At 57.6% G+C, this 57,671-nt stretch carries 44 protein-coding genes (1 of these 44 running past the window's edge); 13 read left to right on the top strand and 31 right to left on the bottom strand.

The features are described 5' to 3' along the window. The 13 genes from C8N31_RS18735 to C8N31_RS18675 form a co-directional block, all read right to left on the bottom strand. Positions 1–236 carry the 5' portion of a PAAR domain-containing protein gene (locus C8N31_RS18735; RefSeq protein ID WP_025049900.1) on the bottom strand. Its footprint begins 64 nt before the window's first position, so only the first 236 of its 300 coding nucleotides appear in the window; its start codon is at positions 234–236; its stop codon lies off the left edge, out of view. A 4-nt stretch (positions 237–240) separates the two neighbouring features. Continuing rightward, a complete protein-coding gene (locus C8N31_RS18730; RefSeq protein WP_025049901.1) occupies positions 241–846 on the bottom strand; it encodes a DUF6931 family protein in 606 nt (201 codons plus the stop codon). 11 nt (positions 847–857) lie between these two features. Beyond that, the gene (locus C8N31_RS18725) at positions 858–2,861 is read right to left on the bottom strand and encodes a type VI secretion system Vgr family protein (protein ID WP_025049902.1); all 2,004 of its coding nucleotides are present in this window, start codon (positions 2,859–2,861) and stop codon (positions 858–860) included. Between the two features lie 91 nt (positions 2,862–2,952). Then, a complete protein-coding gene (gene tssH, locus C8N31_RS18720; RefSeq protein ID WP_025049903.1) occupies positions 2,953–5,664 on the bottom strand; it encodes a type VI secretion system ATPase TssH in 2,712 nt (903 codons plus the stop codon). Positions 5,665–5,702: 38 nt separating this feature from the next. Beyond that, entirely contained in the window at positions 5,703–6,746 is a 1,044-nt protein-coding gene (gene tssG, locus C8N31_RS18715; RefSeq protein WP_025049904.1) for a type VI secretion system baseplate subunit TssG, read from the bottom strand. Beyond that, a complete protein-coding gene (tssF, locus tag C8N31_RS18710; RefSeq protein ID WP_025049905.1) occupies positions 6,710–8,590 on the bottom strand; it encodes a type VI secretion system baseplate subunit TssF in 1,881 nt (626 codons plus the stop codon). Before tssF ends, tssG begins: the two co-directional genes overlap by 37 nt. Positions 8,591–8,596: 6 nt before the next feature. Continuing rightward, positions 8,597–9,094 carry a type VI secretion system baseplate subunit TssE gene (gene tssE, locus C8N31_RS18705; protein ID WP_025049906.1) on the bottom strand — a complete coding sequence of 166 codons (498 nt, stop codon included), beginning with the start codon at positions 9,092–9,094 and terminating at the stop codon, positions 8,597–8,599. Further along, positions 9,087–9,926, bottom strand: a complete 840-nt coding sequence (locus C8N31_RS18700; RefSeq protein ID WP_037919039.1) for a type VI secretion system accessory protein TagJ — start codon at positions 9,924–9,926, stop codon at positions 9,087–9,089. Before C8N31_RS18700 ends, tssE begins: the two co-directional genes overlap by 8 nt. Before the next feature lie 61 nt (positions 9,927–9,987). Further along, positions 9,988–10,479, bottom strand: coding sequence for an Hcp family type VI secretion system effector (locus C8N31_RS18695; protein WP_025049908.1), 492 nt, complete (start codon positions 10,477–10,479; stop codon positions 9,988–9,990). Positions 10,480–10,566: 87 nt separating this feature from the next. Next, a complete protein-coding gene (tssC, locus tag C8N31_RS18690; RefSeq protein WP_025049909.1) occupies positions 10,567–12,060 on the bottom strand; it encodes a type VI secretion system contractile sheath large subunit in 1,494 nt (497 codons plus the stop codon). 3 nt (positions 12,061–12,063) lie between these two features. Next, positions 12,064–12,585 carry a type VI secretion system contractile sheath small subunit gene (tssB, locus tag C8N31_RS18685; protein WP_025049910.1) on the bottom strand — a complete coding sequence of 174 codons (522 nt, stop codon included), beginning with the start codon at positions 12,583–12,585 and terminating at the stop codon, positions 12,064–12,066. Between the two features lie 61 nt (positions 12,586–12,646). Then, entirely contained in the window at positions 12,647–13,690 is a 1,044-nt protein-coding gene (gene tssA, locus C8N31_RS18680) for a type VI secretion system protein TssA (protein WP_025049911.1), read from the bottom strand. A gap of 226 nt (positions 13,691–13,916) precedes the next feature. After that, positions 13,917–15,047 (bottom strand): class I SAM-dependent methyltransferase, encoded by a 1,131-nt coding sequence (locus C8N31_RS18675; RefSeq protein ID WP_025049912.1) that lies wholly within the window; start codon positions 15,045–15,047, stop codon positions 13,917–13,919. Between the two features lie 336 nt (positions 15,048–15,383). Here C8N31_RS18675 and C8N31_RS18670 point away from each other — a divergent pair, with 336 nt between their 5' ends. From C8N31_RS18670 to C8N31_RS18650, 5 genes are read left to right on the top strand one after another with little or no spacing between them, the layout of a single operon-like run. Further along, positions 15,384–15,761: a hypothetical protein gene (locus tag C8N31_RS18670; RefSeq protein WP_051544668.1), complete on the top strand. Its 378-nt coding sequence runs from the start codon at positions 15,384–15,386 to the stop codon at positions 15,759–15,761. 3 nt (positions 15,762–15,764) lie between these two features. Next, complete coding sequence (locus tag C8N31_RS18665; protein ID WP_025049914.1) at positions 15,765–16,388, top strand: MotA/TolQ/ExbB proton channel family protein; 624 nt, start codon at positions 15,765–15,767, stop codon at positions 16,386–16,388. A 10-nt stretch (positions 16,389–16,398) separates the two neighbouring features. Then, on the top strand, positions 16,399–16,839 hold the full coding sequence (locus C8N31_RS18660) for an ExbD/TolR family protein (protein ID WP_037919036.1): 441 nt from the start codon (positions 16,399–16,401) through the stop codon (positions 16,837–16,839). Continuing rightward, positions 16,836–17,252 (top strand): ExbD/TolR family protein, encoded by a 417-nt coding sequence (locus tag C8N31_RS18655; RefSeq protein WP_025049916.1) that lies wholly within the window; start codon positions 16,836–16,838, stop codon positions 17,250–17,252. The genes C8N31_RS18660 and C8N31_RS18655 overlap by 4 nt, the downstream gene beginning before the upstream one ends. Then, positions 17,249–18,835 carry a DUF4384 domain-containing protein gene (locus tag C8N31_RS18650; RefSeq protein WP_025049917.1) on the top strand — a complete coding sequence of 529 codons (1,587 nt, stop codon included), beginning with the start codon at positions 17,249–17,251 and terminating at the stop codon, positions 18,833–18,835. Before C8N31_RS18655 ends, C8N31_RS18650 begins: the two co-directional genes overlap by 4 nt. A gap of 21 nt (positions 18,836–18,856) precedes the next feature. Here C8N31_RS18650 and C8N31_RS18645 read toward each other — a convergent pair whose 3' ends face one another. Then, on the bottom strand, positions 18,857–19,366 hold the full coding sequence (locus C8N31_RS18645; RefSeq protein WP_146173151.1) for a hypothetical protein: 510 nt from the start codon (positions 19,364–19,366) through the stop codon (positions 18,857–18,859). A 228-nt stretch (positions 19,367–19,594) separates the two neighbouring features. On the opposite strand from C8N31_RS18645, the gene C8N31_RS18640 reads away from it, so the two are divergent. Continuing rightward, the gene (locus tag C8N31_RS18640; protein WP_146173150.1) at positions 19,595–20,299 is read left to right on the top strand and encodes a hypothetical protein; all 705 of its coding nucleotides are present in this window, start codon (positions 19,595–19,597) and stop codon (positions 20,297–20,299) included. Positions 20,300–20,361: 62 nt separating this feature from the next. Here the strand turns inward: C8N31_RS18640 and C8N31_RS18635 are convergent, their stop codons facing one another. Next, positions 20,362–21,873: a caspase family protein gene (locus C8N31_RS18635; protein WP_025049920.1), complete on the bottom strand. Its 1,512-nt coding sequence runs from the start codon at positions 21,871–21,873 to the stop codon at positions 20,362–20,364. A 327-nt stretch (positions 21,874–22,200) separates the two neighbouring features. On the opposite strand from C8N31_RS18635, the gene C8N31_RS18630 reads away from it, so the two are divergent. Continuing rightward, a complete protein-coding gene (locus C8N31_RS18630; protein ID WP_025049921.1) occupies positions 22,201–30,300 on the top strand; it encodes a DUF4214 domain-containing protein in 8,100 nt (2,699 codons plus the stop codon). A gap of 6 nt (positions 30,301–30,306) precedes the next feature. Here the strand turns inward: C8N31_RS18630 and C8N31_RS18625 are convergent, their stop codons facing one another. From C8N31_RS18625 to C8N31_RS18610, 4 genes are all read right to left on the bottom strand, one after another. Then, complete coding sequence (locus C8N31_RS18625) at positions 30,307–31,158, bottom strand: hypothetical protein (RefSeq protein ID WP_025049922.1); 852 nt, start codon at positions 31,156–31,158, stop codon at positions 30,307–30,309. Positions 31,159–31,375: 217 nt separating this feature from the next. After that, a complete protein-coding gene (locus tag C8N31_RS18620) occupies positions 31,376–32,410 on the bottom strand; it encodes a fatty acid desaturase (RefSeq protein ID WP_025049923.1) in 1,035 nt (344 codons plus the stop codon). A gap of 174 nt (positions 32,411–32,584) precedes the next feature. Beyond that, the gene (locus tag C8N31_RS18615) at positions 32,585–33,379 is read right to left on the bottom strand and encodes a beta-keto acid cleavage family enzyme (protein ID WP_025049924.1); all 795 of its coding nucleotides are present in this window, start codon (positions 33,377–33,379) and stop codon (positions 32,585–32,587) included. Further along, positions 33,376–34,695: an aspartate aminotransferase family protein gene (locus tag C8N31_RS18610; RefSeq protein ID WP_025049925.1), complete on the bottom strand. Its 1,320-nt coding sequence runs from the start codon at positions 34,693–34,695 to the stop codon at positions 33,376–33,378. Before C8N31_RS18610 ends, C8N31_RS18615 begins: the two co-directional genes overlap by 4 nt. 108 nt (positions 34,696–34,803) lie before the next feature. On the opposite strand from C8N31_RS18610, the gene C8N31_RS18605 reads away from it, so the two are divergent. The 4 genes from C8N31_RS18605 to C8N31_RS18590 all read left to right on the top strand — a co-directional run bounded on the left by C8N31_RS18605 (position 34,804) and on the right by C8N31_RS18590 (position 39,814). Continuing rightward, positions 34,804–35,670, top strand: coding sequence for a MurR/RpiR family transcriptional regulator (locus C8N31_RS18605; protein WP_025049926.1), 867 nt, complete (start codon positions 34,804–34,806; stop codon positions 35,668–35,670). Positions 35,671–35,707: 37 nt separating this feature from the next. After that, on the top strand, positions 35,708–36,676 hold the full coding sequence (locus C8N31_RS18600) for a TAXI family TRAP transporter solute-binding subunit (protein WP_025049927.1): 969 nt from the start codon (positions 35,708–35,710) through the stop codon (positions 36,674–36,676). Positions 36,677–36,773: 97 nt separating this feature from the next. Next, entirely contained in the window at positions 36,774–39,380 is a 2,607-nt protein-coding gene (locus C8N31_RS18595; RefSeq protein ID WP_025049928.1) for a TRAP transporter permease, read from the top strand. Next, complete coding sequence (locus C8N31_RS18590) at positions 39,377–39,814, top strand: universal stress protein (protein WP_025049929.1); 438 nt, start codon at positions 39,377–39,379, stop codon at positions 39,812–39,814. Before C8N31_RS18595 ends, C8N31_RS18590 begins: the two co-directional genes overlap by 4 nt. Before the next feature lie 42 nt (positions 39,815–39,856). On the opposite strand, the gene C8N31_RS18585 is transcribed toward C8N31_RS18590, so the two are convergent. The 7 genes from C8N31_RS18585 to C8N31_RS18555 all read right to left on the bottom strand — a co-directional run bounded on the left by C8N31_RS18585 (position 39,857) and on the right by C8N31_RS18555 (position 47,639). Continuing rightward, a complete protein-coding gene (locus C8N31_RS18585) occupies positions 39,857–40,792 on the bottom strand; it encodes a LysR family transcriptional regulator (protein ID WP_025049930.1) in 936 nt (311 codons plus the stop codon). 30 nt (positions 40,793–40,822) lie between these two features. Next, entirely contained in the window at positions 40,823–41,854 is a 1,032-nt protein-coding gene (locus tag C8N31_RS18580; RefSeq protein ID WP_025049931.1) for an ABC transporter ATP-binding protein, read from the bottom strand. Then, positions 41,851–42,843, bottom strand: a complete 993-nt coding sequence (locus C8N31_RS18575) for an ABC transporter ATP-binding protein (protein ID WP_025049932.1) — start codon at positions 42,841–42,843, stop codon at positions 41,851–41,853. Before C8N31_RS18575 ends, C8N31_RS18580 begins: the two co-directional genes overlap by 4 nt. Before the next feature lie 5 nt (positions 42,844–42,848). Further along, a complete protein-coding gene (locus C8N31_RS18570; protein WP_025049933.1) occupies positions 42,849–43,793 on the bottom strand; it encodes an ABC transporter permease in 945 nt (314 codons plus the stop codon). Further along, positions 43,790–44,770 carry an ABC transporter permease gene (locus C8N31_RS18565; RefSeq protein WP_025049934.1) on the bottom strand — a complete coding sequence of 327 codons (981 nt, stop codon included), beginning with the start codon at positions 44,768–44,770 and terminating at the stop codon, positions 43,790–43,792. Before C8N31_RS18565 ends, C8N31_RS18570 begins: the two co-directional genes overlap by 4 nt. 128 nt (positions 44,771–44,898) lie before the next feature. Then, positions 44,899–46,458, bottom strand: coding sequence for an ABC transporter substrate-binding protein (locus tag C8N31_RS18560; RefSeq protein WP_025049935.1), 1,560 nt, complete (start codon positions 46,456–46,458; stop codon positions 44,899–44,901). A 227-nt stretch (positions 46,459–46,685) separates the two neighbouring features. After that, positions 46,686–47,639 carry an ornithine cyclodeaminase family protein gene (locus tag C8N31_RS18555; RefSeq protein WP_025049936.1) on the bottom strand — a complete coding sequence of 318 codons (954 nt, stop codon included), beginning with the start codon at positions 47,637–47,639 and terminating at the stop codon, positions 46,686–46,688. 232 nt (positions 47,640–47,871) lie between these two features. Between C8N31_RS18555 and C8N31_RS18550 the strand changes: the two genes are divergently transcribed. Together C8N31_RS18550 and C8N31_RS18545 are read left to right on the top strand one after the other, a co-directional pair. Beyond that, a complete protein-coding gene (locus tag C8N31_RS18550; RefSeq protein ID WP_025049937.1) occupies positions 47,872–51,327 on the top strand; it encodes an indolepyruvate ferredoxin oxidoreductase family protein in 3,456 nt (1,151 codons plus the stop codon). A gap of 126 nt (positions 51,328–51,453) precedes the next feature. After that, positions 51,454–53,052, top strand: a complete 1,599-nt coding sequence (locus C8N31_RS18545; protein ID WP_146173148.1) for a tetratricopeptide repeat-containing sulfotransferase family protein — start codon at positions 51,454–51,456, stop codon at positions 53,050–53,052. Between the two features lie 42 nt (positions 53,053–53,094). Here the strand turns inward: C8N31_RS18545 and C8N31_RS18540 are convergent, their stop codons facing one another. Genes C8N31_RS18540 through C8N31_RS18520 form a run of 5 tightly spaced genes read right to left on the bottom strand, consistent with a single transcriptional unit; the run spans position 53,095 to position 57,405 of the window. Then, positions 53,095–54,378, bottom strand: coding sequence for a glycerate kinase type-2 family protein (locus C8N31_RS18540; RefSeq protein ID WP_025049939.1), 1,284 nt, complete (start codon positions 54,376–54,378; stop codon positions 53,095–53,097). Beyond that, positions 54,359–55,135: an oxidoreductase gene (locus C8N31_RS18535; RefSeq protein ID WP_025049940.1), complete on the bottom strand. Its 777-nt coding sequence runs from the start codon at positions 55,133–55,135 to the stop codon at positions 54,359–54,361. Before C8N31_RS18535 ends, C8N31_RS18540 begins: the two co-directional genes overlap by 20 nt. Positions 55,136–55,146: 11 nt before the next feature. Then, positions 55,147–56,022, bottom strand: coding sequence for an SMP-30/gluconolactonase/LRE family protein (locus C8N31_RS18530; RefSeq protein WP_025049941.1), 876 nt, complete (start codon positions 56,020–56,022; stop codon positions 55,147–55,149). Continuing rightward, positions 56,022–56,960, bottom strand: coding sequence for a 3,5-dioxohexanoate:acetyl-CoA acetone transferase (gene kce, locus C8N31_RS18525; protein ID WP_025049942.1), 939 nt, complete (start codon positions 56,958–56,960; stop codon positions 56,022–56,024). Before kce ends, C8N31_RS18530 begins: the two co-directional genes overlap by 1 nt. 4 nt (positions 56,961–56,964) lie before the next feature. Continuing rightward, a complete protein-coding gene (locus C8N31_RS18520) occupies positions 56,965–57,405 on the bottom strand; it encodes a 3-hydroxyacyl-CoA dehydrogenase family protein (RefSeq protein ID WP_231476913.1) in 441 nt (146 codons plus the stop codon). Between the last annotated feature and the right edge of the window lie 266 nt (positions 57,406–57,671).

The following is a 57,671-nucleotide window of genomic DNA, read 5'->3' as shown; positions in this document are numbered from 1 at the left end:
CCAATCCGCGCGGCCAACAGTTTGCCGATCAACACCGTGCCGGACCCTTTGACGATCGGATGCGGCGGCACGGCCATTGTCATGTCGGTAACCCGCGCCGCAGGCAGCTTGCCAATCATCACGGTTGGCAGACAGGGCGGCGCAATAGGGATCGGCACCGGCAACACGGGCGGCGGCGGCGTTGTCGGCAAGGCACAGGCGTGCAGATCGGTCATTCTGGCTTGTGGCATTCCCATGGTCTTATCCTTCTTGTTTCTTGGCCGATGCGTCGAATACGCCGTTCCCGCCCTTGGCAATGTCCAGCGCCCGGTCGGCCAATAGCCGGACATAGCTGTCGAACTGATCCATCTTTTTACCAAGCGCCTCAATATTCATAGCAAAGGCCGCCACAGATGATCCACCCGCCGGACCGGGATATTGCGCCATTTCGCCCGGCCCCAATGTTCCGTCCGCATACATCACGCTGAGGGCGCAATTGACAGTGTCATCCTGCACCGGCGCGTAGTCGAGACTCGCGATCGCCGCCTCGCGGTTTTCATCGGTGGGCTGAAACACCCATGCCTCGGCAGCCGCCAGCGATGGCGTGGCATTTTCCGCGCCCGCCCCGACAATATCGCGCGCCGCAAGACAGGCCCACCAGACCCGCTCACGGGCCGGCAACACAACCGACATCAACCGCAGAAAATCAATCGGCGCGTCCTTGGTCTCCAACTCTTCCAGCACCGTGCCAATTGATGCACTCGCCGGCGCGGACAATTGGGTTTCCAGCTTTGCATTTTGCTCTGCCAACATCTTTGCCGCAGGCTCCGATGGCAATTTTGTCAGGTTTTCGAAACGTTTATCCAATGCACTGCATCCTAGTTGATAAAGACCACACCGCCCTTAAGCGTGAGCATCGTATCGGCTTTTACAGTTGTTAGCGGGCTTGTCACATCGGCCTTGATATTGGCCTGAACGGTAACGGTCGGGCTTTTCACTGTGATCGATTTTGGGTCCATCTTGATCGAAGATCCGCCGACCTTGAATTCAATGGATTTCATCGCTGTGACGACGATCTTGCCCGCTTTCACATCGACCTTCATGTCGCCGGTTTTGAGCAAAGTCTCATGATCGCCCTTGTCCAGCGTCGTCTTGTGATCGCCCATTTTGACCAGTTCGGTGTAATTGCCCTCGTTGATGGTCTCGTTCACATCGTTGTGGACTTCAACATCCAGATTGCCGTCGTCCTTTTTCTCGAGCCCGACCTTGATCGACGCGTTGTTCTTGACGATCTGCTCATAGTTTTTTTCCGATTGGAACCGGACCAGCTCATCGTCTTTTTTATCTTCAAACATCAGCTCGTTGAACCCGCCCCCCTTGAGAGAGCTATTGGTCTTCACGCCTGATTGGGTCTTGTTGCCCGGCAGGCTGTAGGGCGGCATGGTTTTGTCATTGTACAACATGCCAATGCACAGCGGGCGATCCGGATCGCCCTCTTCAAACTGGATCACCACCTCTTGGCCGATCCGCGGGATCGCAATCGCGCCCCAGCGATTGCCGGACCATGGCATCATTGTGCGCACCCAGCAGGATGAATTGTCGTCGCTCTTGCCGTCCCGGTCCCAGTGAAACTGGATCTTGATCCGGCCAAATTTGTCGGTCCAGATTTCTTCGCCTGAGGGGCCTGTGACCACCGCCGTGTGAATGCCCCCAATGTTCGGCCAGGGCGTGGTTTGCGGGCTGCGGTATTGTGCATCACTGGCAATCGCTTTGAAGCGCACCAAATGCGCATCATTGTGACCCGCCTCAATGTCTTCAACGCCAAGCGCGGTAAACAGGCCGCCCAAAACCGCATCGCCCAGCGCCTGAACCTGCAAAAACTGATGCTCGCATTCCAGCACCATCACCGTGGTCGGATCATCCGGGCGAGGCGATTTGTCCAAGGTAAAGGTCCGCCCTACCCCCATCATCACGGCATCTGACAGCCCCTCGATGGTTTTGTGCTGCACGCTTTCGCTTTCCATGCGGACCTTGGCAAAATCCTCGCCCAAGGGCGCCTTGCGATAGTGGCCGGGGTAGTCATAGCGTTCGTGTTTCTGGTCGATGTAAGCAACGCCGGATTTGGAGCTTTCGGTCGTCAGATCTGCCGAGGTGGTCTCAAAATCGTAATCCTCCAGCGTCACCTTGCCGCTGCGGACCTCTTCGGCGTTGTTCCATTCAAACACCACCGGATCGGCCACTTCAATTGTGGATTTGATCGTCTGCGGCATGAACAACAGTTTGGACGGCTCGGCGATGGGTTCATGCGCACTGGGCGCGTCTGCAAGGACCATCTTTTCGGTGTCGCCCTCATGGCGGAAGAAATAATAGATCCCCTCTTCTTCCATCAATCGGCTGACGAAATCAAAATCGGTCTCGCGGTATTGCGTGCAATATTCGCGGGGCTGATAGCTTCCGTTCAGCTTTTTGTCGATGTGCCCGGAAAAGCCGTATTCCTCGATCACCTCGGTGATAATCTCAACGACGGTCTTTTTCTGATAAACCCGCACATCGGTGCGACGGGTCAGAAACCATAGCCACGGGCGAACCTCGGCGCGATAATGGGCGCCAACCTCAACCTTGCCCACATACTCAGCCGAGATGCAGGTGCCGCGAAACCAGCGATTTTGCGCATCTTTGTCATCGGCCGCGACCAGATGCATGGTTTTGCCAACAAGTTCCGTCAAAGCCAGCTTGGCGTTTTCGCAAAAGAATTCAACCGAGACCGTCGGAATGCGGCTGACGCCTTCGCGCACCTCTGCGGTCAGCGGCAGCAATTTCTTGCCTTTGACGTCACCTTCAAGCCGTAGCGGATAACCGGCAGGATCAAGATTCTTTAGCATGTTCTGCCCTCTCTGACTCTGATGAGCCTAGCCCAACCGGCCCCCACTGACCAATGCGCAAGCCGCGGTCAGATGACCCCGGCCCCATTGATCAATCAAAACTGTAGCTGAACGCCCCATCTGTTACATCAATCGCCACTTTGCTGACCGTGTCGCCAACCATCATCCGGCGCAGAAACTCTGACGAGATGTCCGGCAGCATCGAATTGGTCACAATGGCATCAATCATACGCCCGCCCGATTCCAGCTCCTGACAACGCGAGACAATCGTATCGACCACCGCGTCCGTATAGGTGAACGGCACGCCATGCGCCACCGAGACCCGCTTTTCGATCCGGCCCAATTGCAAGCGGGTGATTTTGCCGATCATATCTGGCGACAGCGGATAGTAAGGGATTGTCACAAGCCGGCCCAGCAACGCCGCCGGGAAAATCTTGAGCAATGGATCACGCAATGCTTTTGCGATGCCTTCAGGTTCGGGCATCAGGTCAGGATCGGCGCACATATCCATGATCAAATCCGACCCCGCATTCGACGTCAGCAAGATCAGCGTGTTCCTGAAATCAATTGACCGCCCCTCGCCGTCTTCCATCACGCCTTTGTCGAAGACCTGAAAGAAAAGTTCATGCACATCGGGGTGCGCCTTTTCGACCTCGTCCAGCAGGACAACCGAATAGGGTTTGCGCCGCACCGCTTCGGTCAAGACGCCGCCCTCGCCATACCCCACATAGCCCGGAGGCGCGCCTTTGAGGCTGCTGACGGTGTGGGATTCCTGATATTCGGACATGTTGATGGTGATGACGTTTTGTTCACCGCCATAAAGCACTTCTGCAAGGGCCAGCGCGGTTTCGGTTTTGCCAACGCCGCTGGTTCCGGCCAACATGAACACACCAATCGGCTTGTTCGGGTTATCAAGCTCTGCGCGGCTGGTCTTGATCCGCTTGGCGATCATTTCCATTGCGTGATCCTGTCCGATCACCCGTTTGGCCAGATGTTCTTCGAGGTTGAGCACAGTCGCCAACTCGTCGCTGACCATGCGGCCCACGGGGATGCCCGTCCAATCGCCAACAACGCTGGCCACGGCATGGGCATCGACAATGGGCAGGATCAGTGGCGTCTGGCCTTGCAGTTCCTCAAGCTCGGTGTTTTTCGCCTTGAGCTGCGCCAACAGATCGGCGCGTTCCTCTGCTGTCATTGGGCTTTGCTCAACAGCGTCTTCACCGTCCGCATTTGGCGCATCCACCGGCGCACCGCCTTCGCGCAATTTGGCGCGCAGCTCCAGAATGCCGCTGACCACGGCCTTCTCGGCCTCCCAACGTTCATCCAATGTGGCAAGACGCGCCTCTTCTTCGGCCTTGAGGGCTGTGATCGCCTCACGGCGGTCGGCCACATCCATGCCTGCGGTCTCATCCCGGCCAATGATTTCCAGCTCTGTGGTCAGGGCGTCAATGCGCTTGCGGCTGTCGTCCACCTCGGCCGGGACAGCATGTTGGCTGACCGCCACCCGTGCGCAGGCCGTGTCCAGAACGCTCACCGATTTGTCGGGCAACTGGCGGGCGGGAATGTACCGCGCGGACAGGGACACCGCCGCTTCGATGCCTTCGTCCAGCACCTGCACCTGATGGTGATTTTCCAACATGGTAGCGATGCCGCGCATCATCATGATGGCTTTTGGGATGTCAGGCTCTTCGACCTGAACCACCTGAAAACGCCGGGTCAGCGCCGGATCTTTTTCGATGTGTTTCTTGTACTCGGCCCAAGTGGTCGCGCCGATGGTGCGCAATGTGCCCCGCGCCAAGGCCGGTTTCAGCAGGTTGGCCGCATCGCCAGTCCCCGCCGCGCCACCAGCCCCCACAAGCGTATGGGTTTCGTCAACAAACATGATGATCGGCACGGTTGAGGCCTGCACCTCGTCAATGACCTGACGCAGCCGGTTCTCAAACTCACCCTTCATCGATGCACCGGCCTGCAACAGCCCAACGTCCAGCGTCAGCAAACGTGCCTCGCGCAGCGCTGGCGGCACATCACCGCGGGCAATGCGCAGCGCAAATCCTTCAACAACCGCTGTCTTGCCCACGCCCGCCTCACCGGTCAGGATTGGATTGTTCTGGCGTCTGCGCATCAACACATCGACGATCTGGCGGATTTCCTCATCACGGCCAACAATCGGATCAATCTCGCCATTGCGGGCCTGTTCGGTCAGATCGGTGCAAAACTGCTGCAACGCCTCTTCCTTGCCCATCGGGCCGGGGGCCATGGCACCAGACGCCTCGCCCGGAACCGCCCCGCCGCCGGTTTGCGATCCATCTTGAGGACGCAAAGAATCCTCGATCGAACCGTCCACGATGACGTCAAAATTGTCGGAAAGATCATCGGCTTTGATCTTGGCAAACTCACCCGAAATATTCATCAGGATCGGCCGCAAATCCGGTGTCTTGAGCAACCCCAAAACCAGATGCCCGGTGCGCACCTGATTGGAGTTGTAGAGCAGCGAACCGTAGACCCAGGCCCGTTCCATTGCGCTTTGCAGATGTGCGCTGAGATCAGAGATCGAACTGGCACCGCGCGGCAGCGCGTCCAAAGCGCGGGTCATATCCGAGGACAGCTTGGCCGGGTCCAGATCATAATGCTGCATCACCTTGGACAAATCGCAATTGTCGACCTGCACAAGCTGCGCCAACCAGTGAATGATCTCCACGTAGGGGTTCCCGCGCATCTTGCAAAAAACAGTGGCGCCTTCGATGGATTGGTATCCAATCTTGTTCAGCTTGCCAAAAAGGGCAACACGGCTGATTTCGGTCATCGCAATCTCCTCCGCTGTGGCGCGGTTGGTGTTTCAGTTCAGGCCGCCTGCGCCGCTTGTGCGGGCCGGGTGGCCAGGGGTTCTAGGTACAAATCGGCAACTTCGGCCGGGTGTGGATCAGAGCCGACCCAACTGGTCAGTCCCAACTGGGTCGATGCGCCCAACTGCGCCTGCGGCACCTCAGCGCCGCGAAGAACAAGGTTCACATCCCAATCGAGTTGATCGCCAATATAATTGCGCACAATCGCCCGCAGCCGTTCCAACGCCGGAGAACCGGGCAGCAGGTTCTTATAGTCTTCCATCGAAAGCGGCCCAATCCGCAGCCGGAACTTCGATGACTGTGACCAGACCCGCGCCCCGATGCAGGCGGTTTGACCCAAGGTTGCAGGCCCGCCCAAAATCCAGTGATCGGACGGCTCAAGCGTCAGCCATTCCCCGACAAATTCCTCCAAGGACACTGGCGCGTCAAAGAACCCGTTGAGGATTGCGACCAAGCCATCAGCATTGCGTGGCCCATTGGCCAACAGGCCAACAAAGTGACGTTTTGCCAGATCCGGCATCGCGTCACGGTCGCGCAGGGTCTTGGCGTGATATCCACCAAGCGCCGCAATCTTGCTTTCGGTTTCGCTGTTTTCGCCACGATCAAATGCGGCGGTCGGCTGGCCTTGCACCCATGCGCGGTAAAGCAATGTCATCAACCGATGCGTCAGCATATCCGCAAAGGCAACAAAGGTCGGATCGTTAAAGTTCAGCTTTCTGCTGCGGGCGTATTCGGTCAGATGCAGCGGCAACGGGCCATGCGGCCCAAAGAAGCCAAAAAAGAAATTCCGCAGCTTTGACGGCCTTGATTTGGTCGGTTTGTCAAAACCTTGGATCGTTGACGGAGGAAACCCCAGATAGGGCTCTTGGCCAAACCGTACATTGTCTTGCCGCGGGCGCCGCGATTGGCCAAAACGTGGTCCGTCCTGCCCCTCTGCATCCAAAAGGCGCATGGCGTGGAAAATATGATGGGCTTGGGGATCACGGATCAGACGCTCAAGATGGGTCAGATCGCGCGATGTGTCCCCTTTCTTGGTGACCATCGTGTGATCTCTCCTCTTTGTTGGGTTTTCAGAACCATCTCGGTGAAACTGTTGATGGTCGCATACTTTTGAAAGAACCGTTCCAACACAGTAGCGAGGGACAGCACCGAACTGCCCTCAAACAACGTCTCATCCAGTTCCAATGTGATTTCCAAACCACGCACCGCTGTGGAAAGCGTGCCTTCGTGGATGCGCCGGACAATCGGGCGAGTGTTGACCGCGACGATCCCTTCAAGTTGCTGCTCCATCGCACGATCACCGATGGGTGCGTATAGGCCAATGAGTTCCCGCAACGCAGCCGCGCCGCCGCCTTCGGCCCCGGTATCATCAGAGATCGACAGGTAATTGAGGCTCAGATGGCTGACCGCACGCCAAGCGGCGTCGCCTTGGGCGATGCAAGGTTTGGGTTTGGTTGGGCCAACAGGGGTTCGGATCGTCGCAACCGGCCCGCCTTCGGGCAGGTGAAAGACGTTATCGACCCCATTGGGCAACAGCATCGGCAGATCCCGGTTGGTCACCATCGCCTCCACCGCCAATTGCCCAAGATGGGCTGGATAAGGCGCTTCGTGGGCGTCCACGATCGACAGATAGCTTTCAGAGCCAAGGTAATTGGTGCGCATGCCCTTGAGGGTTTCCGCCGCGCTGCGCTGACGCAAATGACGCTTGTGCGTGTAATAGGCGCCACCGCCCCCCGCCGCTGCGGTCATCTCGTCCGCGGAATAGAACGCTTTGAGCGGCAGATCATCTTTGCCTTTATTGCTGATGCCAGTGACTTTGGAGATCGAGAAAACCTCAAAATCCTTGGGCGCGGTCCGGTCAGGCACCAGATGATATTCCGTAAACCGCTCCGACACCGGCACCCGGTCACAGCGTTTGGGAAACAAATTGATCGCCGGCACACAGTGCAGCTTGAACGCCTCGGGCGTGATGTTCGGCGCAATCTCCGGTTTGCTTTCCCGCATCAGAAAATACAGATCCAGACTGTCTTCGTCGCAGCGGGAAATCACCGATTGCAGGCCCGAAACCTCGATAAACAGATTGCGCTCCGGCATTGCAAAATGTTCCTGCAACAACCTGTAGCCGTCAAAGGATGGGCGCGGCGTGGGCAGCAAGGCCTCATCCCGGTCCAGCCCGCGCGGGCGAACGGGATTTTGCAACTTCTCGGTCCAGCTGTCGCGCCGGTTTGGCGATTTGGCAACCACCGTGGCCGGGCTGGCGCAAAGCATCTCGTATAAGGACCAACCGGTGCTCAACTGCCCGCCCAAAAAGAACGTCAGATCATCGACCGGCAGTTCCTTGATCGGCAGATCGCCATGGCGGGTCAGACGCAGCCGAACCGCCGAACGGGCCTCTGCGTCTTGGGCTACCCCGGCCGCGACCAGCGCACCGCGCCCATCGATATATTCGGCCTCCGTCACTATGATGGGCCACAAATGCAGATCATGTGCGGTGCGGAACTGGCAAGCCTTCTGCGCCCCGCTGACGGTCTTGGAGCGCAGCGTGGTCTCGCGGGGCAGCTCATAGCCCTGCGCCAGATCGGCATTGGTCAGATCGGGCAACAACTCGGCCACCATCATTGAGGGTGTAGGCGCCAGAAAATGCGGGAAAACCACATCCAGCAAATGGCTGGTGAACGCCGGATATTGCATCTCCAACTCAAGTTGGACCCGCGCCGTGAGAAACGCAGTCCCCTCAAGTAGGCGCTCAACATAGGGGTCAAGAATTTCGAGGCCATCCATCCCCAAACGCGAGGCGATCTTGGGGTAGGCATCGGCAAATTCCGCGCCCATTTCCCGCAGAAACGCCAGTTCGGTTTCATAATGTCTCAGCAGACGGCTATCCATAGTCGGTTATGCCCCCTGCTCTAGCGTGACCTGACCGGTTGTGGTGTCAAACTGGCTGCGCAGATAAAGTTCTGTCGGCAGGGGCTGTGCCCACATATCACCAACAATATCAAAGGTGATCACCGGCTCGCGCTTGGCGTCTTTGGTGCGGCTGATGACGTTAAGAGATCCATCTATCAAACGCGGTTCAAACAGTTCGACCGCCTTTTGGATAGCATCACGCACATTGGCCGCGCGGCGCAAATTGGCGTAATCCCCCGTGGCATCGGGCACCCCATAGTTCAGCACCGATTGAGACACATTGGGATAAAGGTCCGCGTCAATCTCGCTATCGATATTGCCGGTGTTCAGCAGCCAAGACAGATCACGCTGAATGATCTCGCGCAGCCGCCGGATGTCGATCATCCGCTCTGCTGTTGTCTCGGTCTTTTTTTGAGGCGCTTCGTCGGTGAGCCGATCCAGAATCGACGGTTGAAGACGCTCTGTAAGGGTACGATCAGCCATCCCCCTCGTCCCCATCGGAAGAAGGCGCCGCACTGGAAGGCGCGGCAAACTGGATGTTGCGCGCGTCCATCAACGGGATTTCCGCCGCATCCGTCACCAAAAGCCGCTGGCCCAGGCCCGCAAACAGACCCTCACCCAGATCATTCCATTGCGTCGTTCGCGACAGCAGCATGGCATCTTCGCCCGTCGCCACAGTCCCGGCATAGCGGGTCGGGACAAGCCCGACCAATTCACCGCCGTTGTTCAAAGTCAGATTGACAGCTGTCCAAACCGTATCGCGCAGATCTTCGGGCGCCTCGATCCTAAGGCTGGAAAGCACATTAAAGGGCATCCAGAAGTATTTGCCATTGATGACAATTTCCAAAACCGGACCCAGCCGCATATCCGCGTCGGCGATCCATTCGAAATCCTGCCCGTCAATCTCTCCCGACGCGGCGGGTGCCTTTTCGAACGCCTCTTCACGCAGCTGCGCCGCATGGGCGGTATCGCCTTTGGCCAACGCCCGAAGCGCTTGCGCCAATAGCGCCAGCCAGTCTTGCGGCTCTCCAAATATCAGCGCGTCTTTCTCGCCCTTGAACACCTTTTCGCGGAACACTTCACAGATGATCGCCTCGCGGTAGGTTTGGGCCATCGGCAATGCGGATGGATCCAATTGCGCACATAATTTTAGCTGCGCAATGGCCCGTTCCCAGTTCCCCTGAACACAAAGCAATTGAAACAGAAAGATGCGCAGTTTTGCATCTTCGGGGCGGGCACGCACATTGTCTTGCAATGCTGCCAATGCACCGGCTAAATCCCCAGCTTTCAATAGATCTTGTGCGGTGTTTTCCACAAGCAAACTCCGTCAATGCAATGCAGGGTGGCTCGCCGCGATCACGTCGCGGCGATCTGTCTTATGCGAACGTTGGCTCGTTCTCGGCCATGTTCCATTCAAAGGTCTTCGCAGCATCGCCGCTGCCGTCCTTCTTCTGTGGAACATATTCGACTTTGCAGGACCGGAAATTCAGCGTGATATTCTCGGTCAGCTTGTCTTCACCACCTGACCCGCCGGTTTGAACGGATGTCACCAAAACATCTTTCATGCTGATGATGATGTATTCGAGCGGCTTTTTGCCCGCTTTGCGCACTGTCAGCTTGGCGTCGGAAAAGTGATCCCCATTGGCGCAGTACACCATCAAAATGGCAGAGGCCTTGTCCACCCATTTGGTCACCGAGATGTCTTGGAAGTTGGCCTTGCCAGAGCCGCCGCCGCCACCAACGTGGAAGCTGCCGGACTGGCTCATGCCCCATGACCAAGCCAGAACATCAATTTCGTTCTTGTGTTTCGCATCCTGCGATTCACCTTCAATTTCACCCGTGATATCGAGAAACATGTCGACGGCCATTACGAACGTCCTTTCATGGATAGAGCGGATCTTCCGCGTTTCAAAAACTGTCGGGTCGCACCGACAACCGCTGCGACCTCAATTTTCTTATTGTTTTTCAGAAGGCAACTTCGACACAAGCCGCAGTGAAACGGACAGGCCTTCCAATTGGTAATGCGGGCGCAGATAGAATTGCGAGCGGTAGTAGCCCGGATTTTCTTCGTCCGCTTCGACAACAACCTCAGCCGCCGCAAGTGGCTTGCGCGCCTTGGTGTCTTCGCTCGATGTGCCTGGGTTGCCGTCGACGTATTGCATAATCCAGTCGTTCAGCCACCGCTCCATTTCAGCCCGTTCTTTGAATGAACCCACCTTATCACGAACCATGCATTTTAGATAATGCGCAAAACGGCAGGTTGCGAAAAGGTAGGGCAAACGGGCAGCCAGATTGGCATTTGCCGTTGCATCCGGGTCGTCATATTCGGCCGGTTTGTGCAGCGATTGCGCCCCAATGAACGATGCGACATCCGTGTTCTTACGGTGCAGAAGCGGCATCAGACCTGCTTTGGCCAATTCGGCCTCGCGGCGGTCCCCGATCGTGACTTCGGTTGGGCATTTCATGTCCACGCCGCCGTCATCTGTCGGGAACGTATGGGTTGGCAATCCTTCGATTGTCCCGCCCGATTCAACCCCGCGGATACGGCTGCACCAGCCATATTCCTTAAAGGACCGATTGATGTTCATCGCCATGCCGTAGGCCGCGTTGACCCATGCAAATTTGGATGAATCGCCATCACCGGTTTCTTCTTCAAAGGCAAACTCTTCCACCGGGTTCGACTTGGCGCCGTAAGGCTGGCGGCCCAGAAACTTTGGCATCGCCAGACCAAGGTATTTGCTGTCTTCGCTGTCGCGAAGGCTACGCCAACCGGCATATTCCGGCGTTTGGAAGATCTTGGTCAGATCGCGTGGGTTCGACAATTCGCCCCAGCTTTCGAACTGCATCAAGGATGGTGCAGCCGCGGCCAGAAACGGCGCATGCCCGGCGGCGCTGATCTTGGCCATTTCACCAAGCAGTTCCACATCCGGTGGCGTGTGATCGAAATAGTAGTCCCCGACCAGACAGCCATAAGGCTCGCCGCCGATCTGATCATATTCTTCGCCATAAAGCTTTTTGAAGATTGGCGATTGATCCCAAGCGGTGCCTTTGAACTTGCGCACGGTTTTGTGCAGTTCTTTCTTGGAGATGTTCAACACCCGGATCTTGAGCATCTCATCCGTTTCGGTGTTGTTCACAAGGAAATGCAAACCCCGCCACGCGCTTTCCAATTCCTGGTATTCGTCGTGGTGAATGATCTGATTGACCTGCTCGGACAGCTTGCGATCAATTTCCGCGACCATCGCCTCAAGCGAAAGCAGAACGTCCTCGGAAATAAGGGACGCGTTTTCAAGCGCTTGCTGTGCCAATGTGGTGACAGCGGTTTCAACGGCGGTTTTGGCCGTGTCCGTGCGGGGGCGAAATTCTTTCTGGAGCAGACTGGCAAAATCGGATTCTTCGGTCTGAACCGCGCCTGCGCCGCCTTCGGCTTCTGTTGCTTCTTCGGCCATGGTTTACTCCTCGTCTTTCGCGTCACCCTGATCATCCGCCGGGGCCGCTTGGGCCGCCAACGACTTGAGCAAGGCAGGGTCGTTCATCGCTTTTGAAATCAGCTCTTCGGCACCGGGTTTGCCGTCCATGTAGGTCATCAGGTTCGAAAGCTCGTTGCGGGCCTCCATCAGCTTGCGCAGCGGCTCGACCTTGCTGGCAATGGCACCGGGCGAAAAGTCATCCATGCTTTCAAAACTGATATCGACAGACAGATTGCCCTCGCCGGTCAATGTGTTGGGAACCGAAAACGCCGCCCGCGGTTTCATCGCCTTCATCCGGTCATCGAAGTTATCAACATCAATTTCCAGGAATTTGCGATCCGCAACGCCGGGCTGTTCCACCTCGGATTTGCCCGCGAGGTCCGACATGACCCCCATAACAAATGGCAGCTGAACTTTTTTCTCGGCACCGTAGAGTTCAACGTCATATTCGATTTGCACCCTCGGGGCGCGGTTTCTGGCGATGAATTTCTGTGAGCTGGACATTTTCGTCTCCCCCATTTCAAAGTTTTTCGTTGGCTATCCTGTCTCGAATTTCAAAGACGGATTATTCGCTGTAGTCTTCTTCTATGCCCCCCACGAGGTTGACATTCTCTAGGCCCAAAGGCGCAATATCATTCACAATTGTCAGGAAATCGGCCCCGATCAACCGCCGTGCCCGCGCGAGCAGAATGGGCAATGGGCTAGAGGGTTCGTTCCGTTTGTAATAGGCAATAATGCTGTCCAGAGCGCTGGCCACATCGGCCGCAGATGCAATCTGGCCCGGTGCGCTGACGGCGCTGCCGCCTGCCCCACCGCCGGACTGTGGCGCTTGGCTGGTTCCGTCGGCTGTGTCCTCGCCGCTGTCTTCGGCTGCGGGCTGATCTGCGCCGGTTTCCTTGGCCAGAATTTGGACAACATCGCCCAACATCTTTTGCAATGGATCAAGCGTAGGGCCGAAACCCGGTGTTTTCTCAAGGAACACCGCATCGATGGCGTTCACATCTTCAAAGGCTGATTTTGCGGCCTCATAGTAGGCCGTCAATTGTTCTGCTGGCGTGTCCTTGAATGCCGCCTGCACATCCGCCATCGGCATTGGTGTTTCGTCGTCGGCGGGCGGCGTGTCACCGTTGGACACCTCGATGTCGCGCAATGTGACCTGACCAAATGCCCGGCTGTTGGTCAGAGGCGCCCAGCGCCGCAACGACCGGACCACGGTTGACCGGCCAGCAAGGTTGGTGACCGCATTGATCCGCATGGTTGGATCATCATCGTCGTCCGCGTCCAATTCCGGATGGCAGGTGTTCCAGTGTTCCTCAAGGCAAAACCGGATAAAGCCCGTGACCTCGGCAAACCCCTCAAGCCCATTGATCCGCAACTCGCTGTCGGCCAGATATACCGCCGCGCGGATCTCATGGCTGCGGTCAAGCACCTCACGCGCCTTTTGCGCCAAGGCCTTGTAGTCAGGGTCACTGCCCGCAACAATTTCGCTGCCCGCTTGGCGTTCTTCTTCCGGCTGCGCTTCAAGCTCCATCGCTGTGAAGGCCGGGTCATACTCCAAATTTTCACCGCTTGGCGATTCATCGCCATGGGTCTTCATCAAGTCAGACAAAGCACAAAACCTTAATTACTGTGGATACCAAAAGAACGAGGGAACAAAGCAGACCGTAAAAAAATTATGGTACCAACTCCTGCGAGAAAAGCTAGGTCTAGAATTGGCTGAGCGGGTTTTAGCAGATCGGCCATCCGGAAATTTGCCCTTGTTCCGGCACAGTTGGCAGATCACATGCCGCGCAACGCCGACCCGAACAAATGCGTGGCCCTGTTCTTGTGATGCGTCAGTAGCGCGGTTTTTCGTAGCGATTGGGAATGTCATACCCATTGGCACGCGACACATCCAACAGCGGATCCCAAACAGAGGACAGCGGCGCATCATCGGGTTTCACAATATAGGGGCCCATCCGCTCTGCCTTGATCCGCAGGCTGTTGGCCTGCTTTTGCGACATCCCCGCGACATAGACCGCGCCGCCAATATGACCACAGCCCAACGCCTCATGCCGGGCCGGAAAACTGACATAGGGCGCAACAAGAACGGTGCCGGGCCGGGCCTGCGCCGCGATTGCCTGTTCCATCTGGATCAATAGGCGTTCTTCGCTGATCGGGCGGTAGAAATAGATCACATCGTAGTTTCCATACCCGTCAAAAGTCAGCGCATCTTGCTCAAAGACGTGGCAATTGAGGCCATCATCCTTGGCCAGCAAATCATGAGCAGCCGCAACATAAGCGGGGTCAAAGTCAAACCCATCGGATTGAGGAAAATACCGAAATGCGGTCAACACCTTGAGGCCACCACCACAACCGACGTCCAGAAACCGAACCGGGCCCGTGCGGCGCTGCGCCAGAATGACCCGATGGGCGGCGTGCAGATGTTCGTGGAACTCACTGTTGGCCAAGGCAATGTCGGGAAAGCAATCATGATCGCGGGCGGCTTCGCTTTGCTCTGACGGATTCAACATCGCATGGATCCAATGGAAGACATCATCGCTTGCGCCCATCTGGGTATAGGTCGATTTCGCCAGTTTGGCCTGCGGCGGATAAATTGGCTGTCTTCTGGCCTGGCGCTGTTCCTGAACCAGCCCCCGGACAGTCGCCCATCTGTTGATCTCAAGACGAAACAAATTGGTCTGCGCACCAACAATGCCCCAAGCACGTTTGACATTCATCACCTCGTCAGGGGTGTCCGCGGCTGCCTCATGTGCGATCCGCGCAGTGTTCAGGGCCGTCAGAAATAGCAGATACTCACGGGTCAGGCGGTCAATCTCAGCGCACAGGAAATCAACCTGCCGCGCGTTCCGGCGGGATGGTTTCTCAAGCTCTGCCTTGAGTTTTTCAATCACCCCTCTCAAGCGCCGATCAAAGCCGCCAAGTCGCTGAAAAAAACCGTCAGGGCCATCGCTTTGCTCGTGCATCACATTGGTCCTTTCAAAGACTTTGAATTCAACTCAGGCACAATGCGGCACCCCAAATTGGTGCCCTCACCCATGCGTTTGGACCTCATTCTTGAACCGGCCTTGACCAAATTGCAAACTTGTCGTTCACTTTGATCAATTGTGTAACCGGCCCAATTCTTGGGCAATCCGCCGCATGGCCAACACGAAGTATAGGCCCTTTCGGGATCTGAAAATCATAATCTATGCGTCTGATATTGTGTGATTTTTTATCTGTCAGCGGCGATGCGGTCACTATTCTGGGGGAAAGATGTGAAACGATTTTCTACAATCGCGGCGGCTGCGATCTTTGGCATTATGGCAACCGGCGCAACCGCAGACAGCGGTGATCTCACCGTCGAGTTGAACAAGTTCGAACCCGGAGAGACGGGCGGCTGCCAGGCGTTTTTCCTGTTCCGAAACGAGGTCGGCAAAAGCTTTGAAGGCTTCGAGATGAGCCTTGCCATTCTGGATTCCCAAGGGGTGATTGACCGGCTTTTGTCCATTGACGCGGCCCCCCTTCCGATTGAACGCACCACGCTAAAACTGTTTGCGATCCCGGAGATCGCCTGCACAGATATCTCTGAAATCCTGCTGCACGACATCACCACCTGCAAACCGCAGAACGAGGCGCAACTGGATTGTTTTTCGTTCCTCAAACTGACCAGCAAGACAACCACAAAGTTGGTGAAATAACCGATGTTTGGCTTGCTTGAAAGCATCGGAACCGGCGGTCCCATCATTGCCGTTCTGATTGTGTTGTCGGTGTTTTCCCTGACTTTGATCGCTGTCAAAACCCTGCAACTTTGGCCCGTCACTTCGGGTGCGGACCTGCGTACAAGCGCGATTGAAAAATTTGCCGCCGGGGATGTTGCAGCGGCCACATCACAAGCCTCAGGCGGTAAGGCGCCCGCAGATCGGGTTCTGAGCTATGCGATGCAGGCGTTAAAGGATGGGTATTCCGGCCCGCCTTTGATGACTGAACTGACCCGCCGCGGGAACGAAGAATTTGCCCAGATGAACAAGCAAATCCAGTTTCTGGAACTCATCGCGATGATCTCACCGCTGATTGGCTTGCTTGGCACGGTATTGGGCATGATCCAGTCCTTCCAGGAATTGGAACTCGCCCAAGGCGCGGCCAATGCCTCTGTGCTGGCGGGCGGCATTTGGCAGGCGCTGTTGACCACCGCCGCTGGTTTGCTTGTCGCGATCCCTGCGGCGGTCGGGGCGTCCCTGTTATCGTCCCGTGCAGGACGCGGGGCGCAATGTATCGAAGGGGCCATCGCGCAGTTGATGTTGGTCCACGAACATAACCCAAAGTGAGGCGGCAGGCATGACCGATGATCCTGCCCAACTGCTGCACCGTCCCAAACGGCCCAAGGCCCTGATCTCCATGGTCCCGATGATTGATGTGATGTTGATCTTGCTGATCTTCTTTATGGTCACATCAACCTACATCAATCTGGACATGATCCCGGCGCTGGAACGAAGCGCCGATGCCACTGCCGACCCGCAGCCAACGCAGGGTGATGGAGGCGACGTTTTGATGGTGCGGATCGGGGCCGATGGCACCCCCACCATACGCGGACAGGCCTACGCGCAAACCGATCTGGAAAGGCTTTTTGCGGACCGCATTCGCCAAGATGCAAACCAGCAGGTGCTGATCCTGCCCTCAGGTTCTGCCAATATGCAGGCGCTGGTTTCAGTCATGGATACTGCCACCCTCTCTGGCGTCACCCAATTGCAAATTGTTCGGTTGGATGCCTCGCCATGAGGTTGGCCCGCCGCCCATCCCGCGCACCGCCAGAAACCATCGTGGCCCTGATCGATGTGGTCTTTTTTCTGTTGGTGTTCTTCATGCTGATTGGCCGCATGGACGCCACAGCGCCCTTCGACGTCACCCCGCCGGTCGCCGTTACCGGCGCCGATATGCCTTCTGGTGGAATGACCGTTTCGATCTCTGCCAAGGGTGCATTGGCCCTGGACGGTCTTGGCGTGACTATACCGCAGCTGGACGCCCGCGTGGCACAAGCCTTGGCCGAGGCCCCGCAAACCCTGATCCGCATCAACGCCAACAGCGCCGTGGAATTGCGCCATGTCCTGCCGTTGCTCAGACGGATTGAAGGGTTGGGCGCACAAGAAATCGCGTTGGTTGTGACGCCCGAACAGCATGATGCAAACCGATGATGCGGGGCGGGGCGCTTTGGGGCGCTGGGGCGTTGACCTCATTTGCGGCGCATGCCGGTGTGGCGGCTCTCTTGGTCTGGGCCATCAAACCAAACCCGGTTGAGGATCAGCCAAAACCGCAAACCAAATTGAACATGAAAACCTATCAGGTGGCCCGCAGCCAAGCCGTTGAGGCCACTCCAGACATGGCCCAAGCGCAGCAAAACACCGCAGATGCCAGTACGCTTGCGGCCTACGGTCCTGCGCTGCAACGCGCAGCGAAGGTGCAGGCCAAGTCCGACAAAGTCGCGCAATCCCAGCCAAAACCACTCAAAACGCCGCAAATTGCAGCGCCATCAACACCGCTCACAAACGCCGCCGAAAAGCACGCAACCCGCATTGAACAAAGCCAGACCGCGCCCCCGGCCAATAAGACCCAGCCCCTAGATTTGCCGGCCACCATGCCCGTGCAATCCCTGTCCGTGCAAAGCGTCGTTCAGCCCGTATCACTGGTGGCAGCCGCACCGCAGCCCATTCTTGCCGCTCTGGTGCCCGCCCAAGCGATTGTGCCGCGGCGCCCCGCCAATGAAACGGCCGCATTGGTGGTGCCAGAGACACCAGCGGCCGTGCCGCCCGCGCAGCTTGACCAGCGCCCTGCCCCCGCCGCCGTGTTGCCAAGTGTCACCGCCACCACCGAGGCCCCGCAAACGGTCACAAGCGCCGATGTGCCTCTTTCGGCGAACCCTGCCGCCACGTTGGCCCTGCCCGCATTCAAAGCCCAAGCCAAACTGGCCTTTGCTGCATTGGGCGGCGGATCGGTTGATCCGGTTTCACTGACCGCTTTCCAAAGTTTCATGCAACCCGGCGATCTGGATGGCGCGTCGAACAGCGTCAAAGACGACCTCGCCTCGGTGATCGGCGGGGTGCCGTGCTCTCGGGTGCAGGTGCGGTTTGAACCTTTGGACAACGCGCTGATCGTGTCGGGCCATGTGCCGCAAGACGCCCTGCGCGGATCGGTGCTTCAGGCGATGCAGGACAAAATGGGCGCTGATATTCCGGTGCTGGACAACCTGCTGATCCTGCCCAGCCCCCAATGCGGCGCCTTGGCCGGCGTTGCCGGTGTCGGCCTGCCGCAATCCACCGATCAAATCACCAATCCGCTGTTGGTGGGCGATGACACCCACGCCAAGGAATTTCGATATGTGGCGGATCAACCGATGGTGTTGACCCTGCAGGGCGCCGATTACGATGCCTATGTCTATGTCGATTATTTCGATGCGGCGGGGAACGTCCTGCACCTGCTCCCCAATGCTCATGCGCCGATGACACGCGCCCCAAAAAAATCCGCCATCAAGGTCGGATCAGACCGTATCTTGCAGCCCGGAGAGCCGGGATTGTTCTTGAAAGTTGGCCCGCCCTACGGCCAGGAAATTGCAGTGGCTTTTGCCGCATCTGTGCCGTTGTATGAAGGGGTGCGCCCCCTTAGCGAGCCTGCCGCGCCATATCTGGATTGGCTCACCGACAAAGTGGCCGATGCCAAAGCGGCGCATTCAGATTTCAAAGGCGAATGGGTCTATTTCTTTGTGTCCACCTCGGCCCAATAGGTTCGGCGGACCATCATTGGCTCAGCTCTCAGCAGCAGTGTCGCGCCGTCGCTGGCGACGGCCCAGTTGGCTATATTTGGTGTGCATGACATTTAACGCGCCCTGGGGTTTGAAATCCTTGTCAGGGTGCCAGCACACAACCGCCTTGCCCTTCAAGTTGACCTCAAAAAGCGTACCTTTCCACACCGTATATTTGGCCAGTGTTGCGGAATAGCTGGGTTCGTTCACCAATTCGATATAGACCGCCAAACGGTGATCGCGGTTTTGTTCGATCACCGCCACCAGCGTATCGGCATCTCTGGAATAGGCGCTCTGTGCGCTTTTGAAAACCAGCCCCCGCACAACATCGATCACATGCGAGATCACACCAACCTGGTCGCCAAATTGAATGCCGGGGATGGCGGCATAGGCGTCCAGCACATCGTCGATCCAGCCCAGTTGCATCGCCTTATCAAGCCGGCCCGAAAGATCTTTGGCCAGTTGATCCAACCCTCGGGATTCCAGATTATGTAGCCCTTGTGACTTTGCCATATCGTTTCCGGTGCTGCGTCTGCGGCCCATGCTAGCACACCATGCTCAAACCACGAAATCCGGCCAAATCAGGGCTCTGATCACAATCAACTCGCCCGCCTGCCTTGCTTTGTTTTTCCGACAGGCTTAGCATCCACCGGATAACTCCAATCGTTTGAGCATCTCACACCGCGCACCAAAATGGGCGGTTTCAATGTCTTCAAATTCTCAGTGGAAAGCGCTGTTACAATGATTTCAAAAAAGTATACCCGCCTTGTTGTTGGCCTGATCGCACCCGTTGGTTTGGTTGCGACACCGGTTTTTGCCAACACCCCTCAATCCTCTCTGCCCGCCCATTTTCAAGGCACCCAGACAACCGCGATTGAATTGATCTACCCACGCTATGCACAGGTCGGCGGGGAACCGATTGAGCCTGAATATGAGATGGAAGAGGAAGAAGGCGAAGGCCCCTCCGGACACGAGCCCGAGATTGAGGCAACGGACGCCCAGACCGAGGCCTTTGTCGCGCAGATCCAGCAAATTGGCGAGATCTGCGAAGCTTCGCCGGATGAGTACCAGATCGGTTGTTACGCCGCGATGTACCGCGAACTGGCGGCCGATATTCCGGCCAATGGTGACTATGCCGAGGTAAAGGAAATCCTAGAAGACACAGCGCGTGATCTCACCGCATTGACCCGCGCAAACCGGGACAAGGCCAAGCCAAGAGTGCGCGTCAGCGCCACCAAAAGCAACGGCCAGACGGTGACCACGCCGCCGATCACCCCCGTCAAGCCAGAGACAATTGTCCCGCTGCGGCAGGCTGCTGCAAATGTGTTGGAAGAGGCTGAGACCAAGCTTTTGCGCTCTGCCAGTTCTGACGCCAAACGGGCGATCCACTATCAAAAGATCGCGGCGGCTGTTGGATCAAACAAGGTTCTGTTGCGCTCCGCCTAAGCCGCGCCGAAACAAACCAAACCCAAAAGATATGCAAAGGCCGGCCCCCAAAAGGGTCGGCCTTATCCGTCTGTTAGGCCATAGGCCGCGCGGATGCTGCGGTTGGTGCCGGGGCCAAAATCGCCATCAATGCTGCCGCCGTAAAACGCGTTGTTCTTCAGAAGCTTTTGCAACTCGCGGCGGGTCTCTTCTTTGAACATTGTGGGTCGCTGCAACAACAGGTTGAGCACATCCTCACTGCCCGATCGAAGTGCCGCATAAAGATATCCAGCCGCCTCTGGTGGGCCCTTCTTGGCAATCAACCCATCATCAATCAGCGCTGCAAAATTGAATTGCGCCTCAGGCTGGCGCAGGTCTGCGGCACGTTCAAACAGCTCAAGCGCCTTGGCCGGATCGGCCCGCAGGCCCAAGCCACCTTGATAGTGCAGGAACCCAAGGTCATTGATCGCATCGGCAAAATCCTGATCCGCCGCAGCGCGATAAAGCTCAAGTGCACGTTTCTCGTCAATCTCGACGCCGAGGCCCTGCTCAAAGAGTTTGGCCAGTTCCATCTGCGCCTCTGGCGATCCCCGCGCGGCGGCCCGTTCAAGAAATTCCACCGCCGCAGCAGGATCAAAACGCGGATCTTCGGGGTTCAAGCGGATATAGGCCAAACCCAGCATGGAACGCGTATCACCAAGATCCGCCAGCGCCAAAAGCTGCGATTCCTGATCCGGGCGCAGCTTGGACCATGCGGTCGCTGGTTCCGCGCTTGAGATATCAGGTTGGCCCTTGTTGTTGCCAGACAAATAGAACGGCGTGCCCGACAGGCTGCCGTAAGTGTGCGGCTCTTGCAGATTACCGGTTTCGCGCAGAACCGCATCACGGACCTGGCGGAACATCAGGCTGATCTCCAGACCCGGTTCTGCCATTTTGTCAATCAATGCACGGGCATAGGGGCTGTTGCCGCGATTGCCATCAAGGGCGACCTGCCCGTCCTTGGCCGCAAAGGCGACCAATGTACCACGGTCCGGGTTTGCCGCTGCAAGACCGCCAACACCGCGCGTTGCCTCGTCCACCGGTTGTTGGTTTGAGGTCTCCGTTTGCGCAAGGCTGATACCGCCGCCCAAAGGGTTGTTCCGGCAACTGTCAAGGATCACGATCCGCATTTTGCGGGCGCGCTCCACCACGGACAGCATCTCTTTGAGGGAAATGGACTGCTGCTGCACATCATCATTGCTGCGGGGTCGTGCATCGACAGGGATCAGAAAATTCTCACCCTGAACTTCGATCCCATGCCCGGCGAAATAGACCAAAGCCAGATCCGCCGTTTCCGACCGAAACGCAAATTCCCGCATCATTTCACGCAATTCATCCGCAGTCTTATCAAGGCCCAGCGTCACATCAAAACCGATATCGGTCAGGGTTTGCGCCAATGCCTCTGCATCGTTGCGGGTGTTGGTGAGCGGCTCAATCGATTGATACTTGGCCATGCCCAAAACCAGCGCGACCCGTTCAGGGCTGGCATTGGCCAGACCAACGGTCCCGGCGCAGAACGCCAAAGCCATGAGAAACATGCGCAGCAGAGTATTCATAACAAGCCAACTTTCTGAATTTCCCGACGACAGCTTTATCATAGGGGGTTCACTTGACCGCACTATACACCTTTTTTTGAACAGGTGCAGCCACCTGCATAGGGGTGCTCGCGGGGCAAGAATACTTGACTCGCGGCCCAATTCGTCCTCTGCTCAGGCCATAGTCCGGGGGGGCAGGATGGGACTTATTCCACCTCTTCAAGCAATTAAATCACGCTGAAACACCGGAGCCGCGCGTATTTTCAAGGCGCTTTTGGGTGCAATTGGACCGCGCAAATCCCGCTTCTGGGACAGGAATGACAACATTAGATTGAAGGTTGGTCTGCCATGCCCGATGATTTTGATGCCTCCATAGAAACCACAGGTTCCGTCCCGAATGGTGATGCGATAACGGGCGAGATCGAAACCATTGGCGATCAAGATTGGTTCGCCGTTTCCATGCTGGCCGGTCAAACCTACGAGATCCGCATCGATGGCATCTACAGTGACGATCTCAACACCCTCTTTGATCCCTTTTTGCGCGGGATCTATGACAACGCCGGCCTGGCCATCCCCGGTCAAGCTGATGACGAAAGCGACCCTGCAACCCGTAGTGCCAGCACGACCTATACCGCCGCCTACAGTGGTCAGCATTTCATCGCGGCATCTGCGTATAATCAGGGCACCGGAAGCTATACCCTTTCGGTCAGCGATCTTGGTACCTTTGATGACTATGCTTCCAGCACACTGACAACCGGCAGTGTTTTTGCCGATGGCTCGGCATATGGCACGTTTGAAGCGCAGGGCGATTCCGATTGGTTTCGCACTGATCTGGTTGAGGGGGTCACCTACCGTTTTGAACTGTTCGGCGATGGTTTCGGCACATGGGCAACGGCCCCCGCGGTCAGCCTGGGCTTGCTGCGTGATGCCAATGGTGATGCGATTTCCGGCAGTCTGGATATCGGAGGCGCCGGTCAATTTCCTGTCTCAACCTTTTTCGAATACACGGCCACGTATTCTGGCGCCCACTATGTCGATGCCTCGACCTCCGGCTCTGATGTTGGGCGCTATCAACTCGACATCATGGATCTGGGTTATTCCGATGATTACAGCGAAAGCGATTTTGCACCCGGTTTCATAGCCGTAAACGGCAGCACCACGGGCGAGATTGAAGCCGACGGCGATGTCGATTGGATCGAGGTCACGCTGACGGCTGGCGAGACCTATGACATCTACGCTTTGGGATTGGACACGGCTGATGGCACTTTGGATTTTCCTGTCATCGAAGCCCTCATCGACCCTCTGGGATCGGTTGTCCCATATGCCTTTAACGGCGGTGCATCTGGCGGTAACAGCGCCCTGCGCTATCTCGCGACCGCTTCGGGCGTGCATCACATCGCGATTGCATCCTACATCGGCCATACCGGCACCTATACCGTTGAGGTCGACGAAATTGCGGTCATTGATGACTATGGCAACAACCCGTCAAGCGATGGTCATCTGCCGATCAACGCCGCAGTCGGCGGCGAGATTGAAACCCCTTTCGATCAGGATTTCTTTCATGTCGAACTGACCGCTGGCACGATCTATCAGTTTGATCTCAATAGCTTTGGTGTGGTCGATCCCTTTATTCGCGGTCTCTATAGCTACGCTTGGAACAACTACTATAACCATCCTGACAACCTGATTCCGGGCACGGAAAATGATGATATTGCAGACGGCATTCTGGACAGCCGGATCACCTTTACCGCCCCAACCACAGGGGATTATTTCATCTCCGCCGGTGCCTTTTCTTCAACCACCGGGTTTTACTCGCTCAGCCTGCTGACGGTCGGGTCGGCACCGGACGATTATGCCAACACCGCCCTCACCACCGGCGCCCTGACCATTGGCGGCAACACGACCGGCACCAATGAAACCGAAGACGATGAGGATTGGTTTGCCGTCACCTTGGACGAAGGGTTTATATACACTTTCACCCTGCTTGGCGAAGACAGTTACCTGTCCGATTTCGATTTTCCGGCCTTGCGCGTATATGCCTCATCCGGTTTTGAAGCCTTTGGCGTAAGCGATGAGAACTTCACCTATAACTATGGCCAGATCACATTCACCGCCTATGAGACCGGCACCTTCTATGTCGCTGTAGGTGACGATGGCGCACAAAACGGCACGGGCTATTATCAGCTCAGCGGATCGCTTGTTGGCCCACTGGACGACTTTGCCGGCGACACCAGCACCACCGGCACCTTTAGTCCGGGCGGCTTCGACAACACCCATGTCACCGGCACCATCGAGACCTTTGACGACACCGACTGGTTCGCGGTCTCATTGATCCAGGGCAACCTCTATGACATCCACCTCAAGGGAGAGGAAACCGGCGTCGGAACCCTCGAAGACCCTTTGTTCGTTGGGGTTTATGATATCCAAGGGGCCTTCCTTGGCGGCAGTGACGACGACAGCGGCGAAGGCCTTAACAGTTTCTCCACCTATGAGGCCACCTACACCGGAACCCATTATTTCGCGGTCAGCGCCTCGCCCAGCGAAGGTTCAGACACCGGCAGCTATGTTCTGCAATACGATGACCTTGGCCCTGCCTTAGACACTCCGCTGCTGGACGAGACCGTAAACGAAGGGGACACCTTTACCGCCAGTCTGACCCTTGAGGATGTCGGATTTAGCTCTGACACGGTGATCGATTGGGACGTGACAAGCGTTCTTTTTGCAGGCACCGCCCTGTCACCGGATGACTATATTTTCACCAGCAGTGTCGATGACACACTGGAAATCTCTGTGCTTGCCGTGGACGATGATCGGATCGAGGACGACGAGACCCTCACCATCGACGCCACCGGTTTTGTGGATTGGGTGGGTCCGGCGGGCGGCAATGGCGGCGCGACCTATGAAAACGTCAACGGCGGGCAGGTTTTTGGCCAGTTACAGCGCACCGAGGTGGAACTGTCGCTCGATTTCACCATCAACTCCGCCCCGGAAGGCGCCACCAACGAAATTTTCGATTACCAATTCGACAGCCCCGAGGTGATCGGGAATGTCTTGATCGAATACCTCGACGGCAGCGGTGAATCCTTCTCCGTTTTGCCCTTCACCTTTGGCGGGGCACTGACCGGTTCTTTGTCGGCCAACGGGGATATCACAGTGACAGACGCCGCCGCGTCCCCCGGCTCGCGGCTGGTCATTCCGTTTACCGTGATCGACGCGCGCGGCGCCACCACACAAGGCAGCCAGTTCATCACAATGGCAGAGCTGACCGATGATTTCCTGCCCGGCATCGATGCCACCCAATATGGCGATTTGACCCTTGATCTTGCCGCCACAGGCAGCATCGAAACACTTGGGGATCGCGACCGGTTTTTGATTTCATTGGAAGCAGAGCAAGTCTATTCCCTTTCGCTGACTTCTTCTGACCTTGGCAACACCCCCCTACCAAACCCTGAAATCATTGGCCTTTTTGACCCCCAGGGCTTTTTGGTCGGCGGCACCTCAGATGACAACAGCGGCACCGGAAATGACGCCCAAACCCCAACCTTCACCGTCGCGGCGGATGGAATTTACGAGGTCGAGGTCGCGGGATCTGGTGATCTAAGCACCGGAGACTACGCATTGACGGCCACCTCTCTTGGCGCGGTTGACGACTATTTGCCGGGGTTGTTTGCAACCTCCCTCGGGGCCATCACCATTGGCCAAGGGGCAACGGGCCGGTTGGAAACCGAAACCGACCGCGACCGGTTCACTGTTGAGCTGACCGCAGGCCATACCTATGAGCTGAACCTGACAGGCAACGGCATTTCCAATGATCCACTTTTGAACCCCGAACTATACGGTGTTTTTGATCCCCTTGGCACCTTGGTGGCAGGCACCACGGATGACGATGGCGGTCAACGCTTTGATGCGAGGGTCGACAGTTTCCGTGTCACCGTCGACGGGCTTTATGAGATTGAAGTCGGATCATCCGGGGATGGATTTGCGGGCGATTACGCCCTCACCATAGACACAAAAGATGATTTTCTGCCTGGCACCGCCGTGGATATCCCCGCATCACAATTTGGGACATTGGCACCGGACAGCACCGCCAATGGCCACATTGATTTCGAAGGCGACCGCGACCGATTTACCGTCGATCTGACCGCGGGCGAATTCTATGCACTCTCTGTGACCGGCACATCCGGCATCAGCGATCCCTCATTGATCGGCGTCTTTGACAACGAAGGCATCATGGTCAGCGGCACGGCAGATGGGGATGACGACCCTATCCTCGACGGGGTTGTGCCGATCTTTTCGGTTTCATCGACCGACACTTACGAGGTCGAGATTGGCAGCAACGGCCCCCAAGGTGGCGGGTACCGGGTTGAATTGATCACTTTGGGCACCGAAGACGACTTTTTGCCCGGCCCCTTTGCAACAGCCTTTGGCGCCATCGCGCCCGGCCAAACCCAAGTGGGAGAGATCGAAAGCGCGGGAGATACGGACAGTTTCCTCGCCACGTTGGAGGCTGGCAAACTCTACACCCTTTCGCTTGAGGGCAGTGGCACCGGCGGCGGCACATTGAGCGATCCTGCGCTATTGGGGGTTTATGACCCGCTGAGCCAGTTTCTGGACGGATCAACCGACGACAACTCCGGCACCGGGACGAATGCGCTTGTGACGGGGTTTAATGTCGGCGCAGATGGGATCTACGAGATCGAGGTTGGATCGTTCCAGCAAGGCGCAACGGGCAGCTATTCCCTGAGCTTGCTCGTTGACGGGTTCATCGATGATTTTCTGCCCGGCGGCACCGCCAGCCAATTGGGCAACCTGGCCGCAGACAGCAATGCCACCGGATCAATCGAATTTGACACAGACCGCGACAGATTTCAGGTCACGCTAGAGGCTGGTTTGGTCTACGACATTACAGTCTCTGGCGCTTCGGGCGGCGGCGGCAACCTGCCAGACCCGGAATTGTTTGGCCTGTTTGATCTGCAAAACAACCTTGTCGCAGGCACGACTGACAACGACAGTGGCACCGACCAAGACGCGTCCAGCGGCTCATTTACTGTGGGAAGTGATGGCATCTACGAGATCGAAGTGGGCAGCCATCTGGACATTGGCACCGGCGATTACACGGTTTCGGTCAACACGCTTGGCACAGTTGACGATTACCTCCCCGGCAGCTTTGCCGATGTGTTTGGCGCGCTGACCGTTGACGCACCTGCCCTCGGCACAATTGAGGCCTCAGGCGACCGCGATCGGTTTGACGTCACGCTGTTGGCAGGGATCGAATACAACATCTCCCTTGAAGGCGCGGCGACCAGCGGCGGGTCATTGTCGAACCCCGAATTGATCGGCCTGTTTGACGGAAGCGGCGCATTGATTGCCGGAACATCCGACGACAACGGCGGCGTCGGTGACAATGCCTTGGTCACCGGCCTGACCGTGGATCAGGATGGCACCTACCAGATCGAGGTCGCCGCATCGGGCGATCTGGGCATCGGTGATTACACTCTGGAGGTCGATTTCATCCGCTATCTGGATGACTATCTGCCCGGCGTTGCGGATGATTTTGGTGCGCTCACGCTCGGCACGCCCGGCACAGGCATCATCGACAGCCCCGGCGATACAGACCGTTTTTTGGTGACACTGGACGGCGGCACCAGCTATCAGATCAACTTGCGAGGCTCGGATTCCAACGGTGGTACATTGACCGATCCGTTCCTGTCCGGGGTTTTTGCGCTAGATGGCAGCGGGCCATTCTCTCAAAGCGTCGATGACGATGGCGGCGTCGGGCTCGACAGCCTCGCCAATTTCACGCCCCCCGAGCAAGGCCAATACTATATCGAAGTGTCCGGCTTTGACGACGAAGTGGGCAGCTACACCGTCTCTATTGACGATCTGGGCCTGCTGGATGATTTTGCGGCGGATGTTTCCACGACCGGCCAGATTGCCCCCGGCGGCAGCGCTACTGGAACAATCGATTTCCCCGATGACAGGGATTGGTTTCAGGCGGATCTGACGGCGGGTCGCCTATATCAGATTGATCTGTTGTCCGAAGACGGGTCAGCGGCCCTCAGCGATCCGTATTTCTATGGTGTTTACGATAGCAACGGTGTGTTGATCAGCAACACCGAAAACGACGATGGCGGTGACGGTGCCAACAGCGCCTTGCAATTCTCGGTCGAAACCTCCGGAACACATTATTTTTCTGCAGGTGGTTTTCTGGAAACCACAGGGCAATACCGCATGAACCTCAATGACTTGGGCGGCGTTGTTGACAACGATAGCTTTGACATCACGCTTGATTATCAAGGCCCGGAAGAGTTCCGCCAAGGCTTTGAAGAGGCAGCCGCGCGGTGGGAAAATGTGATTGTCGGCGATCTTCCGTTTGCTTCGGTCGAGGGCTACGGGTTTGTTGATGACATTCTGATCGAAGTGCAAATTGTCGACATTGATCTGGTGTTCGAAGGGGTTGAACAAGACATCCTTGCGATTTCGGGCGTGGTCGAACAACGCGGCACTGACCTCACCTTGGGCGAGCTGTTGCCAACCCGATCACGGATTGTCGTCAACGCCGAAGCCGCCGAAACGGTAAAGCTTAGCATCGATGATCTGGCGGCGAACGCGATTGGACGTGCGCTTGGCTTTGGCAGCCTTTGGGAAGAACTTGGGCTGGTGCAAAACACCGATGGCGGGGCAGCCTATGTCGGTTCCAATGCGCTGCGCGAATTTGCCGATGTTCTGGGCACACCCAACGGCAGCGCCCTGCTTGAAGACGGTGCAAATGGCGGGCTTGCCAATGAATACTGGCGCGAGAGCGTTCTCGGCAGAGAACTGATGACCCCGACCATCGGGTTCCGCATTGATGCCCCGCGCCCCCCCGGTGTGATCGACAATGCCCTCAGCGCCATCACAATCGGCGCAATGGAAGATCTTGGCTACATGGTTAATTACGCGGCCGCGGATCCCTTTGCCCTGTCCGCATTGGCCGGAACACAGGCCTCTGTGGTCCAAACGCCTACCCCCTCACCCAACACCGCAAATCCTGCGCCGGCCGCGCTTGCCCTGACCGATAATTACACCGATATCCCCGGCGGAGAGACGATGTATTATGTCCGGCCCAATGTCCTGACCGAAACTCCGGCCAGCTATGGCTTGGTCAACGGCAACACAAACCTGATTAGCGCCGATGGCACCTCTGCCCTGTTCCTTGAGGGGGTCACCGGGCAAAATCTGTTGATCGACTTGAACGGAGGCTTTGCCAAGAACAGCCCGACGGCAGTGGCCGATCTCAGCGGTACAGTTCACACCGCCGAAGTGTTTTCGCAATCCGGTTCACTGTTGCTGCGGTTCGATTTCTCGCAAAAGCCGGTCCAGATCCAAGATCTGTTGGCCGACTGGCCCGGATTTGAATTCGCCGATGAGAACGTCATCGTCGTCGACAGTCTGCCCGGCGCATCGGTGCGTATCAATCCGGACGCGCAAGTGGGGGACGGCAACCAGATCAATGCCGGAGCCAGCGATGATTACGTGCGGGGCAGTGATGCCCCTGAGTATATCAATGGTGGTGCGGACGACGATATCTTGCTCGGACAAGGGGGCGACGACACCCTGATCGGCGGCAGCGGCGCGGATATTATCGACGGCGGCGCAGGCCGAGATACGGCCAGTTTCTCTGGTGCGCAGACCGCCTATACCCTGACGCTCAGCCCCACAAAGACCTTGATCGCGGATCGCCGGACAGAAGCCGATGGCAGCGATACTCTGATCAATGTCGAGCTTTTGGATTTCTCCACCAACCTCTTTGACGGTGCCTTTGATTTGACCTTTTTTGGTGGCCCGACTGGATTGTCTGTTGAAGATTTCCAAAGTTTTATCGAGCTTTACATCGCATACTTCAACCGAGCACCGGACGCAGTTGGCCTGAACTTCTGGGGCACTGCCTTTGCCAAGGGGACAACCCTCAGCGAAATGGCGACCCTTTTTGTGGACCAAGATGAGACCAAGGCGACCTATCCCCCGGGCACCGCCTTTGATGTCTTCGCAGAGGCCGTCTACAACAACGTGCTGGGCCGCACCCCTGATCAGGCCGGGTTTGATTTCTGGGTTGGTCTACTGGAAACCGGCGCCGTCAGCCGGGATGCTTTCATTCTCGAAGTGTTGCGCGGGGCAAAATCCGAATTGGACCATAGCCAAGGCGAAGACTTTGTCGCGCAGCAGTTGCTTGACCGCGCATACCTTGCCACCAAGACGGACATCGGCACCTATTTCGCTGTCACCAAGGGCATGTCAAACGTGAGCAACGCCACAGATGCGATGGCCCTTTTTGACGGCAGCCAGTCCAGCAAGGACGCCGCCGTTGCCGCCATCGATGCCTATCACATTGCCGCGCTTGACCCTGTCAGTGGCGCATTCCTGATGCCTGTGGTCGGGGTTTTGGATGATCCGTTTGCGATTGCCTAACCCGGCTTAGGTGTCGGCCTCGGGCAGGGCTGGCAATGACAGATGCGAATGGATGGTCACGTCGCCCTCTTCGTTGACGGACACCACCCGCAAATAGGGCGCTCCGGCGGCGGGATCGTCGGTGTGATCGTGTGAAATCCCCGCAACCACGGCCGCCGAGCCGGGTTTCATCACGTAATCCTGAAACAGAGACAGCCTGAACCGGCATTGGAAACTGTTGCAGATATTGGCGCGATGATTGCGCGGCAGGGTACAGCCCTGCACCCCATGATAGACACAGCTGCCCGATGTGCTTTGCTGCGGGATATGTTCAAGGTAAGTCTCGATGATCTCATCCGCTGTTGCCTCGGGATTGGACCACCGGAAATAGTCGATAACCTTTTTCTTGATAAAGGCGTGACGGTTCCCGCCTTGCAAACAGCAATCTCCCTGACAGGCAATACACGCCGCATTGAGCGCCATTGGATCGGGCGCTTCCTGTGCGAGGCGGCGGGCATATTCGGGATCATCCTCTGGCTGCTCGGGGGGCTCCTCCGTGGCATCGGTCGCCTCAAAGCTTTCAAGGACAGCCGCGCGCAGATTGTTCTCAAACACCAATCGCCGCTCCGCAGGGAGCGGCACCAGCGGGATGTCCACATAGGGCGCCAAACCATGCGCCACATCATCCAGATCATCCTCACCTATTTCCCGCGCTGCAGCTTTGATAACCCCAGCGGTGCGGGCGTGGGTGATATCCAGCCAACGTTGGTATTGCTCTTCCTGCGATTTTGCCAACTGCCCGGATTGGTCGATCTTCTGTCTGGTCGCGCATTCGGGACGGTCACAATAGCCCGCATTGTCCCCCTGTTCAGGCGTCAACCGACGGCGGCAGGATTTGCAGAATACCGGGGCGGAAGGGTTGTGCGGCTTAGGGGGCATGAAGAGGACCGGCTTATGGTTTTGCAGTTGTTGGTGATCCTATATAAAGCACCGCCCTTTGGCCCAATTGCAACATTTCATACTCCGCAAAAGCAAAAGGCGGCCCAGAAGGCCGCCAATCAGAAAGGAGTGTACCTACAAATCCCGCGCCGCAAACTTAGCCGCGCAATGCGTGGACCTGTGCAAAGGACAGCAGTTGTCGGCTGTCTTCATCCCAAAGGTGCAGCCGCGCATTGGCAAAGCTTTCACCGATGGTCATTCGGTTGCCGACATCAAGGTCCGGATGGTCACGCAGGACATCTGGCAATCGGTAAAACGGAATACGGCTGTAAAGGTGATGCACATGGTGAATGCCGATATTGGCCGAAAGCCACTGCAACACAGGCGGCAACACATAGTGAGAGCTGCCGTGCAGCGCTGCGTCATGCAAATCCCAATCGGTGCTCTTGTCCCAATGGGTTTCTTCAAACTGGTGCTGTACATAAAACAGCCAAACACCCGCCGTGGCCGCCAGCAACGTAGATGGCAAAAAGATCAAGAGAATCGGTGCCAGCCCGCCAAAATAGATCACCAGACCCAGCGCCGCGAGGATTGCCGCATTGGTCGCCATTGCACTGATCCAGTATTTCGCGCGGTCCATCAGGCCAAGCGGGATACGGTTTTGCAGCAAAAAGATGTATCCAGGCCCCAGACCGAACAGAACCAGCGGATTGCGATACAGCCGGTAATGCAGTCGCATGATCCAAGACAGTTCCTGATACTCGTGAACCGTCATTGTATGAATGTCGCCCATCCCGCGCCGGCACAAGTTGCCAGAGGAGCTGTGATGAACAGAATGCGTATGCCGCCAAACGTCATAGGGCGTGACGGTCAGAACCCCCAGAACACGACCAACCCAGTCACTAAAGGTACGGCTCTTGAAGAATGCGCCATGGCCGCAGTCGTGTTGGATCGCGAACAAACGCAGCAGGAAACCCGCGTTCAACAAAGACAGCCCGAAGGTCAGCCAATAGCTGACCGACATTGCGGCCCAGGCCAGCGCCCAAAGCAAGATAAATGGAACCAAGGTCACGCCAAGCTCAAACGCGCTGCGGGTGGTCGCAGGTTCACGGTAACCAGAAAGAACTTTCACCCAGTCGCGTGAAGCACGAATTTCGGGCGCTTGCCCGGTAGAATTTTTATTTTGGGACATGCGCCTGCTTCTATCGTTTGAATTTCTGATAAACGATTAACCCGTCGAATCAAGAAGACTCTTGGGTCTTTGCCGCGTCAAATGGCCATTTTCACCTTGTTTGGGCAAGGCACCGCGCAGCCGCACGCGTGGGCCATGGCAAGATCAACGTGAACGAAGCTTGATGAACGCGACTTAAACCGTCGCCAATGCGCGGTTTTTCTCTTTGGAAATCACCTGCGCAATCTCGGCAACCCGTTCGGCATTGTCAGCGGCAATAGCGCCGTCTGCGTTCCATAGACTGTTTTCAAATCCGATCCGCAGTTTGCCCCCCGCAACGGCAGCAGCGGCCAGACAGGCCGTCTCTTGGCGGCCAAAGGCGCAGACAGCCCAGTCCAGCGGCTGGTCCAGCGCGGCCTGCCAAGCCAGAAAAGGATCAAGATCGGCAGGCACCGATTCTTGGCCATCGCTGTAGCGGCCCAATACAAAAATCGCCTGCAACGGGCCTGCGCCCAGCTGGCCTTGCTGCGCCATTGTTTCAAATCTTTGTAAATCTTCTGGGCCATAAAGAATATGCTGCACCGCAATCCCGTTGCCGGCCGCCCAATGGTAGAAATCCAGAACCGCGGTTTGATCATCGTCTGCCGTCATCTCGGCCAAGGAGACCGACACCAGATCGGGCCGAACCTCCCGCACGATCCGGCGCTGCTCTGACGGGCTGTAGCGGCCAACGGCCTCAGTGGTGATCTGCACCGCCATGTCAGGCACCGCAGCATGCAACGCCTCAAGCGCCTCTCGGTATTGCCCCGCATCCAGAACATGCGCGCCCTGCGCATCCCGGATGTGCAGATGCAGCCCATCGGCACCGGCCCTGAAACAAGCCTCCGCCGTGCGCAGGATCTCCGGCAGAATGATCGGCAGTTTGGGATGATCCGCCTTGGTTTTGCGGGCGCCCGTGGGCGCGACCATCAGCGCAGGCAATGGCGTCACAACACTGCCCCAATGGCGGTGCCCAGCTTGGTCACGATCTCGTCGATATGGTTGTCCTCAAGGATAAACGGCGGTGCCAGCAAGATGTGATCACCGCGCACACCGTCAATCGTCCCGCCCATCGGATAACAGATCAGGCCCGCCGCGAATGTTTCTTTTTTCAACAACTTATTGATGCCGCGTTCGGGCGCAAAGGGCGCTTTGGTCTCGCGGTCCTCGACAATCTCGATCCCTCGAAAGAGGCCCCTGCCCCGGATATCGCCGATGTTGGGATGCTGGCCAAAGGCTTGCTCCAATGCTTCCTGCAACCTCCCACCCATCTCTGCGGAACGGTCCACCAAACCGCCATCTGTGAGCTTGGTCAGAACCGCCAGCGAAGCGGCACAGGCGGTCGGGTGCCCGACATAGGTATGCCCATGCTGGAAAAAGCCGCTGCCATCCTCGATCGCGGCGTAAATCTTGGCGCTGCACAGCATCGCACCAATCGCCTGATATCCCGCGCCCAGCCCCTTGGCGATGGCGATGATATCGGGCGCAACGCCATCTTCTTCACAGGCGAACAGCTTGCCCGTGCGGCCCATACCGCACATCACCTCATCCAAGATAAGCAACACGCCATAGCGGTCACAAATCTCGCGGATGCGTTTGAAATATCCCTCTACCGCCGGCACCGCACCAGCGGTCGCCCCGACAACGGGTTCGGCCACAAAGGCAAAAACGCTGTCTTCGCCCAAACGCTTGATCTCGGTCTCAAGTTCATCGGCAACGCGGATGCCATACTCCAACGTGGTTTCCTCATCCCGCTTGCCGCGATACTCAAAACACGGCGAAATATGGGTGGTCTCGACCATCAACGGGGCAAAAGGCGCACGCCGCCATTCATTGCCGCCGGTGGCCAAAGCGCCCAAGGTATTGCCATGGTAGCTTTGTCGCCTTGCAATCACATGGCGGCGTTGGGGCTGGCCGATCTCGACAAAGTATTGCCGCGCCAGCTTGAGCGCCGCTTCCATCGCCTCGGACCCGCCGGACACCAAATAAACCCGGTCAATACCTTCAGGCGCATGGGAGATTAGCTTGTCAGCCAGTTGTTCTGCCGGATCGGAGGTAAAGAAACTGGTGTGTGCATAGGCGATGCTGTCCAACTGGCCTTTGATTGCGGCAATCACATCGGGATCACCATGGCCAAGGCAAGACACGGCCGCCCCGCCTGATCCGTCAAAATACTGTTTGCCCGATTGATCATAAAGATAGACCCCCTCGCCGCGTGCGACGGTGGGAAGGTTGGATTTGGTATGGCGCGGAAAGACATGTGACACGGGAAAACCCCCATTGGTGTAGCTGCCATATTGAAACATACGATTCTGTGATTGACTAGATGTGAAACAGATGAAACACTCATCTGATGCAGTCATCGGGGGGATGATTTGTCGGATCTGTCGTTTGAACAACAACTGTCGGGAAAATACGCCACGCTCAGCGCCAAGCTGAAAGAGGCGGCCGATTTTGTTGTGTCAAATCCGGTCGATGTCGCGACTCGCAGCCTGCGCACCATTTCAAAAGACGCCAAGCTGGCCCCTGCCACCTTTTCACGCATGTCCAGCGCCCTCGGTTTTACCAGCTATGAGGAATTACGCGATCTGTTGCGTTTGGAAATCCAGCACCGGCCCGGATCATTTTCGCGCGGCGTCGAGGCCTTGCAGCAAAGCCATGATGAGGGTGATCCTGACTTTATCGCGCTGCATACCAATGCCTGCGCCTCGAACCTGCAGGCCCTGACCGGCCAGATCGACAAGGCGCGGCTCGATGCCTGTGTCGACCAGCTTTATCAAGCGCGGCGGGTGCTGGTGACAGGTGCGTTGGGGTCAACCGGCGTTGCGGAATATCTCACCTATATGGCCAGTTTCCTCTTTGACAATTGGGCCATGGCCAGCCGCATGGGCGCCTCCCTTGCAAGCGGTCTGGTGGGGCTGTCCACCAACGACGCGCTGATCGTGATCACCAAACCGCCCTTTGCCAGCAAATCCATCAATGCAGCCAAGGAGGCTTTTGATGCGGGCGCCTATGTCGTGGTCATCACCGACACACACACCTGCCCGGCGCTGGCCTATGCAACGGACAGCTTTATCGTGCCGACACAAAGTCCGCATTTCTTTTCATCCTACACAACCACTTTGGTCCTGTGTGAAATCCTGATCGGCAAATTAGCCGCAATTTCAGGCACTTCCGCGCGGCACCGGATTGCCGAAGTGGAAAACAAGAATCGTCGTCTCAGCGAGGTCTGGGACGGCTGACATCACCAAAAGTAAACATCAAACAAGGAGAGTATAGATGTCTATCAACTGGAAATTTTCTGCCGCAGGTCTGGCGCTGGGTGCGCTGATGGCACCTGCCGCGATGGCCGAAGAGTTCATCACAATCGGCACCGGCGGCGTAACCGGCGTGTATTATCCAACGGGCGGCGCGATCTGCCGTTTGGTCAACAAAGGCCGCAAAGAACACGGCATCCGCTGCTCTGTGGAATCCACGGGCGGCTCGGTCTACAACATCAACACCATCCGTGAGGGTGAGCTTGAGTTTGGTGTGGCCCAGTCCGATTGGCAGTACCACGCCTATAACGGCACGTCCAAGTTTGAGGATGCTGGCAAGTTCGAAGGTCTGCGGGCGGTGTTCTCTGTCCACCCAGAGCCCTTTACCGTTGTGGCCCGCGCCGACGCTGGCGTAAAAAACTTTGACGACCTCAAAGGCAAGCGGGTCAACATCGGCAACCCCGGTTCCGGTCAGCGCGGCACAATGGAAGTTCTGTTGGAGGCCAAAGGCTGGACCACAGGTGATTTCGCATTGGCAACCGAGCTGAAAGCGGCAGAGCAATCTGCGGCGCTCTGTGACAACCAGATCGATGCGATGGTTTACACCGTTGGCCACCCGTCCGGTTCCATCCAGGAAGCCACAACCGCCTGCGATTCCGTTCTGGTGACCGTTGATGGCGACGCCGTGAATGGTCTGATTGCCGACAACCCGTTCTACCGCTCCGCCAATATCCCCGGCGGCATGTATCGCGGCAATGACGCCGACACGATGACATTTGGTGTGGGCGCAACATTCGTGACCTCCACAGACGTGTCCGAAGAAGCGGTCTATGCGGTTGTGAAATCGGTGATGGAAAACATCGACGACTTCAAAAAACTGCACCCAGCGTTCGCCAACCTTGACCCCAAGGAAATGGCAACCGCGGGTCTGTCGGCACCTCTGCACCCCGGTGCGGCGAAATATTACAAAGAAGCCGGCATCATCGAATAAGCTTTGATCATCAATGGAAAGGGGCGTTCGCGCCCCTTTCTGCACGACCAACAAAGTAAAAAAAGCAGCAATTTCTGCACTCAGGGGGACATTCTTCATGGCCGACAATTCACAAAACAGAGCGTTAAGCGAAGAGGAGCTTCAGGATCTTGTTGCCTCCTCCGACGCGGGTGCGCGCGATCCTGCGGGGGGTGTCGGCACAATGCTGGCAATCGTCGCAGTGGTCTGGTCGTTGTTTCAGGTCTTGTTGGCCTCGCCTCTGGCCAATTATGTCCTGCCCGGCGATGTGATCAACAACTCGCGGCAGGTGCATTTGGCCTTTGCAGTCTTTTTGGCCTTCATGGCCTACCCCGCCTTTAAATCCAGCCCCCGCCATTACATCCCCATTGCCGATTGGATCATGGCCCTCGCCGGCGCGTTCATCGCGCTTTACGGGTTTGTCTTTTACCAAAAGATTGTCGATGCTGGCGGTCTGGCCGATGACATGGATAAATGGTTCGCGCTGGCCGGTCTGTTGCTTCTGTTTGAAGGCGCACGCCGCGCCCTTGGGCCAGCGATGGCGATCATCGCGGTGATCTTCCTTGGCTACGTGTTCTTTGGCTCCTCCGAGATTGTGCCCGATGTCATCCGCTGGAAAGGCGCTTCGCTGAAAAAGGCGATGAGCCATATGTGGATCACCTCAGAGGGTGTGTTTGGCATTGCACTGGGTGTTTCGACCAAGTTTGTTTTCCTCTTTGTTCTCTTCGGTGCCCTGCTCGATAAAGCGGGTGCCGGGAACTATTTTATCAAGATGGCATTTGGTGCCCTTGGCCACCTTAAAGGCGGCCCTGCCAAAGCGGCGGTTGTTGGTTCTGCTGCGACTGGCCTGATCTCTGGTTCCTCCATCGCCAATGTTGTGACCACCGGCACATTCACCATTCCCCTGATGAAACGTGTTGGGTTCTCGTCTGAAAAGGCGGGCGCGGTTGAGGTTGCCTCCTCCGTGAACGGTCAAATCATGCCCCCCGTGATGGGCGCGGCGGCGTTTTTGATGGTTGAATATGTCGGCATTTCCTATGTCGAAGTGATCACCCACGCCTTCTTGCCCGCGACGATTTCCTACATCGCGCTGGTCTATATCGTTCACCTCGAAGCGGTGAAGAACAACATGCCGACGCTGGGCAATCGCGTGGTGTCCATGGGCCGTACCATCGGCGGTATGGCGCTGTTCTTTGTCGGCTTTGCGGGCCTGTGCTACGGCGTGCAATATCCGGTTGCTTGGGTTGTGGCGGCTGTGCCGGACAATTCCGGGCTTATCCTGTCGATCCTGATTTTTGTGGCCTATGCGGCGTTGCTGAAACTGGCGGCGAGCGTGCCGGATCTCGAACCGGACGATCCAAACGCCGAAGAGGTTGAATTGCCTGTTGTCGGCGAGATCTACCGTTCGGGCCTCTATTACCTCCTGCCGATCATCGTTTTGGTGTATTTCCTGATGATCGAACAGAAGTCGCCGGGTCTGTCAGCCTTCTGGGCGACGATGCTGCTCTTTGTGATCCTGCTGACCCAGCGTCCGCTGAAGGCGATCTTCCGCGGTCAAAGCGAGATGGCCAATGCCTTTAAGGATGGTGTGGTCGATCTGGTGCAGGGTCTGATTGATGGCGCCCGCAATATGATCGGCATCGGTCTGGCCACGGCCACGGCGGGTGTGATCGTGGGCACTGTAACGCTGACCGGTGTGGGTCAGGTTATGGCCGATCTGGTGGAGTTCCTGTCGGGCGGCAATCTGATCTTGATGCTGGTGATGGTGGGGCTGTTGTCCCTTGTCCTTGGCATGGGTTTGCCGACCACGGCCAACTATATTGTTGTGTCCTCGCTGATGGCGGGCGTTGTGGTGGAACTGGGCGCGCAATCGGGCCTGATCGTGCCCCTGATCGCGGTGCACCTCTTTGTGTTCTACTTTGGTATCATGGCGGATGTGACCCCGCCGGTGGGCCTTGCCAGTTTTGCCGCCGCGGCGGTCTCTGGCGGGGATGCGATCAAAACCGGCTTTGTCGCGTTCTTCTATTCGCTGCGCACCGTGGCCCTGCCGTTTGTGTTCATCTTCAACACCGATCTGTTGTTGATAGATGTGTCATGGATGCAAGGGATACTGGTCTTTGTCACCGCCTCGATTGCGATCCTTGTGTTTACCGCAGGCACGATGGGCTGGTTCCTGACCAAAAGCCGCATCTACGAAAGTGTCGCGTTGGTACTGATAGCCTTTGTCCTGTTCAGGCCGGACTTTGTGATGAACCGGTTGCAGCCACCATTTGCCGTGGTGGAACCGGCGGCCTTTGCCACCGCTCTGGGTGAGGCCAAAGCAGGCGATGAGATGCGCCTGATCGTGTCCGGCCCAGACTTTGACACTGGCGAGACCAAGGAAACCACCTTGGTTCTGCCCATCACCGGGGACGGGTCTAGCGAAGACCGCCTTGCCGATTTCGGGATGCTTTTGATCGAAGATGGCGATGCGGTGAACATGGACGAGCCTGCCTTTGGCTCGCCCTTCTCGGACAGCCTCAGCAGCTTTGATTTTTATGGCGACAATCCGGTGCAGATCGCATCGGTCAAAGCGCCCGCAGATCAAATGCCCAAAGAGGTGATCTTTATCCCCGCCCTCATCCTGCTCGCGTTTGTGGCCTTCCTCCAACGCGCCCGGATGTCCAAGACAGGAGAGCCAGCATGAGCAATTCCATATTATGTGCCGTCGATGTCAGTCACGGCGATGAAGATGTCAGAACCATTCAAAAGGCGGCACGCCTTGCCGCCTTGGATGGGGCGCAACTGGATGTTGTGGCGGTCATTCCCGACTATGGGATGAGTTCGGTCGCCGGGTTCTTTGACAAAGACCATCACGAAAAAATGGTGGCCGATGCCAAGGTATTGCTCGATGAAGTGGTAACCAAAGCATTGGACGGCGATCAAAACGCCAACGTGCGCCACATCGTGGCCACGGGCCGCGCCTATGAAGAGATCCTGAAGCTGGCCAAGACCACCAAGCCCAAATTGATCGTGGTCGGAGCGCACAAGGCGGATTTGACGGATTATCTGATCGGGCCCAACGCCTCGCGGATTGTCCGCCATGCCAAATGTTCGGTCTATGTGGTGCGCGACACCTAAACAAAAAAACGGCGCTGCCCCGGCTGAATTCGTCGGGGCGCCCTACCCGCTGGCGCTGTTCTTCTGCGCCTCGACAAGCAGCTTCATGTCATCCCACAGGGTGTTGAGTGTTGGCTTGCGGTTGTCCTTATCGCGGTAGAGCCGCACCTCAAGTTTTTCGATATAGGTGTCGTTGCCGACAACCTGCATCTGCCCGCCCTGCAATTCCTCTTTGCACAGCTCGCGGGGCAGCCAGCCAAGGCCAAACCCCTCCATGATCATCGCCTTGACCGAGATCGCGAGCGCATTGCGATTGACCACCAGTATTTTAGGCCCGTCAATGTTCTGGCGCAGGGTGTTATCGACCACGGACCGCAACGCCGATGCTGTGCCATAAGACAACAGCGAAACCGGTTTGTTGCCCCCTTTGCGCAGCTGATGCATTGGGCCATCCGCGCCCACCCGTGACACCGGCAGGAAGTCATCCCGCGACAGGGTCAGGTATTCACATTTGCCCATTTCCAGCGGTGCCAGAAAATCCATCGACGGATGCCAATAGGTCAGGATCACATCGCAGTAGCGTTGTTGAAGTGCAGACACAAATTGATCCGCCGCCCAGCTTGTCGAGTTAAGATCAATGTCCAGACCACCCTTTTCCACCAGCGGCGCAATATGCGTCTTGTAGTGGGTCATATAGAGCGATTGCGAGGTGGCAAAGCGGATCACGTTCTCGCCAGCGGCATCAATGATCTGGCAGCGCTCAAGTGTCTCTTGATATGTGCGAAGCATGATCCGGGCTTGGGGCAAAAACACCTCGCCTGCCGGCGTCAGGGACAGGGGCAAGGTTTGGCGGTTGATCAGCTTGACGCCGACCTCCTCTTCCAGCGCACGAATGCGCCGCGAAAAGGCCGGTTGGCTCACATTGCGATCTTCCGCCGCCCGCGAGAAGTTCTTCTGCGCGACCAAAGCCTCAAAATCTCTGAGCCAGGCAATGTCCAACTGAGCAATCCGTTCTACAACGTCGGATGTTTAATCAACCATCCGGTCTTCTTCAACTGCGTGGCACGCGACCATTGATCCGTCCGGCTGCTGCACAGGGCGCGGTTGTTCGGCCAAACATCTGTCATTGGCATAGGCGCAGCGGCTTTGGAACGGGCAACCTTGCGGCAGGTTGATCGGTGTCGGGATCTCGCCCCTGAGGCGGATATGGTTGGGCCGGTCATCCTTGAGCTGCGGCACTGCCGACAAAAGCGCCCGTGTGTAGGGATGCTTGGGGTTCTCAAACAGCGTCGCGGTGTCCGCCAATTCGCAGACCGATCCCAGATAGAGCACCGCAACACGGGTGCCGAAATGCTGTACCACGCTGAGATCATGGGTGATGAACAGATACGTCAGACCGCGCTGATCTTTGGCCTCAAGCATCAGGTTCAGCACCTGCGCCTGAATGGACACGTCCAGCGCCGAAATCGGCTCATCCGCGATGATAAACTCAGGATCAACCGTCAGGGCGCGGGCAATCGCGATCCGCTGGCGCTGGCCGCCGGAAAATTCGTGCGGATAGCGCGCCGACCAGCTGGGATCGACCCCGACAGAGCGCATGACCTCGGCCACCTTGTCGCGCACTTCGCCACGGCTGAAACCGGGGTTGTGATAGCGCACGGGTTCTTCCAAGGCCTGCTGGATGTTCATCCGCGAATTGAGCGATGCATAGGGGTTTTGAAAGATCATCTGCATCTTTTTGCGCAGCGGGATCATTGATCTGCGCGACTGATTGTCGATGCGCGTCCCGTCATAATGGATCTCGCCTGCGTTGGGCTTGAGCAGCCCCGCGATCAGACGTGCCACCGTGGATTTGCCGCAGCCGCTTTCGCCGACCACGCAAAGCGCCTCGCCCCGGTCCACCTTGAGCGAGACATTGTTGACCGCATGCACGGACCGCTTTTCGCGGATCACCTTGCCGTTGCGCATCTTGATGGTCTCAAGAAACCCCTGATCGAGGTCAAAGCGTTTCTCGACCTGCTTTAGCTCCAGCAGGGGGCCATCGCTCATGGCGTCTTTCATGCGCTTTGCTCCTCTGAGTTTTCGCGGTGCAGGCGGTTCACCTCGTGGCAGGCCACCTCGACATGGGCGTATTGCACGGGTTCGGGCCGCGTGGTGCGACAATGATCGCGCACGTATTCACAGCGCGGGCTGAAGGGGCATCCAGCCGGTATCGCGGTGAGCGACGGCATATTGCCTGGGATCTGCTTGAGCCGCATACCCGGTTTGGTCTGCTGCGGCAGCGCGTTGATCAACCCTTGGGTATAGGGATGCTGCGGGTCATTGATAATCTCGCGGGTGCGTCCCGCCTCGATGATTTTGCCCGCATACATGACCAATGTGCGTTCGGTCATTTGGCTGACCACGCCCAGATCGTGGGTGATCAGGATCAGACCCACCTTGTTGGATTGGCACAGCTCCAGCAGCAGTTCCATGATGTCGGCCTGAATGGTCACATCCAGCGCGGTGGTGGGTTCATCCGCGATGATCAACTCTGGATCAAGCAACAGTGCCATGGCGATTATGATCCGCTGGCGCATCCCGCCGGACAGCTCGTGCGGGTATTGTGCCAGCCGTTCCTCCGGCGATGGGATATAGACCTCGCGCAGTTTCACCACGGCGATCTGTTCCGCCTCTGCCTTGCTCAGCTTGCGATGCGCCATCAGGGTTTCGACCATCTGCTGGCCAATTGTCAGAACCGGATTGAGCGTGACCATCGGGTCTTGAAAGATCATCGCCATGCGGTTGCCGCGAATGCCGCGCATCTGGGCATCGGACATATTGGCGATGTCCTCCCCCTCAAACAGGATCTTGCCGTTGTCGATAAACCCCGGACGGCTCAGCAGGTTCATCAACGCAAAGCCAGTGATGGATTTGCCCGCTCCGGATTCGCCCACAATGCCCAGCCGCTCGCCCTTGGCCAGATCAAAGCTGATGTTATCGAGCGCGGTCACAGTGTTGTCGCGCATCGCGAATTTGACGGTCAGGTCACGTACAGAAAGCAAAGACATGGCGCTTAACCCTTATACAGTTTTGGGTTCAGGACGTCGCGCATCCAATCGCCCAGAAGGTTGATCACCAGCACCAGCACCACCAGCACCACACCGGGGATGGCGGTGATCCACCAACTGCCGGAAAAGATGTAGTCAAAGCCCGATGAAATCAGTGAGCCAAGCGAGGGCTGGCTTGGCGGCATACCCAACCCCAGAAAGCTGAGCGAGGCTTCGGAAATGATCGCATTGGCGACCTGCACGGTGGAAATAACAAAGATCGGAGACAGCGAATTGGGCAGGATGTGCCGCACCATGATCCGTAAGGGGCCAAAGCCCAGCACACGGGCGCTGTCGACGTATTCTTTCTTTTTCTCGGCCAGCACGGTGGCCCGCACTGTGCGGGCGTATTGCGGCCATTCGGCCACGCCGATCACGGCAATCAGGAAGTACACCGCATATTGGTTAAAGGTTTCAGAGCCGAACATCGCCTGCGTCACCGCAAGAAAAATGATCGCAACCATCAGTGTTGAGAACGACAGCTGAATATCAGCCATGCGCATCAGCAAGCTATCAAGCCGCCCGCCGACATAGCCCGCAATCAGCCCGATTGAGATGCCCAGAAACGCTTGCAACGCCACGGCACAGAGCCCGATCAACAGCGAAAGGCGCGTGCCATAAAGGATGGTGGACCACAGATCGCGCCCCTGATCATCGGTGCCAAACATGAACTGCGGATCAGAACCATCCACCCAGACCGGCGGGTACTCACTGTTCATAATGTCGATCTGAGCCGGATCGTATGGATCAAACGGCGCAATCAGCGGCGCCAAAAGGGACATTACGGTGATAAAGGCAAAGATCGCCAATGACACCACGGCCACCGGATTGCGGCGGAAACTATACGCCATATTGGAATCCCAGATACGGCTCCAGCGAGAGGCCTCTGCGGCGTTGGTGGTCATGCTCATGCCCCCATCCTCGCTAGGTTAACGGTAGGATTGACCAGACCGTAAATCAGATCGACCACGGTGTTGGTCAGCACAAAGATGAACCCAACAACAATCAGATAGGCGACGATCAGGGGCGTATCGACGCGGTTCACGGCCTCCAAAAACATAAAGCCCATGCCCGGCCACTGAAACACGGTTTCGGTCAAGATCGTATAGGCAACCATCGTGCCGATTTGCACGCCGCCCACCGTGATCACCGGCAACAGCGTGTTCTTGAGCGCATGCACAAAGTAGATGCGAAACGGCCGGATGCCCTTGGCCTTGGCGTATTTCACATATTCACTTTGCAACACTTCCATCATCTCGGCCCGGATCAGGCGCACAAACAGCGGCAACATGATCGAGGCCAGCGCCAGCGACGGCAGCAGGATATGCGCCCAACCGTCCAAGGTGGCAAAGTTGGTGTCCCAATGACCAAAGACCGTCACCACATCGCCGCGTCCATATGAGGGCAGCCAGCCAAATTCGACGGAAAAGACAAAGATCATCAAAATCGCGGTCAGGAAAACCGGAATGGAAATCCCGACAATCGAGATGCCCATAATCAGACGGCTCAGGATCGTGTTCGGCTTAATCGCGGTATAGACGCCCAGCGGCACCGACAGCCCAACGATGATCAAGGTCGCGCCCAGCACAAGCTCAAGCGTAGCGGGCAGCTTTTTCAGGATCACATCCAGCGCCGGTTCCTTGAAGAAATAGCTGGTGCCCAGATCGCCCTGCAACGCATTGCCCAAGAACCGGGTGTACTGCTTGAGAAAGCTGTCGTTCAGACCCAGTTCATCGCGCAGCTCTTGCCGCACCTCTTCTGAGACCGATTGCCCAACGAGTTCACGCAGAGGATCCCCCAGATTGTCTTGAATGGCAAAACCAACCAGCGAGATCACAAGCATCACGGCGATGGCCTGGAACACGCGTTTCACGAGATAGGCGAGCATATTTTCTAACCTGTTATGTCGTTTGTTGATGCGCGGCCATCATAGCACCGCGCACGAAAAAACAACCTGTCATTAAGAATCCGGGGCGGCATAGGCCCGCCCCGGACAGGTGTCACGTTGACCGCGATTTATTTATCTACAACGAGATCGCCAAAGTATGGGAAGTTCAGCGCATTCACGATGGCTTCGGCATGTACGCCTTTGCGGGCGCCCCATGCGAGGTTCTGCCAATGCAGCGGGATAAACGCCGCTTCTTCGTACAGGATACCTTCCAGCTTTTGCAGCATTGCGCCGCGCTTGCCTGCGTCGGTTTCGCTGTTGGATGCATTCATCAACGCATCCGCTTCGGCGTTACAGTAGTTGCCGGAGTTGTACTGACCATTGCCGGTTGCCTCATCAGGGCAAGCAGACAGGAACTGGTGGAAGTTCGCAGAATCTTCGGTGTCAGAGTGCCAGCCGATCATCATCATGTCAGCCGCGCGTTCGTCGAACTTGGGCCAGTACTGGGCCTTTGGCATGGTCTGCAGGTCAACTTTGATGTTGATCTTGGACAGCATGGACGCCACCGCCTGTGCGATCTTGTCGTCGTTCACATAGCGGTTGTTCGGGGCCATCATGGTCACTTCGAAACCATCCGCATAGCCAGCTTCGGCCATCAGCGTCTTGGCTTTTTCCACGTCAAAACGTGGGGCCAGTGCCGGGTCGTGACCCAGATAGCCAGCCGGGCTTGCCTGTGCGCCCACGGTGCCAAAACCGCGCATGATGCGGTCTACGATACCTGCGTTGTTCACGGCATAGTCAATCGCCTGACGCACGCGGGCGTCTTTGAACGCTTCGACACGGTTCTGGTTCATCTGGAATGTGATGATCCGGGTGCCGGGCATGGTGATCAGGTTGGTGCCGTCGTTTTCTTCAACGCGCTTAAGATCGGTTGGTGGAACCGGCGCGATAAAGTCGACATCGCCGGACAGCAGTGCCGCCACACGTGTCGGGTCTTCTTTGATCGGCGTCAGTACGATCTTGTCCACGTTGCCTTTGGTCGCTGTGTCCCAGTAGCCGCCGAAACGGTCAAAGACCACTTTCACACCCTGCTCGCGCTCGGACACGGTGAAGGGGCCGGTGCCGGAAACATTGCGCGAGGCAAAGCTGTCGCCGTGCTTGACCAGTTCAGCTTTGTCTTTTCCGTCATCTGTTGTGCCGGTGTAGAATTTGCTGTCCATCGGGAAGATGTAGGTCGCTGTGTGCAGCACCAGCGGATATGGCTCGGATGTGATCAGATCAAACGTGTCTTCGTCGATCACTTTCACATCGGTGAACAGGCTGAAGATACCCTTGAAGTCAGGGCTTTCTTTCAAACGGTCAAAGGTCCACTCAACGTCAGCTGCGGTCAACTCGTTGCCGGAGTGGAACTTGACGCCGTCACGCAGATGAAAGCGGGTTGTGGTTGCGTCGATCTGTTCCCAGCTTTGGGCCAGACGCGCTTCGAATTGTAGGTCCTGTGTCCAACGCACCAGCGGGTCAAAGACCATGTGCGACAGCTGCAATGTGCCACCGGACAGTTGCTCATGCGGGTCAAGCGAAACGGGATCGGCGTCATAGGCCACTTTCACAGTGACCTCCGCCTGCGCAACAGTGCTGAGGGCGGCGGTCATCACGCCAGCCGCAGCAATGCGGATAAGTTTATTCATGGTGTTTCCTCCTTGTCGGATGCCAAGCATTGGCCTCCTGTATCGGTGGCAAATTGTTAAGACATGCAGGCGGGAAGTTGCCAATGCCAATTTCAAATCGCTCATGCAAATTGGTAATGGTCAAAATTTTTAGTTATATTAGAGAGAGTTATAGCTCTCCACGATCAAACCCGTGGAGAACCAACTCCGCAGAAACCCTCAACATCACTTCCCCCGAATGGCCCGGATCATAGATTCCGGGCCGCCCGCCACACATGATCGGCGCAAAACAGATCCTGCGCAGCAATCCCCAAGGACCGGTAAACCGTGATCTCATCTGCGCCTCTGCGTCCTTCGGCCTGTCCTCGATAGACATCACCAATTTCGGCGCAGATATCCGCCTCTGTCATCAGGCCCGCCTCAATCGCCGTGATGATATCGCGGGCCTGCGCAAGGGCGGAGGGTTTGTAGTCGACAAACAATCTGCCTTGCGCCACGAGGGCGCTATCAACCTCTTGCAAGCTTGGAATTGAGGCACCAACAGCGTTGACATGAGTGCCCGGGTCTATCCATCCCGCCTGCAAAATCACCTCTGCCGAAGAGGTCACGGTACAGGCAATATCCGCCCCGCGCACCGCCGCCTGCACATCCGGTGCTGCGGTAAAGGCGATGTCAGGGTACTGCTGCGCCTGCGCCGCAACGAAGGCCGCCGCCCGGTCCGGTGTGCGGCCCGCAATACGGATCTGCCGGATGCCGCGCACCTGTGTGAGCGCCGCAATATGGCTTTCGGCCTGCTCCCCCGTGCCGACAATCGCAAGCGTTTGCGCATCCGCGCGGGCCAGCACGCGGGTCGCAGCGGCGGTGGCAGCGGCGGTTCGGATCGCGGTCAGGGCATCCGCGTCCATGCAGACCACAGGCGCACCGGTATCGGCATCAAACAAGATCACCACCCCGATATGCGAGGACAGCCCCCGCGCGGGATTGCCGGGAAACAGGCTGAGGATCTTGACGCCATAAAGTACCGGATCACGCATCGCCCCCGGCATGATCCCCAGTTTATTGACCCCGTCGATGTCCATAATTGTGCGCAGCGGCAAATGGGCTTTGCCTTCTGCCACTTCAACCATTGCGGCCTGCACCACCTCAATGGCCTGCGCCATTGGCAAATGTTTTCGGATCTCGTCGGCGGTGATATTTTTCATGGTCTGGCGTCCTTGCCCGAAGGTTACGTCTGCGCCGATCACCTTATAGATCCTGGACAAGCGGACATAGGGCAATGTGTTCTGGCGTGGTCCCAGTGCGATTGACGCCGCGTGAAAGTTACAAAAGAAACTGGACGGAAAGACAGTTGCGCTTCTACACTTTCAGGGTCGGGGACTGTGCTGCCGCTATTTATCGCGGCAGGGCCACCCCATCCAGCGAGGAGCCATTGGCATGAACGCACCGACCCTGACCAACAGACTTGAGATGACGCTCGAAGATCGGCTGTCACAAGATGAGGGCTGGGTCTATATGACCGGCATGCAGGCGCTGGTCCGTTTGCCGCTCCAGCAACGCAAAAGGGATGCCGCTGCCGGGTTGAACACAGGCGGTTATATTTCGGGCTATCGCGGATCGCCCATGGGCCGCTACGACATGGAGCTTTGGGCCGCAGAGAAAGAGCTGCGCGCCCATAACGTAGTGTTTCAGGCGGGCGTGAACGAGGATATGGCCGCCACCGCCACATGGGGCGCACAGCAGGTTGGCCTGTTCCCCGGCGCCAAGGTCGAAGGGGTGTTTTCGATCTGGTACGGCAAAGCCCCCGGCATGGACCGGTCGCTTGACCCGCTGCGCCATGCCAATCTGGCCGGATCCAACCCCAAAGGCGGGTCGATCCTGTTGGTGGGTGATGATCACGGTGCAAAATCGTCAACGCTGGCCTGCTATTCCGACTATAACTTTGTCTCACTTGGTATGCCGCTTTTGGCCCCTGCCAATGCCCAAGAGGTTCTGGATTATGGGTTGCACGGCATCGCGATGAGCCGGTTCTCCGGTGCATTGGTTGGGCTGAAACTGGTCACGGACGTGGTTGAGGGCGGCGGATCGGTGCATGTTGGCCCCGAAAGCCCGCAGATCACCCTGCCCGCCTCGGATACACCGCCCCCCGGCATCACCCATTTCACCCCGCTGATGGAACAGGAACGCAGGCTTTGGGATGAAAAGATTAAACGCGCGCTGGACTATGCCCGCAGCAACGATCTGAACCAGATCAGCGGCAACAAAAGCGCGACCATCGGTATCGTGGCTGCTGGCAAGGCGTGGCAGGATCTGGCGCAAGCGCTGGCTGGAATGGGATACAAGGATGGCAAGATCGGCAATGCAGAGGTGCGCCTTCTCAAGGTTGGCATGGTTTGGCCGCTGGATGATGTCGCCGTCAAAGACTTTGCCAAAGGCCTTGATACGATCATCGTGGTCGAGGAAAAACGCCCACTTCTCGAAGATCAGATCCGCACACAGCTTTATGGCACTGCCCTCGCCCCCCGCTTGATCGGCAAAACCTTCAGCGGGCAGGCCTATTCATCAGACGCAGGTGATCCGGCCTTTCCCAACTTTGGCGAAATTGATCCAACGATGATTGTCCGCATCATTGCCCGCGGCGCGAACGAGGCCGACCCGGCCTGCGGCATCCCCCTGCCCAATCAACCGGATCAGCCCCCCGCCCTCGGCTCCAGCGGCGCGATCCGTGCGCCATCCTTTTGCGCCGGTTGCCCGCACGGGCGGTCCACGCAAGTGATCGACGGCAGCCGCGCCTTGGCCGGGATCGGCTGTCACTCCATGGCGATGCTGCGCGATCCGACGCGGACCAATTCAATGTCGCACATGGGCGGCGAAGGAGTTGGATGGCTGGGCCAATTCCCCTTCACGGACGAAAAACATGTCTTTACCAATATGGGCGATGGCACCTATTTCCACTCCGGCCTGATGGCGATCCGCGCGGCCATCGCAGCAAAGGCGCCGATCACCTACAAGCTGTTGCACAATGGCTTTGTCTCGATGACCGGCGGTCAAGCCCATGACGGTGATGTCTCACCCGAAAGCATGGTTGCACAACTGCGGGCCGAAGGGGTGAACCGCATTGCGCTGGTCTCGGATGAGCCTGAGAAACATGCAGGCGTACCCCAACCCAAGGGCGTGACGCTGCATCACCGCACCGCGATGGATCAGGTCCAGCAAGAGCTGCGCGAGATCCCCGAAGTGACTGTGCTAATCTTTGATCAACCCTGCGCCACCGAACGCCGCCGCTTGCGCAAACGCGGCAAATGGGTGGACCCGGACAAACGTGCATTCATCAATCCGGCGGTCTGCGAGGGCTGCGGTGATTGCTCAACCGTGTCGCAATGCATGGCGATTGAACCCCTTGAGACCGAGCTGGGCCGTAAACGGCAGATCAACCAATCGTCGTGCAACAAGGATTTTTCCTGTGTCGAAGGCTTCTGCCCCTCATTCGTCACCGTCTCTGGTGCCACTTTGAAACAGGCGCGGCAGCAAGCAGGCACTATTGACATCAGCCACCTACCCGACCCGCAGATCCCTACCATTGACGGGTCTTGGTCCGTGCTGGTGTCGGGCATCGGCGGCGCGGGCGTGGTCACGGTTGGCCAGACCCTTGCCGTAGCGGCCCATGCCGAGGGGCATTACTCGTCCAACCTCGACATCACCGGACTGGCGCAGAAATACGGCGCGGTGCATTCCCACATCAAGATCGCCGCCAGCCCCGCCGATATGCGGGCCACCCGCATCGCGGTGGACGAAGCCAATTGTCTGATCGGCTGTGATCTGGTTGTGGCGGCTGGTGATGAGGCCTTGTCATTGCTGAAATCCGACGATGCGGTGGCTGTCACCGATACCACGGTGGTGCCCACGTCCGAGTTTTCCAAGAACCCTGACTGGACCCTGAATGGCGACGAACAATTGTCGCGTCTGACCACCATCTTGGGCAATCGCGCCCGTGGATTGGCGGCGCAGGATCTGGCCGAAAAGGTGATGGGCGATCGGGTCTATGCCAATATGGTCCTGATGGGCGCGGCCTGGCAACAAGGCGGCGTGCCGCTGTCGCTGGCCTCGATCCACCGTGCCATTGCTTTGAACGGCACCAAGGTAGAACAGAACTATCAGGCCTTTGATCTGGGTCGCCTCGCCTATGCCGATCCGGTCGCGGCACAGCGGTTGGCAGGCGGCGACGCGCCCGTTGACCTCAGCGCCCGCCGGGCAGAACCCGTTGATGAATTGATCGCAAGGCGCACGGATTTGCTTCGGGCTTACGGCATCGCGGCCAATGTCACCCGCTACACAGACCGCCTGACCGCAGCCCGCCAAGCTGGATGCGATGATGCCGCGCTCAGGGCGCTGGCCAAGGGACATTTCAAAATGCTGGCTGTCAAAGACGAATGGGAAGTGGCCCGCCTCTATGCCGATCCGGCCTTCAAAGAGGGACTAAAACAGACCTTCGATGGCGATCTCAAACTGACCTTTCATGTCGGCGCATGGCCCTTTGGCAAGATGGATCAAGCCTCCGGCAGACCGATCAAAGGCGAAGTTGGCCCATGGGTGTTGAAGGCCTTTGGCGTGATGTCCAAACTGCGCGGCTTGCGCGGCACCTTGCTTGACCCTTTCCGCAACAGCGCCGAGGCAAAACTTGCCCGCCGTTTGCTGGCTGATTACGAGGCTGACGTGGCCTTTGCGCTTGAGAACTGGTCAGACGACAAATCAGGTGACATCACCGCCCTGCTGAACCTGCCGGAACAGATCCGGGGTTACGGGCATATCCGCGAACGTCAAGCGGAGGCCGCCGCAGTTGCGCGCGCCGAGCTTCGCACAAAGATCACCGCACAGCCGGCGCAGGTCGCCTGATCCAGAGAAATGCTGCCAAGGGTGAATTGCCCATACACCCGCAAAGCGATCTGAACTAAGATCGCACCAATCACAGATTGGGCTGCCAAATGCCGCAGCCCGTCGCGGCGATTGGAAGGATCAAACGTGCCAAAGAAAGAACCGACCGACAAGATCCTGACCCGCGCCAAAAAAGCGGCCAATGCCGGTGATTTTCAGACCGCAGTTACGGCTTTTGGACAGGTTCTGGCACGATTTCCATCGAACAAGCGGGCCTTGAAGGGGATGGCGGCGCTCAGGGCCACGGCCCTGCCGCAATTGCAAGCCGCTGCGCAACAGGCGCAAGAAGAGCGCCGCTGGCCTGATGCAGAAGCGCAGCTTCGGGCGGCCCGCCTGCTGGCCCCCGATCAGGCCGACATGGGACTTGCCCTTGCCGCCTGCCTCATGGAACAGCGTAAAGCGCCGGCTGCCCTTGCCGCTGTTCAGACCATTTTGAAGAAGATGCCGGATCACCCGCAAGCCTTGAACATACAAGGCGCGGCGCAGCGTTTGATGGGACAGGGTGCGGCGGCAAAGCAAAGCTTTACCGCCGCGCTTGGCGATCCGGTTTGGGATGTTCAAAGTCTCAACAACCTCGGCATTTCCGCCCGCGCCGAGGGCGCACGCACGGACGCGGCCGAGTATTACCGCCGCGCCATCGCGGCTGATCCGGACAATCCGGCGCTGCATCTCAACTTGTCGCAGGAAACCAACTATTCCGCCGACACGCCGCACCTGCAACAGATGCGTGACCTGCTGGCCTCTAAGGACAGAAACAACCCGGCGCTGGCCCCGCTGCATTTTGCCCTCTTCAAGGCCTTTGACGATCTCGGCGAAACAGACATGGCCTTTGCCCATCTGGAAAAGGCCAACACGCTGGCCAAGGCCAACCTGCAATACGATTTCCAAAAGGATGCGATCCCCTGCGCCCTCAGCAAAGTCCTGCTGAAAGAGCCGATACACTCTGCCGAGGTTGCCACCACACAGCGGCCGATCTTCATCACCGGTCTGCCGCGGACCGGAACCACATTGGCCGAACAGATCCTCGCCCGGTCAGAAGGCACGCGCCCCTGCGGTGAGCTGACGGTGGTGCAACTGGCCGTGGTGCGTCTGATGCGCGAAGTGATGGACCGCCCTCAAAAGGCCCTGACCCAGAGCGACATTGACGATCTAGGCGCAGAGCTGCGCAGCGGTCTTGCGGAATATGGCGATGGCGCTGCGGTTCTGATTGACAAGATGCCGCTCAATTTCCGCTGGATCGGCTTTATCTGTGCCGCATTGCCAGAGGCGCGTATTGTGCATATGTCCCGTGACCCGATGGCCGTCGCATGGTCGCTGTACCGGCAATCTTTTGACAGTGCAGGCAACGGATTTGTCTATGATCCAAGTGACATTGCCCGGTTCATGGCCCTGCACCGCGATCTGATGGCCCATTGGCGCAACTGCTATCCGGATCGGATTTTTGATCTGAGTTATGAGGCTTTGGTTTCCGACCCTGAGACCACAACCCGCGCTTTGGCCACCGCAACCGGTTTGGACTGGTCCGAGAATTGGCTTACGCCTGAAAAGGCCTCTCATCTGGTGCTAACGGCAAGCGCAAGGCAAATTCGCAAGCCGATCTTCCGGGACAGCAATGACCAATGGGCGCGATATGAGGCGCAGCTGGCCCCGATGCGGGCAGCGTTGGTGGCTGCTGGTTTGATCTAAGGGCGAGTGATTCCCGCGGTTCTGGCTGAATTCACGCTGCCATCACCGCACGATAATCGCCCTGAAATCATTGACGTTCGTACCTGTAGGACCGGGCGAGAACAGATCATCGCAAGCCTCAAACGCGCTGAACGCATCATTGGCGTTCAAATCGGCCCTCGGATCGCGGCCATGCGCGCGCATCCGCTGGCAACTGGTCGCGTCCACAAAGGCACCTGCGTTGTCTTCGGACCCGTCGATACCGTCAGTATCCGCGGCCAGCGCGGTGATCCCCGCCGCCCCCTCCAGATGCAACGCCAGTGACAGCAGAAATTCGGTGTTGCGACCACCGCGTCCCTTGTGGCGCAAGGTCACTGTTATCTCCCCTCCCGACAAGATCACAACTGGTTTGCCGAAGGGATGATCGCGGTCCTTGACCTGCCGTGCGATGGCCGCATGCATTTGCGCCACCTCCCGCGCCTCGCCTTCGATGGCATCCGACAAGATCACCGCATCTAGCCCACGTGCCTTGGCCAGCGCCGCCGCCGCGTCCAGCGATTGGCGTGCAGAGGCAATAACGCGAACAGAATTACTGGCAAAAACCGGATCATCCGGATGCGGCGCATTCGCCTGCAGGCTGGCGATATGAGCGCGAATGTGGTCGGGCATATCAATATTGTAGTGGTCAATCATCGCAATCGCATCTTGGCGCGTCACCGTATCAGGAACCGTTGGGCCGGATGCCACCTGCGCAGGATCATCACCGGGCACATCAGATACCACCAAAGACACAACCCGCGCTGGATACGCGGCAGCGGCCAGCCTGCCGCCTTTGATCGCACTCACATGTTTGCGGATCGCATTCATCGCCGATATCGGCGCACCGGAGCGCAGCAAGGCCTGGTTCAGCTCCTGTTCATCTTGCAAAGACAGCCCGTCTGGCGGGGCGGGCAAAAGCGCAGATCCACCACCGCAGATCAATGCGATCACCAGATCCTCAGGCCCCAACCCCGACACAGCCTTGAGCAGCGCCGCCGCCGCATCCAGGCCCGCCTGATCCGGCACCGGATGCGCCGCTTCCATCACCGTGATCTGCTTGCAGGGCACCCCAAACCCGTAGCGCGTGGCAACCACACCCGTCAGCGGGCCGGGCCATAATTGTTCCAATGCATTGGCCAATTGCGCGGCACCCTTACCCGCGCCAATAACTACGGTTCTGCCTTGTGGCGGGTCGGGCAAGGCGTTTTGCAGTGCAGTCATCGGATCCGCCGCGCCAACTGCGGCGCCGAACAGTTCAACCAGCAACGCTCTGTCCTTGGCCGCAGGATCAGGCACCGGGGTTGTCATCGACAGTGCCTGCAACAAATTGGTCCAGATCAATGATCGCACCCGTCATCATGCAGGCGTCCTTGGAGGCAAGAAACGCAACCAAAGCTGCGGGATCTTCGGGCATCAGCAAGCGGCCAAAAGGTTGACTAGCCCCCACGGTTTCACGCCAGTCATCGGGCAAACCGTGAACCTTGGTTTGGGTTTCCTGCTCTCCGGGGGTCCATGTCCACCCCAGATTGATCCCCAGCACCCGCACCCGGTCCCGTTTGAGCGTGTTTGCCGCGCTTTTGGTCATCGCCACCAGCGCCGCCTTTGTCGCGGAATAAGTCATCAGGAAGGGCGGGCCGCCATAGGCCAGCATCGAGGTGACGTTGATCATCACGCCGCCCTCTCGCATTTTTGGCGCAACCAGTTGCATCAAGAAAAACGGCGCCCGCACGTTGATCGCAAACAGCAGATCAAAGGCTTCGGGCGTCGTATCGGCCAAGCCGCCCCGCGCGGTGGAGCCTGCGGTGTTGGCCAGAATGTCGACAGGGCCAATTCCGTCTAGCGCGGCAGGAAGATCGCGCATCAGCCCATCAATATCCGCCAGATCCAGTGTCAGCACATCTGCCACAACGCCCCTGCCCTTGAGGCGGGCCGCCAGATCGGTCATTGCCGCCCCGTTGCGATCAATCAACAACATGCGCGTGACACCCTCTGTCGCCAAACGTTCTGCGATGGCCTCGCCCACGCCCTGCGCGGCGCCAGTGATGATAGCTGTCTTTTGGGTCATGTCATTTTCCTTTAACCGGCAAAGCGGGGTTCAGGCAGGCCCGTCACGCCCAATCCATCAATTCGAAAGGTTGCACCGCGCAGCGGGCCATCGCCGGGATGCCGGGGCAGCGGCGGTTCTGCCATAGAGGTCACAAAAAGCGTGTCGAGCTGTGGGCCGCCAAAGGCAAGGCTGGTGATTTTGCACACCGGCATTTCAATCACACGGTCGATGCTGCCATCTGGTGCAAAGCGGTGAATGCGGCCGTCAAAGACACAGGCCGACCAAACATACCCTTCACTGTCCACAGTTGCCCCATCCGGCGCACCGCCCCTGTCATCAGGCAGCGCGGCGAACGTGCGGCTGTTGCTGGGGGTGCCTATTTCGGGGTCATAATCATAGGCCCTGATCTTGCCCGTAAAACTGTCGGCAAAATACAGCGTGTGCCAATCGGGTGAAAAGCACGGGCCGTTTGAACAGATGATATTATCCTCCAACCGGTGCAGCGACAAATCCGGATCAAGCCGCCACAACGTGCCTGTCGGATCGGTTTCGCCCATGTCCATGGACCCGCACAGGAAACGGCCCGCGCCATCGACTTTTCCATCGTTCAACCGGTTGCCCGGCCGATCCGGTTCAGGATCAACAATATGGCGCAGCTCTCCGGTGTCAAAATCCAGCGCATGAAACCCGTCTTGCAAGGCGACAATCGCCCCGCCTGCCCGGCGCAGTGCCATGGATCCAATCGCGGACGGAACCGTCCATGCCGCCATCTCGCCGCCCTGTTCGGTACAGCGAAATATCCGGCGGCCAAGGCTGTCGATAAACCAAAGCCGCTGGCGTTCGACATCCCATATTGGCCCTTCGCCAAGCAGAGGTTTCACATCACATAGAACCGAGATCTTCATCAGAAATTCACTTCGTTCGCGCCTTTGAGCCCAAGGATCGAACGGGCCTCATCCGGTGTTGCATGGCTCAGGCTAAGACCCGACAGGACATCTTTGACCTTTTCGATCTGCTGGGCACTGCTGGTGGCCAGTTGCCCAGGTCCGGCCCAGAGAGAATCCTCAAGCCCAACCCGAACATGGCCGCCCGTTGCCGCTGCGGTGGCCGCAATGCGCAATTGGTTGGATCCGGCCCCAAGAACTGACCATTCATAATCATCCCCGAGCAATCTGTCAGCCGTGCGGCGCATCATCATCACATCCTCCGGGTGCCCACCAATACCGCCAAGCAGACCAAACACCGATTGCACAAACAACGGGCCTGATACCTTGCCGCGACCTTTCATGTGGGCCAGCGTATAAAGGTGACCGATGTCATAACATTCAAACTCAAACCTTGTGCCATTTGGACCGCATGTGTCGAGGATATGTTCGATATCTTTGAAGGTGTTGCGGAACACCACGTCGCGGGAATTTTCCAGATGTTCGTTTTCCCAATCGCGCCCCAGATCGGGGAAACGCGATTGCATCGGGAAAAGCCCCATGTTCATCGACCCCATATTCAGCGATGACAGCTCTGGTGCGAAATGGGCGGAGGGGCCCACACGTTCGTCTACTTGCATGAAGGGGCTGCCGCCGGTGGTGATGTTGATCACCGCGCCGGTTTCCTTAAGCGCAGGCAGAATGCGGCCAAAGGCTTCGACCGTTTGGTCCGGCCTGCCGGTTTCAGGATTGCGGGCATGGACGTGCAGAATGGCCGCCCCTGCCTCGACCGCGCGGCGGCCTTCGGCGATGATTTCCTCTGGTGTCACGGGCAGATAGGGCGACATCCCGGGGGTATGGATGGCCCCGGTCAGGGCGCAGGTCACAATCACGGTTCCGGTTTTTTGTCGAGCAGTCATAGTCTTAACTTTCTTTTTCTTCTCCAACGAACTTGGCCAGTTTGGCCAGTCTGTCGTCGCGCCAGTTGCTGCGCGTTTTTCTGTCATACCCCTGAAGCGCGTCGATCACGCTGTCAGATACCGGCCCGGACCAGTCCGTACGGCCGGGGCGATGTGCCCCGATCCGGTCATAGGCTGGTCCGTAACGGTCAATAAAATCCGCAACCCCGCCGGGGGCGTTGAGATCAATCGTTTCAAATGGCCCCATGAACACCCAGCGCCGCGCCAGCCCATCCCGCATTGCGGCGTCCACATCTTGCGGGCTGGCAAGACCCTGATCCACAAGGGCAAAAGCCTCATCCAGGATCGCGCCTTGAAGGCGATTCATGATGAAGCCTTCAACCTCACGCAGGGTGCGGATCGGTGTTTGCCGGATCGCTTGCATCAACCGGGTCGTGGTCTCCATCGTCTCAGAAGACGTCAATGGACCGGGTACCAATTCCACAGCCGGGATCAGATGCGGCGGGTTCAGAGGATGCGCCACCTGTCCGTCGTCAGGGATTTTGGAACCAAGAGCGGCTTAAACTAAGTGAGAGTTTGGCTCATCTGGTTAGTGTGATTATGCGGCGTGTTTGCCGTGATGCAAGCGTCGCGTTTCGAGCGTCTTGCGTTTGATCCTTTCGCGTTGTTTTAGAATGGCTTTGTCACGCCCGAAGTAGACATCTGCGGGCG

Source organism: Sulfitobacter mediterraneus, from assembly GCF_003054325.1.
GTDB classification, from domain to species: domain Bacteria; phylum Pseudomonadota; class Alphaproteobacteria; order Rhodobacterales; family Rhodobacteraceae; genus Sulfitobacter; species Sulfitobacter mediterraneus.
Note: the sequence above shows the minus strand (reverse complement) of the source record. Positions and strands in the feature narration are given on the sequence as shown.

Bases quoted from the DNA above. Each gene is read 5' to 3' on its own strand.
- C8N31_RS18560 (WP_025049935.1), bottom strand. From the start codon at position 46,458: ATGAATAAACTTATCCGCATTGCTGCGGCTGGCGTGATGACCGCCGCC.
- C8N31_RS18520 (WP_231476913.1), bottom strand. From the start codon at position 57,405: ATGGAGACCACGACCCGGTTGATGCAAGCGATCCGGCAAACACCGATC.
- C8N31_RS18600 (WP_025049927.1), top strand. From the start codon at position 35,708: ATGTCTATCAACTGGAAATTTTCTGCCGCAGGTCTGGCGCTGGGTGCG.
- C8N31_RS18635 (WP_025049920.1), bottom strand. From the start codon at position 21,873: ATGAATACTCTGCTGCGCATGTTTCTCATGGCTTTGGCGTTCTGCGCC.
- C8N31_RS18555 (WP_025049936.1), bottom strand. From the start codon at position 47,639: ATGAAAAATATCACCGCCGACGAGATCCGAAAACATTTGCCAATGGCG.
- C8N31_RS18535 (WP_025049940.1), bottom strand. From the start codon at position 55,135: ATGACCCAAAAGACAGCTATCATCACTGGCGCCGCGCAGGGCGTGGGC.
- C8N31_RS18675 (WP_025049912.1), bottom strand. From the start codon at position 15,047: ATGCACGAGCAAAGCGATGGCCCTGACGGTTTTTTTCAGCGACTTGGC.
- C8N31_RS18530 (WP_025049941.1), bottom strand. From the start codon at position 56,022: ATGAAGATCTCGGTTCTATGTGATGTGAAACCTCTGCTTGGCGAAGGG.
- tssC (WP_025049909.1), bottom strand. From the start codon at position 12,060: ATGGCCGAAGAAGCAACAGAAGCCGAAGGCGGCGCAGGCGCGGTTCAG.
- C8N31_RS18645 (WP_146173151.1), bottom strand. From the start codon at position 19,366: ATGGCAAAGTCACAAGGGCTACATAATCTGGAATCCCGAGGGTTGGAT.
- C8N31_RS18630 (WP_025049921.1), top strand. From the start codon at position 22,201: ATGCCCGATGATTTTGATGCCTCCATAGAAACCACAGGTTCCGTCCCG.
- C8N31_RS18540 (WP_025049939.1), bottom strand. From the start codon at position 54,378: ATGACAACCCCGGTGCCTGATCCTGCGGCCAAGGACAGAGCGTTGCTG.
- C8N31_RS18565 (WP_025049934.1), bottom strand. From the start codon at position 44,770: ATGCTCGCCTATCTCGTGAAACGCGTGTTCCAGGCCATCGCCGTGATG.
- C8N31_RS18695 (WP_025049908.1), bottom strand. From the start codon at position 10,479: ATGGCCGTCGACATGTTTCTCGATATCACGGGTGAAATTGAAGGTGAA.
- tssH (WP_025049903.1), bottom strand. From the start codon at position 5,664: ATGACCGAAATCAGCCGTGTTGCCCTTTTTGGCAAGCTGAACAAGATT.
- C8N31_RS18620 (WP_025049923.1), bottom strand. From the start codon at position 32,410: ATGTCCCAAAATAAAAATTCTACCGGGCAAGCGCCCGAAATTCGTGCT.
- C8N31_RS18570 (WP_025049933.1), bottom strand. From the start codon at position 43,793: ATGAGCATGACCACCAACGCCGCAGAGGCCTCTCGCTGGAGCCGTATC.
- C8N31_RS18580 (WP_025049931.1), bottom strand. From the start codon at position 41,854: ATGAAAGACGCCATGAGCGATGGCCCCCTGCTGGAGCTAAAGCAGGTC.
- kce (WP_025049942.1), bottom strand. From the start codon at position 56,960: ATGACTGCTCGACAAAAAACCGGAACCGTGATTGTGACCTGCGCCCTG.
- C8N31_RS18640 (WP_146173150.1), top strand. From the start codon at position 19,595: ATGATTTCAAAAAAGTATACCCGCCTTGTTGTTGGCCTGATCGCACCC.
- C8N31_RS18595 (WP_025049928.1), top strand. From the start codon at position 36,774: ATGGCCGACAATTCACAAAACAGAGCGTTAAGCGAAGAGGAGCTTCAG.
- C8N31_RS18650 (WP_025049917.1), top strand. From the start codon at position 17,249: ATGATGCGGGGCGGGGCGCTTTGGGGCGCTGGGGCGTTGACCTCATTT.
- C8N31_RS18550 (WP_025049937.1), top strand. From the start codon at position 47,872: ATGAACGCACCGACCCTGACCAACAGACTTGAGATGACGCTCGAAGAT.
- C8N31_RS18655 (WP_025049916.1), top strand. From the start codon at position 16,836: ATGAGGTTGGCCCGCCGCCCATCCCGCGCACCGCCAGAAACCATCGTG.
- C8N31_RS18670 (WP_051544668.1), top strand. From the start codon at position 15,384: ATGGCAACCGGCGCAACCGCAGACAGCGGTGATCTCACCGTCGAGTTG.
- C8N31_RS18590 (WP_025049929.1), top strand. From the start codon at position 39,377: ATGAGCAATTCCATATTATGTGCCGTCGATGTCAGTCACGGCGATGAA.
- C8N31_RS18575 (WP_025049932.1), bottom strand. From the start codon at position 42,843: ATGTCTTTGCTTTCTGTACGTGACCTGACCGTCAAATTCGCGATGCGC.
- tssG (WP_025049904.1), bottom strand. From the start codon at position 6,746: ATGGTCACCAAGAAAGGGGACACATCGCGCGATCTGACCCATCTTGAG.
- tssB (WP_025049910.1), bottom strand. From the start codon at position 12,585: ATGTCCAGCTCACAGAAATTCATCGCCAGAAACCGCGCCCCGAGGGTG.
- C8N31_RS18725 (WP_025049902.1), bottom strand. From the start codon at position 2,861: ATGCTAAAGAATCTTGATCCTGCCGGTTATCCGCTACGGCTTGAAGGT.
- tssE (WP_025049906.1), bottom strand. From the start codon at position 9,094: ATGGCTGATCGTACCCTTACAGAGCGTCTTCAACCGTCGATTCTGGAT.
- tssF (WP_025049905.1), bottom strand. From the start codon at position 8,590: ATGGATAGCCGTCTGCTGAGACATTATGAAACCGAACTGGCGTTTCTG.
- C8N31_RS18660 (WP_037919036.1), top strand. From the start codon at position 16,399: ATGACCGATGATCCTGCCCAACTGCTGCACCGTCCCAAACGGCCCAAG.
- C8N31_RS18665 (WP_025049914.1), top strand. From the start codon at position 15,765: ATGTTTGGCTTGCTTGAAAGCATCGGAACCGGCGGTCCCATCATTGCC.